This is a genomic window from Pseudomonas sp. RIT-562, assembly GCF_026241895.1.
In the GTDB taxonomy this organism is placed as follows: domain Bacteria; phylum Pseudomonadota; class Gammaproteobacteria; order Pseudomonadales; family Pseudomonadaceae; genus Aquipseudomonas; species Aquipseudomonas mandelii_F.
Map to the genome: position 1 here is coordinate 114,099 of NZ_JAPJIV010000003.1, position 57,671 is coordinate 171,769.

At 58.9% G+C, this 57,671-nt stretch carries 49 protein-coding genes and 2 tRNA genes (1 of these 51 only partly in view); 21 read left to right on the top strand and 30 right to left on the bottom strand.

The window, feature by feature from the left end; all coding sequences use genetic code 11:
* Positions 1-612 precede the first annotated feature (612 nt).
* A complete protein-coding gene (locus ORL50_RS05430; RefSeq protein WP_266010840.1) occupies positions 613-1,356 on the top strand; it encodes an RHS repeat-associated core domain-containing protein in 744 nt (247 codons plus the stop codon).
* Between the two features lie 138 nt (positions 1,357-1,494).
* Here ORL50_RS05430 and ORL50_RS05435 read toward each other — a convergent pair whose 3' ends face one another.
* Positions 1,495-1,800, bottom strand: a complete 306-nt coding sequence (locus ORL50_RS05435; protein WP_266010842.1) for a chaperone modulator CbpM — start codon at positions 1,798-1,800, stop codon at positions 1,495-1,497.
* A gap of 23 nt (positions 1,801-1,823) precedes the next feature.
* Positions 1,824-2,771, bottom strand: coding sequence for a DnaJ C-terminal domain-containing protein (locus tag ORL50_RS05440; protein WP_266010844.1), 948 nt, complete (start codon positions 2,769-2,771; stop codon positions 1,824-1,826).
* Between the two features lie 195 nt (positions 2,772-2,966).
* On the opposite strand from ORL50_RS05440, the gene ORL50_RS05445 reads away from it, so the two are divergent.
* On the top strand, positions 2,967-4,241 hold the full coding sequence (locus ORL50_RS05445) for an Hsp70 family protein (protein WP_266010846.1): 1,275 nt from the start codon (positions 2,967-2,969) through the stop codon (positions 4,239-4,241).
* A gap of 102 nt (positions 4,242-4,343) precedes the next feature.
* Here the strand turns inward: ORL50_RS05445 and ORL50_RS05450 are convergent, their stop codons facing one another.
* Positions 4,344-5,357 carry an AI-2E family transporter gene (locus ORL50_RS05450; protein ID WP_266010848.1) on the bottom strand — a complete coding sequence of 338 codons (1,014 nt, stop codon included), beginning with the start codon at positions 5,355-5,357 and terminating at the stop codon, positions 4,344-4,346.
* Positions 5,358-5,560: 203 nt separating this feature from the next.
* Positions 5,561-5,869 (bottom strand): PsiF family protein, encoded by a 309-nt coding sequence (locus ORL50_RS05455; protein ID WP_266010850.1) that lies wholly within the window; start codon positions 5,867-5,869, stop codon positions 5,561-5,563.
* Positions 5,870-6,049: 180 nt separating this feature from the next.
* Between ORL50_RS05455 and ORL50_RS05460 the strand changes: the two genes are divergently transcribed.
* Positions 6,050-6,937: a DMT family transporter gene (locus ORL50_RS05460; RefSeq protein WP_266011454.1), complete on the top strand. Its 888-nt coding sequence runs from the start codon at positions 6,050-6,052 to the stop codon at positions 6,935-6,937.
* Positions 6,938-7,043: 106 nt separating this feature from the next.
* Here ORL50_RS05460 and ORL50_RS05465 read toward each other — a convergent pair whose 3' ends face one another.
* A complete protein-coding gene (locus ORL50_RS05465) occupies positions 7,044-7,934 on the bottom strand; it encodes an esterase/lipase family protein (protein WP_266010852.1) in 891 nt (296 codons plus the stop codon).
* A 281-nt stretch (positions 7,935-8,215) separates the two neighbouring features.
* On the opposite strand from ORL50_RS05465, the gene ORL50_RS05470 reads away from it, so the two are divergent.
* Positions 8,216-8,746 (top strand): ferritin-like domain-containing protein, encoded by a 531-nt coding sequence (locus ORL50_RS05470; RefSeq protein WP_266010854.1) that lies wholly within the window; start codon positions 8,216-8,218, stop codon positions 8,744-8,746.
* Positions 8,747-8,850: 104 nt separating this feature from the next.
* Here the strand turns inward: ORL50_RS05470 and ORL50_RS05475 are convergent, their stop codons facing one another.
* The 3 genes from ORL50_RS05475 to ORL50_RS05485 form a co-directional block, all read right to left on the bottom strand.
* Positions 8,851-9,552: a hypothetical protein gene (locus ORL50_RS05475; RefSeq protein WP_266010856.1), complete on the bottom strand. Its 702-nt coding sequence runs from the start codon at positions 9,550-9,552 to the stop codon at positions 8,851-8,853.
* A gap of 65 nt (positions 9,553-9,617) precedes the next feature.
* Positions 9,618-10,400 carry a hypothetical protein gene (locus tag ORL50_RS05480; protein ID WP_266010858.1) on the bottom strand — a complete coding sequence of 261 codons (783 nt, stop codon included), beginning with the start codon at positions 10,398-10,400 and terminating at the stop codon, positions 9,618-9,620.
* A gap of 207 nt (positions 10,401-10,607) precedes the next feature.
* Positions 10,608-12,677 (bottom strand): AsmA family protein, encoded by a 2,070-nt coding sequence (locus tag ORL50_RS05485; RefSeq protein ID WP_266010861.1) that lies wholly within the window; start codon positions 12,675-12,677, stop codon positions 10,608-10,610.
* Between the two features lie 387 nt (positions 12,678-13,064).
* Between ORL50_RS05485 and ORL50_RS05490 the strand changes: the two genes are divergently transcribed.
* From ORL50_RS05490 to ORL50_RS05520, 7 genes are all read left to right on the top strand, one after another.
* Positions 13,065-13,577 (top strand): hypothetical protein, encoded by a 513-nt coding sequence (locus ORL50_RS05490; protein ID WP_045058950.1) that lies wholly within the window; start codon positions 13,065-13,067, stop codon positions 13,575-13,577.
* A gap of 157 nt (positions 13,578-13,734) precedes the next feature.
* The gene (locus ORL50_RS05495) at positions 13,735-14,367 is read left to right on the top strand and encodes a TetR family transcriptional regulator (RefSeq protein WP_266010865.1); all 633 of its coding nucleotides are present in this window, start codon (positions 13,735-13,737) and stop codon (positions 14,365-14,367) included.
* A gap of 179 nt (positions 14,368-14,546) precedes the next feature.
* The gene (gene ureE / locus ORL50_RS05500; RefSeq protein ID WP_266010867.1) at positions 14,547-15,047 is read left to right on the top strand and encodes an urease accessory protein UreE; all 501 of its coding nucleotides are present in this window, start codon (positions 14,547-14,549) and stop codon (positions 15,045-15,047) included.
* Entirely contained in the window at positions 15,044-15,718 is a 675-nt protein-coding gene (locus ORL50_RS05505; protein WP_266010869.1) for an urease accessory protein UreF, read from the top strand. Before ureE ends, ORL50_RS05505 begins: the two co-directional genes overlap by 4 nt.
* 12 nt (positions 15,719-15,730) lie before the next feature.
* Positions 15,731-16,345 (top strand): urease accessory protein UreG, encoded by a 615-nt coding sequence (ureG, locus tag ORL50_RS05510; RefSeq protein ID WP_266010871.1) that lies wholly within the window; start codon positions 15,731-15,733, stop codon positions 16,343-16,345.
* A gap of 31 nt (positions 16,346-16,376) precedes the next feature.
* Positions 16,377-16,949, top strand: coding sequence for a HupE/UreJ family protein (locus ORL50_RS05515; protein WP_266010874.1), 573 nt, complete (start codon positions 16,377-16,379; stop codon positions 16,947-16,949).
* A gap of 191 nt (positions 16,950-17,140) precedes the next feature.
* Positions 17,141-18,268: an AGE family epimerase/isomerase gene (locus tag ORL50_RS05520; RefSeq protein WP_266010876.1), complete on the top strand. Its 1,128-nt coding sequence runs from the start codon at positions 17,141-17,143 to the stop codon at positions 18,266-18,268.
* A 60-nt stretch (positions 18,269-18,328) separates the two neighbouring features.
* Here ORL50_RS05520 and ORL50_RS05525 read toward each other — a convergent pair whose 3' ends face one another.
* The 8 genes from ORL50_RS05525 to amaB all read right to left on the bottom strand — a co-directional run bounded on the left by ORL50_RS05525 (position 18,329) and on the right by amaB (position 28,282).
* Positions 18,329-19,099, bottom strand: a complete 771-nt coding sequence (locus ORL50_RS05525; protein ID WP_266010879.1) for an SDR family oxidoreductase — start codon at positions 19,097-19,099, stop codon at positions 18,329-18,331.
* Positions 19,100-19,825: 726 nt separating this feature from the next.
* On the bottom strand, positions 19,826-20,542 hold the full coding sequence (locus ORL50_RS05530) for an ABC transporter ATP-binding protein (protein WP_247293542.1): 717 nt from the start codon (positions 20,540-20,542) through the stop codon (positions 19,826-19,828).
* Entirely contained in the window at positions 20,539-21,411 is an 873-nt protein-coding gene (locus ORL50_RS05535) for an ATP-binding cassette domain-containing protein (protein WP_266010883.1), read from the bottom strand. Before ORL50_RS05535 ends, ORL50_RS05530 begins: the two co-directional genes overlap by 4 nt.
* On the bottom strand, positions 21,408-22,691 hold the full coding sequence (gene livM / locus ORL50_RS05540) for a high-affinity branched-chain amino acid ABC transporter permease LivM (RefSeq protein ID WP_266010885.1): 1,284 nt from the start codon (positions 22,689-22,691) through the stop codon (positions 21,408-21,410). The genes ORL50_RS05535 and livM overlap by 4 nt, the downstream gene beginning before the upstream one ends.
* A 3-nt stretch (positions 22,692-22,694) precedes the next feature.
* Positions 22,695-23,609, bottom strand: coding sequence for an ABC transporter permease subunit (locus ORL50_RS05545; protein WP_045058937.1), 915 nt, complete (start codon positions 23,607-23,609; stop codon positions 22,695-22,697).
* 238 nt (positions 23,610-23,847) lie between these two features.
* On the bottom strand, positions 23,848-24,981 hold the full coding sequence (locus ORL50_RS05550) for a branched-chain amino acid ABC transporter substrate-binding protein (RefSeq protein WP_122841575.1): 1,134 nt from the start codon (positions 24,979-24,981) through the stop codon (positions 23,848-23,850).
* Between the two features lie 364 nt (positions 24,982-25,345).
* Positions 25,346-26,629, bottom strand: a complete 1,284-nt coding sequence (gene amaA / locus ORL50_RS05555; protein WP_266010889.1) for an L-pipecolate oxidase — start codon at positions 26,627-26,629, stop codon at positions 25,346-25,348.
* A 162-nt stretch (positions 26,630-26,791) separates the two neighbouring features.
* Positions 26,792-28,282: an L-piperidine-6-carboxylate dehydrogenase gene (gene amaB / locus ORL50_RS05560; protein ID WP_266010891.1), complete on the bottom strand. Its 1,491-nt coding sequence runs from the start codon at positions 28,280-28,282 to the stop codon at positions 26,792-26,794.
* 175 nt (positions 28,283-28,457) lie between these two features.
* Here amaB and ORL50_RS05565 point away from each other — a divergent pair, with 175 nt between their 5' ends.
* The 3 genes from ORL50_RS05565 (at position 28,458) to nadE (ending at position 31,619) form a co-directional block, all read left to right on the top strand.
* Positions 28,458-29,369 carry a LysR family transcriptional regulator gene (locus ORL50_RS05565; RefSeq protein ID WP_266010893.1) on the top strand — a complete coding sequence of 304 codons (912 nt, stop codon included), beginning with the start codon at positions 28,458-28,460 and terminating at the stop codon, positions 29,367-29,369.
* A gap of 191 nt (positions 29,370-29,560) precedes the next feature.
* Positions 29,561-30,787, top strand: a complete 1,227-nt coding sequence (gene pncB, locus ORL50_RS05570; protein ID WP_266010895.1) for a nicotinate phosphoribosyltransferase — start codon at positions 29,561-29,563, stop codon at positions 30,785-30,787.
* Positions 30,788-30,791: 4 nt separating this feature from the next.
* Positions 30,792-31,619, top strand: coding sequence for an NAD(+) synthase (gene nadE, locus ORL50_RS05575; RefSeq protein WP_266010897.1), 828 nt, complete (start codon positions 30,792-30,794; stop codon positions 31,617-31,619).
* A 154-nt stretch (positions 31,620-31,773) separates the two neighbouring features.
* Here nadE and azu read toward each other — a convergent pair whose 3' ends face one another.
* Positions 31,774-32,220 (bottom strand): azurin, encoded by a 447-nt coding sequence (azu, locus tag ORL50_RS05580; RefSeq protein WP_266010899.1) that lies wholly within the window; start codon positions 32,218-32,220, stop codon positions 31,774-31,776.
* Between the two features lie 342 nt (positions 32,221-32,562).
* Between azu and ORL50_RS05585 the strand changes: the two genes are divergently transcribed.
* Positions 32,563-33,150 (top strand): cytokinin riboside 5'-monophosphate phosphoribohydrolase, encoded by a 588-nt coding sequence (locus ORL50_RS05585; RefSeq protein ID WP_266010901.1) that lies wholly within the window; start codon positions 32,563-32,565, stop codon positions 33,148-33,150.
* 68 nt (positions 33,151-33,218) lie between these two features.
* Positions 33,219-33,407, top strand: a complete 189-nt coding sequence (locus tag ORL50_RS05590; RefSeq protein WP_045061821.1) for a hypothetical protein — start codon at positions 33,219-33,221, stop codon at positions 33,405-33,407.
* A 222-nt stretch (positions 33,408-33,629) separates the two neighbouring features.
* Here the strand turns inward: ORL50_RS05590 and ORL50_RS05595 are convergent, their stop codons facing one another.
* The 4 genes from ORL50_RS05595 to ORL50_RS05610 all read right to left on the bottom strand — a co-directional run bounded on the left by ORL50_RS05595 (position 33,630) and on the right by ORL50_RS05610 (position 42,898).
* On the bottom strand, positions 33,630-34,520 hold the full coding sequence (locus tag ORL50_RS05595; protein WP_266010905.1) for a transglutaminase family protein: 891 nt from the start codon (positions 34,518-34,520) through the stop codon (positions 33,630-33,632).
* Entirely contained in the window at positions 34,520-37,006 is a 2,487-nt protein-coding gene (locus ORL50_RS05600; RefSeq protein ID WP_266010908.1) for a circularly permuted type 2 ATP-grasp protein, read from the bottom strand. The genes ORL50_RS05595 and ORL50_RS05600 overlap by 1 nt, the downstream gene beginning before the upstream one ends.
* Positions 37,007-37,094: 88 nt before the next feature.
* Positions 37,095-40,370 carry a transglutaminase family protein gene (locus tag ORL50_RS05605; protein ID WP_266010910.1) on the bottom strand — a complete coding sequence of 1,092 codons (3,276 nt, stop codon included), beginning with the start codon at positions 40,368-40,370 and terminating at the stop codon, positions 37,095-37,097.
* Between the two features lie 224 nt (positions 40,371-40,594).
* Positions 40,595-42,898, bottom strand: a complete 2,304-nt coding sequence (locus tag ORL50_RS05610; RefSeq protein ID WP_266010912.1) for a YgiQ family radical SAM protein — start codon at positions 42,896-42,898, stop codon at positions 40,595-40,597.
* Between the two features lie 358 nt (positions 42,899-43,256).
* Here ORL50_RS05610 and ORL50_RS05615 point away from each other — a divergent pair, with 358 nt between their 5' ends.
* Positions 43,257-43,739, top strand: a complete 483-nt coding sequence (locus ORL50_RS05615; protein ID WP_266010914.1) for a hypothetical protein — start codon at positions 43,257-43,259, stop codon at positions 43,737-43,739.
* 62 nt (positions 43,740-43,801) lie between these two features.
* On the opposite strand, the gene dnaB is transcribed toward ORL50_RS05615, so the two are convergent.
* The 7 genes from dnaB to rnr form a co-directional block, all read right to left on the bottom strand.
* Positions 43,802-45,196 (bottom strand): replicative DNA helicase, encoded by a 1,395-nt coding sequence (gene dnaB / locus ORL50_RS05620; protein ID WP_266010916.1) that lies wholly within the window; start codon positions 45,194-45,196, stop codon positions 43,802-43,804.
* Between the two features lie 120 nt (positions 45,197-45,316).
* On the bottom strand, positions 45,317-45,763 hold the full coding sequence (rplI, locus tag ORL50_RS05625; RefSeq protein ID WP_008035347.1) for a 50S ribosomal protein L9: 447 nt from the start codon (positions 45,761-45,763) through the stop codon (positions 45,317-45,319).
* Between the two features lie 19 nt (positions 45,764-45,782).
* Positions 45,783-46,676, bottom strand: a complete 894-nt coding sequence (locus ORL50_RS05630; protein ID WP_266010920.1) for a YybS family protein — start codon at positions 46,674-46,676, stop codon at positions 45,783-45,785.
* A 36-nt stretch (positions 46,677-46,712) separates the two neighbouring features.
* A complete protein-coding gene (gene rpsR, locus ORL50_RS05635) occupies positions 46,713-46,943 on the bottom strand; it encodes a 30S ribosomal protein S18 (RefSeq protein WP_002551829.1) in 231 nt (76 codons plus the stop codon).
* A 28-nt stretch (positions 46,944-46,971) separates the two neighbouring features.
* Entirely contained in the window at positions 46,972-47,394 is a 423-nt protein-coding gene (gene rpsF / locus ORL50_RS05640; protein WP_003217491.1) for a 30S ribosomal protein S6, read from the bottom strand.
* A gap of 339 nt (positions 47,395-47,733) precedes the next feature.
* Complete coding sequence (gene rlmB / locus ORL50_RS05645) at positions 47,734-48,495, bottom strand: 23S rRNA (guanosine(2251)-2'-O)-methyltransferase RlmB (protein ID WP_266010930.1); 762 nt, start codon at positions 48,493-48,495, stop codon at positions 47,734-47,736.
* Complete coding sequence (gene rnr, locus ORL50_RS05650; protein ID WP_266010932.1) at positions 48,492-51,122, bottom strand: ribonuclease R; 2,631 nt, start codon at positions 51,120-51,122, stop codon at positions 48,492-48,494. The genes rlmB and rnr overlap by 4 nt, the downstream gene beginning before the upstream one ends.
* A gap of 224 nt (positions 51,123-51,346) precedes the next feature.
* Between rnr and ORL50_RS05655 the strand changes: the two genes are divergently transcribed.
* The 4 genes from ORL50_RS05655 (at position 51,347) to ORL50_RS05670 (ending at position 54,602) form a co-directional block, all read left to right on the top strand.
* A tRNA-Leu gene (locus tag ORL50_RS05655) sits at positions 51,347-51,433 on the top strand.
* Between the two features lie 164 nt (positions 51,434-51,597).
* Positions 51,598-51,684: transfer RNA gene (locus tag ORL50_RS05660), tRNA-Leu, on the top strand.
* A 342-nt stretch (positions 51,685-52,026) separates the two neighbouring features.
* Complete coding sequence (locus tag ORL50_RS05665; protein WP_266010934.1) at positions 52,027-53,037, top strand: iron ABC transporter substrate-binding protein; 1,011 nt, start codon at positions 52,027-52,029, stop codon at positions 53,035-53,037.
* On the top strand, positions 53,037-54,602 hold the full coding sequence (locus ORL50_RS05670) for an ABC transporter permease (RefSeq protein ID WP_266010936.1): 1,566 nt from the start codon (positions 53,037-53,039) through the stop codon (positions 54,600-54,602). Before ORL50_RS05665 ends, ORL50_RS05670 begins: the two co-directional genes overlap by 1 nt.
* 122 nt (positions 54,603-54,724) lie before the next feature.
* Here ORL50_RS05670 and ORL50_RS05675 read toward each other — a convergent pair whose 3' ends face one another.
* Together ORL50_RS05675 and ORL50_RS05680 are read right to left on the bottom strand one after the other, a co-directional pair.
* Positions 54,725-56,659 carry a methyl-accepting chemotaxis protein gene (locus ORL50_RS05675; protein ID WP_266010938.1) on the bottom strand — a complete coding sequence of 645 codons (1,935 nt, stop codon included), beginning with the start codon at positions 56,657-56,659 and terminating at the stop codon, positions 54,725-54,727.
* A 149-nt stretch (positions 56,660-56,808) separates the two neighbouring features.
* A protein-coding gene (locus ORL50_RS05680; RefSeq protein ID WP_266010940.1) for an adenylosuccinate synthase crosses the window boundary here: on the bottom strand, positions 56,809-57,671 show its 3' portion. 427 nt of this gene lie beyond the right edge of the window; only the last 863 of its 1,290 coding nucleotides appear in the window; the start codon falls outside the window, past its right edge — the gene reads right to left on this strand; its stop codon occupies positions 56,809-56,811.

Below are 57,671 nucleotides of genomic sequence, written 5' to 3' on the forward strand. Positions count from 1 at the left end.
CGCGTCCCGACTCCGAAACAGATCCTGCAGGTATTTCGCTGGTCGAAATTGCCGGTGCCTGCGGTGTTGCACCTGACTCGCCACTCCCGGATGTTCGGCGCGGTATAGCAGGGTCTCGCGGATTCGCCCCGGTTGACGGTATTGAGTCGACATGAGGTTCAGGCGGACGCGCTGCAGAATCGCGGGGTGGCTGTGTCGGACGGGAGCTTGCATCGCCCGGGCCCGTGCCTTTCTTGCCTGAAACAGGCGGTTTGGGTGACATGGTTTTCATCCTTGAATTGCGCCCCAATCCGGAATCGTGAACGGCATCCTGGGGGCTCTCGGCGTCATTGCCAGTAGTGGAAGTTGTGATCTATCCGCACTAAGGCGCACAGCCACTCAGCAACATACCTGCCCCCAAGGCACGTCAGCTGAGAATTTTATCGAATGATTGTTTCGCGTTATTCGGCGAGTAAATTTCGCATCTGACTCAGGATACCGCGGCAGTGCAGGAGACACAGTCAAGGCCAGCATATCCCTCGTCACTATCAGTTCTGCTAGTTACCGACACGCGAAAAAACCTTCAAGCTGGGAGCTTAATTAAGTCACCCTTTTCATCAAGGACAGCCACCCATGCCAGGCTCATCCGATAAACCAACACCATCAGCTCAGGCGCACACCTCGCTGCTGGCCACAGACAGCAAAAATTCGATCGTCGCCGAGCTTGCAGCTGGCAGAAACAACGCCATCGTCTATGCCGCTTATGGTCACCAGGCAGCGACGCAGAAACCAGCAAAGCACCTGGGATTCAACGGTGAACTTCGGGAAATGGGCAGTGGATGGTATTTACTGGGCAACGGTTATCGCGCCTACAATCCGATATTGATGCGCTTTCATAGCCCGGACAGTTGGAGTCCGTTTGGGGAGGGGGGGTTGAATGCGTATATGTATTGCGATGGGGAACCTGTGATGGGCGCTGATCCGTCGGGCCATTTCAGGGTGATCAACAAACTGATGAATTTGACTCTTAACGCAATTACCGCGCGACCAGTACCCCGTCGGATTCTTCCGAAGCTCACGGGGAAGGTAGTGCACGTTTCAGATCAAGCATCGGCTTTGTATGGATTGGCATCCACTACACCGAAGCCGCCAACAATACAACGACCCTTCTACAATCCGAAAGATTGGACAGCCACTCCATCCGAGAACCAGATTGACAATATCGTACGTCAATGGCCCGAGTTAGCGCGCAGACACAACGTAAGTGCACCTCAACCAAGTTTACCTCAAGAAACAGATGAGATTGTTCAGCAGATGAATTCGGCTCGCGAAGAATTTATAGCATCGTTGAGGGATTTGATCCGATCGTTGTCATAGTTGCCACCAAGCAATTTCTTTTACGAATCTGCACGATTAGGTGCCCAAGTGAGCTGTAAACACCTGGGCATCGTGGGAATTCACCAAGATGAACTACATCCCTGCAAATGCCATTTAAACTATCGCGCTTGGATGAGCTCACTCCACCACCAACCGCCCCAACCGCTGTTTCAACATCCGGTTCTCCGCCCTCAGCTGCTGGACCTCCTCCAGCAGCTCCAGCGCCAGCGCCACCCCTTCCCATTCAAGCTCCAGGTCGCGCCGCAGCTTGGCGGCGCGTTTGGCCAGGGCGAGTTCGTAGTCATTGAAGCGCCAATCCTTGGGCACTGAACCCTGAGGTTCGAGGATGCCGTGCTCGACGATCTCGATCACGTAGACGTCCGACAAATCGGTCGCTTCGCAGAACTCAGCCAGGTCCAGATGAACGATCAGGGGGTTGCTCATGATGGGCTACTCCGTCTGGTGAATCAGAAGTTCTCTCTTGGGTTGAACGCAGCTTTGTCTGCCAGTTCCTGCCACAGCGCCTTGACCTCGTCGCTATCGGCTTTGGGCATTACGGCCTTGAGCTGGATGAACAGGTAGCCGCGTTCGCCGGCCTTGTTCAACAGGCCATGGCCCTTGGCGCGCATACGCTGGCCGTTCTGACTGCCGGCCGGGACCTTGAGGTTGATCTTGCCGGTGAGGGTCGGCACCGCGACTTCGGTTCCCAGCGCCAGCTCCCACGGTGCCAGAGGCAGCGTGATGATCAGGTTTTCGCCCTCGACGTCGTATTTCGGATGCGGGGCAAAACGAATGATCAGGTACAGGTCGCCATTGGCACCGCCACCTACACCCGGCGCGCCCTGGCCCTTGAGTCGAATGCGCTCGCCGTCGGTCACCCCGGCGGGGATCTTCACGTTCAGGCTTTTGCTGGTGTTGCTGACGTGCTGGCCGGCAGCGTTGTACTGCGGCACCTGGAAGCTGACCTTCTTCGATTCGTTCGAGAGGGTTTCTTCGAGAAAAACCGGTAATTCCATTTCCACGTCTTGCCCTCGACGCCCGGCGCTGCGGCCCGGCTGTGCACCACCAAAACCCGGACCACGGTTGCCGAAGATCGAACTGAAGAAGTCCGAAAAATCGCCCGTATCCTGACCACCACCAAAGCCGCCGCCACCGCGCCCCTGCCAACCTGGCGGGCCCTGGAACGGCTGGCCGTGCTGGCCGTATTTGCGCAAGTCGTCGTACTCGGCGCGCTTGTCGGCGCCTTTCAGCGCCTCATAGGCTTCCGAGGCGTCCTTGAATTTAGCCTCGGCGTCCTTTTCCTTACTGACGTCGGGGTGGTATTTGCGCGCCAGCTTGCGATAGGCCGCCTTGATGGCCTTGTCGTCCGCTGTCGGCTCCACACCGAGAATCTTGTAATAGTCTTTGAAGTCCATCTAAGGATCACCATCCGTTATCAAATTCGTTCTGCCACCTGCAGCATGCGCCGCCAGGCTCGATGCAGACAAGTTTGGGGCGAAGGATAGTCTTTCAAGGCGCTATTCGCTTCGATTTAGCGGATAGTCGGCCTTCGAATCTGTGCCGCAGTGGCATACACTGCGCGGCCGTTTTTTAACCGGAACTCGAAAGACATGAAAAACGCATCTCCAGCTCGTGCCTGTGGTATCGACTTCGGCACGTCCAACTCCACCGTCGGCTGGATACGGCCCGGCATGGAAACGCTGATCGCGCTGGAGGACGACAAGATCACCCTGCCGTCGGTGGTCTTCTTCAATATGGAAGAACGCCGTCCGGTATACGGCCGGCTGGCGCTGCATGAGTACCTGGAAGGCTATGAAGGCCGGTTGATGCGCTCGCTCAAGAGCCTGCTGGGTTCCAAGCTGATCAAGCATGACACCAGCGTCCTCGGTACCGCGATGCCGTTCAAGGACCTGCTCGGGCTGTTCATCGGCCAGTTGAAAAAGCGCGCTGAAACCGCTTCGGGCCGGGAATTCGAGGAAGTGGTGCTGGGCCGTCCGGTGTTTTTCGTCGATGACGATGAAATGGCCGACCAGGAAGCGGAAAACACCCTGGTCGACGTGGCGCGAGCCATCGGCTTCAAGGATGTGTCGTTCCAGTACGAACCGATTGCCGCCGCGTTCGACTATGAGTCGACCATCGAAAAAGAAGAGCTGGTGCTGATCGTCGACATCGGCGGTGGTACTTCGGACTTCTCGTTGGTACGCCTGTCGCCGGACCGTCGGCATAATGACAACCGCCACGATGACATTCTCGCAACGGGCGGCGTGCACATCGGCGGCACCGACTTCGACAAGCAGCTCAGCCTGCAGGGCCTGATGCCACTGTTTGGTTATGGCAGCCGGATGAAGAGCGGTGCATACATGCCCACCAGTCACCACATGAACCTGGCAACCTGGCACACCATCAACTCGGTGTACTCGCAAAAGTCGACACTGGCCCTGGGCAGCATGCGTTACGACATCGAGGACACCGGCGGCATCGATCGCCTGTTCAAGCTGATCGACCAGCGCGCCGGGCATTGGCTGGCCATGGAAGTGGAAGAAACCAAGATCCAGCTGACCCACGCCGATCAACGTCACGTACCACTGGACCGCATCGAACCGGGCCTGAGCGTTGAATTGACCAGGGCACTGTTCGAGTCCGCCATCGACGCGCTGCTGGAACGCGTGCGCAACAGCGTGACCCAGATGCTCAACGACGCCAATGTGCGGGTTGATCAGGTGGACACGGTGTTCTTCACCGGTGGTTCGAGTGGAATTCCAGCGCTGCGCAACAGCGTGTCGGACATGCTGCCGAACGCGCGGCACGTGGAAGGGAACATCTTTGGCAGTATTGGTAGCGGGTTGGCGATTGAGGCCAGCAAGCGTTACGGCAGCATGGACTGATCAGAGAGACCGTAGCAGGCTCACTCCTACAGGTAATCAGCGCGCCCTGTAGGAGTGAGCCTGCTCGCGATGGCGGCAAACCAGGCAATAGACATCTGCTGATCAAACCATCCCCACCTGCTTCAACTCACTCTTCAGGTACGCATAATAAATCGGCCCCGCCACGACCCCCGGCAGGCCGAATGCGGCCTCGAACACCAGCATTGCCAACAGCAACTCCCATGACTTGGCGCTGATCTGCCCGCCGACGATGCGTGCATTGAGGAAGTATTCGAGCTTGTGGATAACAATCAAATACCCCAGTGCCGCCACCGCCACCCAGATTGAAAGCGACAAGCCGACGATGGTGATCAGGGTGTTGGACATCAGGTTGCCAATCACTGGCAACAAGCCCAGCAGGAAGGTGAGGACGATCAAGGTTTTGGTCAACGGCAGCTTGATGCCGAACATCGGCAGCACCACCGCGAGAAAAATCCCGGTAAAGAAGGTGTTGAGCAGGGAAATTTTGATCTGGGCGAAGACGATATTGCGAAATGCCTGCACCAGCAGGTGCAGGCGATCAAACAGTGCCGCTGCCAGCGGCTTGCGTTTGGTCAGGTCCGGCACCCGCTGCAAGGCGATGATCGCCCCCAGCACCATACCGATCAGCAACGTCACGAACATGTGCGCCGCATCCTTGCCCACCAGTTGCAAATCACTCAGGTGCTTGCTCATCCACTCACCGATGGCTACCCGGAATTCTGCGGCACTGGCAGGCAGATAGGCATCAATGAAGGGTGGCAACTGCCCGCGGGCTCGGTCAACCACGCCCATGAACTTGTCGAGAGAGGCGCCGGGGTTTTCCGCCTCGTGCAACAGGAAGCTGATCGCTCCAGCGAAGATCAATGCCAGCACACTGACCACCAGCGCACCCAGCAGCGCCACCGCCAGCCAGCGCGCGCGCCGACCTTCGATCAGCCGCTGCAGTTGCGGGGTGAGCATGTTGACCAGTTCGAACACCAATAATCCGGCCAGCAGGCTAGGTAACAGCCGCAGCGGGATCACCAGCAGCAAACCACCAAAGATGATGACCCAACTGATGACCAGCAAGACTTGGCGTTGAGAAAACGTTGGCATACAGCCTCAAAACGAACGGCGTAAAAGGATTGGCAGTCTGCCAGCGTTCCGAACTCAGCACTAGGGAATGTGTGGGTCGACCTTTGTCGGGGGCTTGAGGGGCAGGTGTTGCTTGAGTGGCCATCATCGCGCGGGCTCACTCCTGCGAACACAGCTCGATGTAGGAGTGAGCCTGCTCGATGAGGCCACTACTAACAACACCACTATTTTTTCTTCAAACATTCGCTCATGAATGCTTTGCGCGCATCACCCTTCAACGCCTGGGTGGCCGCCGTAGCGTTGCAGGTTTTCATTTTCTCCTGCTGCGGGGTCAGCACCTTGCCCTCATCATTGGCCGCAGGCGCCGCCTTCAGGCAGGTGCTCATGAAGGTCTTGCGCTCATCCCCCTTCAAGCTCTTGGCCGTAGCGTCGGCGTTGCAGGTGGTCATTTTGTTTTGTTGAGCCGTAGCGGCGAAGCCCTGGGAACAGAGCAGCAAGCCGATCACCAACAGGGGGGCACGCAACATCTTCATGGAGTTTTCTCCTGGTCGCCGCACGGAGGAACGCGGCCTTGTGCTGGAGTGTAGACAACACCTGTTACACCTTCCTGCTTTCCCGAGATCACGTCGATTCCGCCCATTGCGCTCGCTGACATGGATCTACGCGGCGCAGACGGGGATAATCGGCCCTCATTAATGTTCTGGTTGTTCCTGATGCAATACGCCTACCCCCTGCTCGCGATCTTTATCTGGGCCGGTAACACCGTGATCAACAAACTCGCCGTCGGGGCGATATTTCCGGCCGAGATCGGCTTCTACCGCTGGCTGCTGGCCGGCGTGCTGTTCACTCCATTCATGCTTAAACCGGTAATCGCCCATTGGCCGTCGATTCGCCCGAATTTGGGGCGGATTTTCGTCCTTGGCGTGTTGGGCATGGCGGTCTATCAGAGCCTGGCGTACTTCGCCGCAACCCTGACCTCGGCGACCAACATGGGCATCATCCTGTCTTTGATGCCGTTGATGTCGCTGGCCATGGCGATAATAAGCCTGGGTCAGCGCCTGACGGCGGGGGCACTGGCAGGAGCCCTACTGTCGTTTGCCGGAGTGCTGGTGGTCGTGTCTTCCGGCAGTCTCGGGGTATTGCTGGAGCACGGAGTGAACCTGGGTGATGCGATGATGCTGGTCGCCACCCTGGCTTACGCGATCTACAGCACGCTGCTGAAGAAGTGGCAACTGCGCCTGCCACCGCTGGTGTTGCTGTACTTGCAGGTGCTGGTCGCGATAGTCGTACTGTTCCCGCTGTTCGTCGCCTCGCCGAAAACCGGCCTGACTTTGCACAATATCCCGCTGGTGCTGTACGCCTGCCTGCTGGCATCGATGGTGGCACCGTTGGCGTGGATGCAGGCCGTGGTGCGTCTGGGGCCAAGCCGGACTACGCTGTTCTTCAATCTGTTGCCGTTAATCACCGCGCTGATTGCCGCCGTGGTGTTGCATGAACAACTGGCGCTGTACCACCTGGTAGGTGGGGTATTGACGCTGGGCGGCGTCGTACTTTCCGAGCGATGGACTATGGTGTTGGGCCGCAAGGCCAGTGTGGCCTGAGCTGGCGCCATCGCGGGCGAGCCTTGCTCCCACAGTGGGCTCTGGCAGGGCTGCAACTTTGTGGGAGCAAGGCTGGCCCGCGATGAATGATGACGCGGTTCCAAATCTAAACCCCGGCAGCCTGCAACCGCGCCGCGTGTTCAACGAACAGGCGGATCGGTTCGGCGCCTTTGCCCACCAGCCCCAGCGACTGATTGACGATATCGAAGTGATCCAGCGGATACTCGTCGCCAATCACCGTGCCCAGGTGTGAACTGTAGCGACCAACCATTCCGTCGCAATGCCCGGCTTCCCGGACAAAGGTCCTGGCGAACAACCGGCAACTGCGGTTTGTCCCGTCAATCAGATTGCGTCCGCGATCGGTCTTGCCCGGTTGCAAGGTGCCCGACCACGAGTAGTAGCGCACTCCATTTACCAGTTCCGGCCCCTGTCCACCCCAGGTCAGCGGTAAGCCCTGGGGAAAGCGTTGATTGAACAGCGCCACGCCAGCAGTGGTCAGTGATTGGTGGGAAGCGGGGATATCCACCGGCAACTTCGGTCCGCGATAGCCGGTTTCGAGCAGGCTCATCAATGCGCCGATCAAGCGCAGCAACACGCTAAGCAGGCGCCCTTTGGCACTGTCCGCCGGATAGTGCTTCTCCAGGTAGTCCGCCAGCTCAGAGCCATGATTGGGGCCCGCCACGGAAGTCACGGACGCCACTCGGTCTGGACGCATGGCAGCGGCATAGCGCGCGGTCAGCGAACCTTGGCTGTGGCCTATGAGGTTGACCTTCTCGGCCCCGGTTTCCCGCAAAATCTCATCGATACGCGCCAGCAATTGCTCGCCGCGGACTTCGCTGGAGTTCAGGGGCGAGACCTGCACCGCGAACACCGTCGCACCACCGCGGCGCAACGCCGCAATGATTCCGTACCAGTAGGGATAGAGCAGCAACCGGACAAACCCGAGCATTCCCGGGACCAGCACCAGTGGGTAGCGCGGGGCTGTACCTTGCGACATGGGCGGACTTCCTTGTAGGGACGGAGGTTGGTCAAGCGCGATGCAAGACATCAGCCAAGCATCATCACTACAGATGACAACTCGACGCAGCGTCAAGTCCATCCACCCTGTTCCTCGCCGCAAACGCCTGCCATGACTAGCAACGAGTACGGCCTGAGCGCACCTGACGGACAGCCGAAAATTGCATAAAACTTTTCAGCGCGCTCATTACTCACACTTTAAGTAGCGATCACGTCCCCCAGAGCCGTGACGCCAACCGGATTAGCCTCCAGGAGAACGAGATGAGCGACATGCATTTGTCTGATGTAACCACCCTCCGAGCCCGCGCCCGGCAAAATGTCGAAAACGGCGCAGTCACTGAAAGCTACAGTGCCGACCTCGACGAAGTACTGCGGCTGCTCAACGAGTCGCTGGCCACCGAGTTGGTCTGCGTGTTGCGCTACAAGCGCCACTACTTCATGGCCAACGGCCTGAAAGCCCACGTAGCCGCCGAGGAGTTTCTTGAACACGCGAAACAGGAGGGCCAGCACGCCGACAGGCTGGCTGAACGCATTGTGCAATTGGGCGGTGAGCCGGAATTTAATCCAGACTTGTTGTCGAAAAACTCCCATGCGCAGTATGTCGCCGGTAATTCGCTGAAAGAGATGGTGTATGAAGATCTGGTAGCTGAGCGAATTGCGATAGATAGTTATCGTGAAATCATTCAGTACATTGGCGAAAAGGATCCGACAACCCGTCGAATTTTTGAAGATATTTTGGCTCAAGAGGAAGAGCATGCGGATGATATGGCGGACATTTTGAACGACCTTTGATTGCGACAGCCTTTTCGCCTTCGAGTTGACGGCGAAAAGGCGCTGGAACTTACACCTAAGCAGCCTTCAATAAAACAATTTTTATGATATCTGGAACAAATGCGCTACTCCTCCGCGCCAGGAGATAAAAGTACCAAATGACCCTCTGCCTCAGGAAGACTGCTAATAACTTTCTCTCGTATCCGGAACTGTTCGTAACGTGCTTTGTTCAACACCAGCTGCGCGACTATAATAACAACCTCACCCAAAACCAACTCACCTGAAAACTTCTGACTAAAAAAATCAGTACGCACTTCTTCAGTAGTTTTAAAACTAACAAAGGCCGTATATAAAACAGGCCCTTTCCCTACCAGACTGACTTGCGCAACAACGGTAGAGATAGTCGAGATCCCGGTGTCCCTACGGTGTACCAGCGAATATATATCAGGCAATGACGCGACTATCTGTTCTCCCTCCACCTGCTGAACACTGCGGAAGAGATGTTGTAACTGTTTTGCCAAAGGGCTGTTGGCGAGAGCGCTCAATCCCATTTTGTCTTCAATAAGACTCTTCAACAAAAATGAAGAATTTTCGCTGGGTTGAAAGGTAGAAGACTTATTACTGGATACGCCCCATTTTAGTTGGCTCATTGCATCACTTTGACATTTATACCACTCTTGCGACGCGGAAAACCTATCAGCATTTGAATCAGCATACAGTCTTGCAAACAACATGGAATCAACTACATCCCGTCTCCATTCCTCAGGAATATCTAGTGAAACGCAACACAAATTACCTGCCACTGATAAAACGACATCCTTGTCCATAGCCTATTCCCTTCTTGAAAAGTTAGATCCAGGCGGCTTGCCGCACACCCGGATCAAAAATATACTTACTTCAGTTTTACACCTTTAAAGAACTCATCCGAGTTCACGTCAAGCAATTCAATAATCTGATCTTTCCTGCGCTCATGCTGGGCCATGTTTAGCTCCATGACAGTCGCAACTCGTTTCATTCTCAAATTGGACAAATTCCACTTCCAAAACCACGCTCCGCCTTGGGATGTAGAAAGTTCACAATCAACTGCAACTAGCGTAGCGATCGCTGTTCCGCCAGGCGTTTGCAGGCAGGGCACAAGCCTGAAATCCTTGTCCCCCCCATTCGAGCTATTTTTATCGAACAAAGTCACAAGCTCTCCATCGCTTTGGATTTTGTTAAAGGCCCCTTTCAGCAGATTTGTCAACGCTGGCGCATTTCTTCCGGCAGTTGCTTTTACGATATCCAGAACAATTGCATCCATCGTGATGGTAGTCTGCTTGCTCACCTGATCCTGATATTTGTGGTTGGTTAGTGTCCAGCCACAATGCTTCAAAGCAATGGCATATTTTCCATGCCACTCAATGGGCTTGCTGTTCTTATCTGAATAAGTATCAGCGTAACGCTCAGCGAAATGAATGCTGTCAGCAGCTGCCTGTTTTTTATCTTCATCGAGATTATCGGTAAAACCAATTGCAGTCGGGACACTCTCGCCAACCAGAAGATCAGATTTATCGACTGTCAAATCGCCCCCTGCTGCGAACGACCTGATATTTTTAGAAGTGACAATTAATGGTGTGAGTTCGGCGTTACCAAAAAAAACCCGACTCTCTTCCATGCTCGGTACTAAATCATTCATATAAAATTCCATATCCATATGGGTTTATTTAGAGCAGCCATTTGGCTGAGAATGCAATTTACCAGCTTGGAATCAACTAACCAAACTTCACCCGTGACACTTTATTACATCGCAGCGAAACACTTCCCAACATCTAATTCGGGTTCCTTAAGCCCTTGGTATAAGGCGCACGGCTGCCTGTCCATAGGATAGGCAGCCAGTTGAGATCTAACCCTTCACCGTCTTCGGCGCCTTCCCCGCCTTCATCTGCTCCAGCAACGGCGCACACTGATTCGGTTCGCCTCCGCTAGGCGCAATCAGCGCCAGCAAGCCTGCGGCCGGCGCGGCTATTACTCCCAAGGCAACCATCCCCGCCCCCCGCAGCAACAGCGGCACAGCCTTCACCCCTGCATCCGGCTTGATGAATTTGCCCCGCACGTACAAAGGCGAACGTAGCGAGATCAAACGCCAGCCCTTGGACTCCGGCGTAATTGTCAGGTCCAGTTGCTCGGTTGCCATATTCGCCGTGCCATCGATATAGATGATCGCGTTCTCGGTATCGAATACAAACAGGCGTGTCGTCGCCAGGCCGGTCTTGATGTCGAAGTCGGCAGCGGCGCAGTTGATCTTCACTTCCTTGTCGCCAAAAATTTTGCCCACTACATAGTTACCGACGTTCAGCCCGGCCAGTTCCATCAGCTCACGACTGATTGCGCCATCGTTGATCAGCATCTTTAGATTGCCGTTGGAGGTCGCCAGCAGTTTGGATACCGAATTACCGCGACCGCTGATATCCGCATCACCATTAAGCTCGCCGAAACTGGTTTTCATCGGCTCAAAGGTCGGAAACAACTGCTTGAGCTTGAAGCCGCGCGCAGTCAGCTTGGCCTGGCCTTCCAGCGGCTCGGTACGGCCGTTCAGGCGAATTTGTGCGTCCAGCTTGCCGCCTGCCACACCAAAACGCAGGGGCTCCAGGCTGAGCACGCCATCGGTTAGTACCAAATGGGTGTACAGGTCGTTGAATGGCAGCTTTTCGCTGTGGACGATGCGCTTGCCGGTGAATTCGACATCGGCGTCCATGTCGCGCCAGCGCTCAGTCTTGAATTCCTCCACCGGCAGCACTTTGTCAGTAGGTTGCTTGCTCTCACCTCCGCGGGCTTTCTGCTTGGCGTTGGAGTCTGCACCGATCAACGGCGCCAGGTCGGCGAACAGCAGCTGGTTGGAGACCAAGGCTCCGCTGAGCTTGGGCCGTGGTTTACCGGCGACATAGGACAGGCTGCCGTGGATATCGCTTTCGCCAATCTTGCCGTTGAACTCTTCGTAGCGAAACACCGCCCCGCCTGGCTCATGCAGCTTGGCGATCAGATGACCATCGGTGGCGTAAGGAGGAGTGTCCGGTAGCGTGACCCCGGTCAATGGGTACAGGTTTCCCAGGCTCGCGCCCGCCAGTTTCAGACGCAAATCCAGTGCGCCCAGGTTCAGTGGATCGGTGAGGGTACCCGCCAGCTCTACCCGGGTATCGGCAATCCTGACTTTGGCTTGCAGTGGAAAGGGCCGGTTTGCATCCTGCAACGCCAGCAGGCCGCCGATTTTGCCTTCGCCGTCGAGTTTCTGCTGGTGGTATTGACCTTTGACCTTGATGCCAAACGCGTAATCCTGAGGCGCGGCACCTTTATCTTGGGCAGTCTTAGCCGCCTTGTCGCCGACGATATCGCTGAAAGGAATCGGCTTGCCGAGCGGGTCGATCATTACATCCAACTGAGTCTTCAGGCTCTGATCGTCAAGGGTAACGTGCCCCTTGTCGAATCCAATTGCGCCAATGTCCACGACCCAACTTGACGGCTCGGCGTCCGGGTCCTTGGGATCAAACTTGAACGTCCAGTTTGCGCGACCGTCCGCCAGGCGTTGCAGCTCGGCGTTGGGCTCTGTCAGGTCAATTCGCGGGATTACCACGCGTTGCGCGAGCAAGGCCAGGGGCGAAATGCGCAACTCAACGCGCTTGAGCGTGACCATTTGAGGCTGCTTCGACCACTCCGGGTTGCCCAGGCTCAGGTCCTCGGCGACCACATGCGGCCACGGCACCCAGGCGCGCCAGCCGCCCTCCTCGGGCTCGCGCTGCCAGACCACCGCCAGGTTGCCATTGATCGCAAAGGGTCGGTGCAGTTCCTCGGACACTTTGGCGTTGAGCGGAGGTTTGATCCGGTTCCAATCGAAGAACACGATGATCAGAACCAGCACCGCCAGCAGGACTAACAAGCTGGCGAGGGTCCAGGCAATTACTTTTCGAGTGCGCGTCATTGCACAGGGCTCCTTGATACGACTGAGCGCCCTGACCGCGACGCACGTTTGGAAAGTGCAGGCCAGAACCGACCCGTCATGAGATCTACGACTGAAAAATGGCCCGCAGGTTTAACCGAAAGCCGATTAATCCTCAAATAATCGGCCGGGGACAGACTGCCCCCTCGATAAGGCGTTACCGACCCCGCACTTTTACGCGGCACGGATGGGTGAAAAATACCCACCCCGGTGCAAAAACAGCTGCCGCAAATGCCCGGTCTAGAGCCATTCCGCAGAACAATCAATTCCGTTGATTATTACCATTGCGTTTATGAACTTTTATATCGACTTATCGAGAGTAGCATTGACCTCGTACCCACTTTAACGCCCTCCCGAGGAGCAACCATCATGAAACGCCAATTACTGCTGAGTCTTACCCTTTCCATGCTGGCCAGCACTGCTTTCGCTCTGCCTGCTGCTGACCAGGCAACTCCACAAGTCAAAGACAGCCGCTCGGTATTCAGCCAAACCATCGCCGCCGACGGCTCCGACCGTACCCCACAAGGCCAGACCCTGGCTGAAGGTGGTAATGATCGCCTGAAAGAAAAAGGCCTGATCACCCAGGACGGTTCGGATCGCACTCCACAGGGTCAGACCCTGGCTGCTGACGGTTCCGATCGCACCCCACAAGGTCAAACCCTGGCTGCTGACGGTTCCGATCGCACCCCACAAGGTCAGACCCTGGCTGCTGACGGCTCCGATCGCACTCCACAAGGTCAAACCCTGGCTGCTGACGGTTCCGATCGCACTCCACAAGGTCAAACCCTGGCTGCTGACGGTTCCGATCGCACCCCACAAGGCCAGACTCTTGCCGAAGGTGGTGGTGACCGTGTAATCGAACGCAACAGTGCCCTGAGCTAAGCCCATGGCGGCCCTGAAAAAAAGCCCAGTCTGCGGATTGGGCTTTTGACTTTCTGAAAGCAGTAAATCCCCGCACCATCCCTCGATAGTCGTTCGACGCAGGCAAAGCCGATTTGCTAGAGTGCGTCGCTGTCCTTGTCCAGAAATATCCCCGCCGATGCTGCCCCGCGCCGAACAGAAGCAACAGACCCGTAATGCCCTGATGGACGCCGCCCGCCACCTGATGGAATGCGGCCGCGGATTCGGCAGCCTGAGCCTGCGCGAAGTGGCGAAGACCGCCGGCATTGTGCCGACCGGCTTCTATCGGCATTTCGCCGATATGGATGAACTGGGCCTGGTACTGGTCAGCGAAGTCGGCCAGACCTTCCGCGAAACCATCCGCCTGGTGCGCCACAATGAGTTTGTCATGGGCGGTATCATCGATGCGTCTGTGCGGATTTTCCTCGACGTAGTATCAGCCAATCGCTCGCAATTCCTGTTTCTCGCTCGCGAGCAATACGGCGGTTCTTTGCTAGTGCGCCAGGCCATCGGTCGTCTGCGGGAAGACATCAGCTCTGACCTGGCCTCGGATCTTGCGCTGATGCCAAAACTGCAGCACCTGGACCTCGCCGGGCTCAATGTCATGGCCGACCTGATCGTCAAAAGCGTGTTTGCCACCTTGCCGGATATCATCGATCCGCCGGCTGAGGCCCTGCCTGATCACCTCACGCCCCAGGCGAAGATCACTCAGCAATTACGTTTCATTTTTATCGGGCTCAAGCATTGGCAAGGGCTCGGCAGCACCGAATAACTGTCTGCAGTCAATTCGCCACAAGATGGTGCAGCACCAAAATGCGGCGCACCAAAATCAATCAAAACAGCCGCACGCTAGGAAATTTCCTACGCTTTCGACGGCTATTTCCTACACCCTGCCGATCTGGCAAGCCCCTTGCTCTAGCATGACTATCGTTCATTGCTGGAAGCTTTTCGATGCTGGTGATCCATCGCAGAATCGACCCTCAACCCCTCTGGGCCGCCGAATTGCACCTGAATTTCGAGGCCAGGAGCAAAAGCCGCTTGCGCTGTTTCAGTGCCGCGGGGGAAGACGTCGGGCTGTTCCTGGAACGCGGCCAGCCGCCGCTGCGTGATGGTGAGTGCCTGCACGCCGAGGACGGTCGCATAGTCCGGGTGTGTGCTCGCCCCGAACAACTGCTGCATGTCACTTGCGCCAATTCCTTCGAGCTGACTCGCGCGGCCTATCACCTGGGTAACAGGCACGTGGCCCTGCAAGTCGGTGACGGCTGGTTGCGCCTGCTCGACGACTACGTGCTCAAGGCCATGCTTGAGCAACTGAATGCCACGGTAGAGGCCATCGAAGCCCCCTTTCAACCCGAGCACGGGGCCTACGGTGGAGGTCATCACCACTCCCGTCACGGCGACGAAGATTTCAACTACCCGCCGAAACTGCACCAGTTCGGCATGCGTTCATGAACCCAGCCTGGGCCCTGCTGCGCTTGGCCAGTCCGCAATTGCCGATTGGCGGCTACAGCTACTCCCAAGGCCTGGAGATGGCGGTCGATAACGGCCGGGTCAATGATCCGGACAGCGCCCGACAGTGGATCAGCGACCAATTGCTGCTCAACCTGGCGCGTTTCGAAGCTCCGTTGTTGCTCGCGCACTGCGAGGCCGCCGCCGCAGAAAACTGGGGCGAGCTGTTGCAACGCTGCGAAGAACACCGCGCCAGTCGGGAAACCCGCGAGCTGCATCAGGAAAGTCGGCAGATGGGTTACTCCCTGCAACAGTTGCTCAATGGTTTGCCTGAGCTTGATGCTCCGGCCCGCGCCTTTCTGGCGCAGCGTCCGGAACCCCATCTCGCCCTCGGCTGGGCCCTCGCTGCTCGCGCCTGGCAAATCAGCCCGGATGACGCCTTGGCCGCCTGGCTGTGGAGCTGGCTGGAAAACCAGCTGGCGGTGTTGATGAAGACTTTGCCCCTCGGTCAGCAGGCCGCCCAGCGTCTCACCAGCCAGTTGCTGCCATTGCTGCAGCAGGCGCAGCAAGACGCCACACGCATCAGCCCCGAACACTTTGGCAGCGCCGCTTTCGGCCTGTCGCTGGCCTGCATGGCCCATGAGCGCCAATACAGCCGTCTATTCCGTTCCTAGGAGAAACACATCATGAATGCACAACCCCTGCGCGTCGGCATCGGCGGCCCGGTCGGCTCCGGCAAAACGGCCCTGACCCTGGCGCTGTGCCTGGCCCTGCGTGAGCGCTACAACCTCGCGGTGGTGACCAACGATATCTACACCCGCGAAGACGCCGACTTCCTGGTGAGGAATGAAGCATTGGCACCGGAGCGCATCATCGGCGTCGAAACCGGCGGCTGCCCGCACACCGCAATCCGCGAGGACGCCTCGATCAACCTCGAAGCAGTGGACCAGTTGAACCGGCGTTTCCCGGGGCTGGACCTGATTCTGGTGGAGTCCGGTGGCGACAACCTTTCGGCCACGTTCAGCCCGGAACTGTCCGACCTGACCATCTATGTGATCGACGTTTCGGCCGGCGACAAGCTGCCGCGCAAAGGCGGTCCCGGTATCTGTAAATCCGATTTGCTGGTGATCAACAAGATCGACCTCGCTCCGCTGGTAGGCGCGTCCCTGACGTTGATGGACAGCGACACCACACGCATGCGCAACGGCAAGCCATTCGTTTTCAGCAACCAGAAAACCGGTCAGGGCCTGGCAGAGATCATTGCCTTCATTGAGCGCCAGGGCCTGCTGACTGCGGCCTGACCACCCCAAATTTTCAACAAGGAAGCTCTTCATGACACTTAAACGCATTCTTGGCGCCGTTGCGCTGCTGCTGACGCCGGCTGTCGCCTTTGCCCATCCGGGTCATGGCGACAATGGATGGATCGCTGGCATCAGCCATCCAATCGGTGGCCTCGATCACCTGCTCGCGATGGTTGCGGTGGGTTTATGGGCGGCGCAGCAGCAAGGCGCCGCACGCTGGGCACTGCCGTGTACCTTTGTCGGCACCATGTTGCTCGGCGGAGTGTTGGGGTTTGAGGGACTGAACGTGCCTGCGCTGGAAAGCGGGATCGCCGCGTCGGTGCTGGCTCTGGGCCTGGCAGTGGCACTGGCGGTTCGTCCGCCTTTGGGCATGGCGGTTGGCGCCACGGCATTGTTTGCTCTGTTTCATGGCGTGGCGCATGGTCTGGAATTGCCTGACATGTCGAGCCCATGGACCTATGCGGCCGGCTTTGTGCTGGCGACAGCGGCATTGCATGCAGCGGGTTATGCGGTGGTTCGAGTTTTGCCTCGAGCGGCGGCGCCACTGGTCAGGTTGGCAGGTGCGGCTTCGGCGGCGACCGGAGTGTGGCTGTTGGCGGGCTGAATCATGTGGCGGCTGGCCGGGCTTTATCGCCGGCAAGCCGACTCCTACAGGGTGTGTGTCGCATACAACACCAGGTCCGGTCGTCATCCTGTTGGAGCAAGGCTTGCCCGCGATGACGGCCTGACAGACACCGCATCACCTAGGCCTGCTAACATGTCGCGCATTCGCCCCTGCCGTGACGACGCCAGCCAATGCAGCCTGTTTCCCGCTCCACCTCCCAGCCAGAATTGACCGCCCTGTTCGCCTCGGTGCAACAGCATTTCCAGGAAGTGATCGTGCCGCTGTGGCAAGGCCCCGGCTGGAACGCCGAACTGGCATTGCCCTACGAGGCCCTGGATGGCGAACATGCTCCACTGCCACCCCAGCGTTATCGAGCCATGGCGTGTGCGCGACAGCTGTATTTATTCTCGAGCCTGATGGGCCATGTGCGGGGCGCCGAAGAGCGCAGCGCGCAGCTCTTCAGCTCTTTACAGCGGCATTTTCACGACGCTGAACACGGCGGCTGGTTCTACAGCATCGACGCGCACGGCGCGCCACTCGACCAGCGCAAGGATCTCTACACCCACGCGTTCATCTTGTTCGCCTGCGCGCACTACTGGGAAAAGGTCCACCAAACAGCCGTGGAATCAGTGCTCAACTCGGTACTGGAGGTGATCACCCAGCGCTTCGCCACGGACGACGGTCTGTACGAAGCCAGCCTTGAGCGCGATTGGTCATCGCTGAACAGTGGAGCCCTGCAGAACCCGCTGATGCATCTCGCCGAAGCGTTCCTCGCCACCCTGTCGTTTCGCTCTGCCCCGCGTGTCCAGGAGCAGCTCGTCGAGTTATGCACAGCGATGCAGCAACACTTTATCGATCCGCAGCACGGCGTACTGATGGAGAAGCCGCTGGGCGCTGTGGATAACTGGTATGAACCCGGGCATCAATTCGAGTGGTACTTCCTGCTGGAGTCGTCGCCGCTGTTACGTGGTTCGCAATTGCACACTTCGATTGAGCGCGCTTTTGCCTTCACCGAGCAATCGGGACTCGAGCAATCGTCCTGCGCAGTCAAAGCCATGCTCGACCTTGATGGCCATGCCAGGGACGCTACCCAGCGTATCTGGGCCCAGGCCGAATACTTGCGCGCACTGACCTTGCGCCCGAATGCCGAAGCTGCGGTGCAGCGCCAACTTCTGGCGCTGCAGCAGAACTTCCTGCATGCCGCAGGTTGGCATGAATGTCGTGATGAACAGGGCCAGGTGAGCCGCAGGGATATGCCTTCGACCACCCCATACCATTTGGCGACCTGCTATCGCGGTCTGGCTGAATACTTGCGCTAACCGCAAGCTCCCTGTGCCAGCAAAGCGTCCTGTGGGAGCAAAGCTTGCTCGCGATGGCCGTTACGCCTTACCCGCATCCCGATGAATCGCAAACCCAGCCCAGGTCTGGCTAACCGGCATCAACTCCAGGGTATTGATGTTGATATGCGCCGGCGCATTCAGCACCCAGAAAATGGTCTCGGCAATGTCCTGCGGTTGAATCGCCTCGGCTCCGGCATAGGTCGCGTCATACCGCGCCTGATCACCTGAGAATCGCACCAGCGAAAATTCGCTTTCGCACATCCCTGGCTCGATGTTGCTCACGCGCACCCCGGTACCCTGCAGGTCGCAGCGCAGGTTCAGAGAGAACTGTTTGACGAAGGCCTTGGTCGCGCCATACACGTGGCTGCCCGGATAAGGGTAGTTGCCGGCAACGGATCCGACGTTGATGATCCCCGCGCCACGACCGTGTGCAATCAGGCGCGGCAGCAGCAGCCGAGTGCTGTACATCAGGCCCTTGACGTTGGTGTCGACCATGGTGTCCCAGTCATCCAGATCACACTTGGGCGCAGGATCGACGCCCAGGGCCAGGCCGGCGTTGTTGATCAGGCCGCGCAATTTGGCGAATGCTGGGGGCAGATTGGCGATTGCCTCCTCCATGGCCTTGCGATCGCGCACATCCAGGACCAGGCCATGCACTTCGGTTTGCTTGGACAGTTCGGCGCACAGGGCATTGAGGCGCTCTTCACGACGACCTGTCAGCACCAGCTTCCAGCCAGCCTCGGCAAAACGACGGGCACAGGCTTCGCCAAAACCGGACGTAGCGCCGGTAATAAACAGGGTGTTGGACATCGTGTTCTCCTTGCTTCAGCTGATCGGCAGCCATTGGAATAGAAATTCAGCAGGCAGCATGCCCCGCTTGGCTCACAGCGGCAACTGCCACAAACTGTGCAAAAAACGATCAACACTTGCCAAGCCATACCAGCCGTGGCCCGCAGCCATGTACGCGCAGGTTATCCACAGGTGGGCCCACAGTTTCCGGGGGCAAGTAAAAAAGCTGCAAGCCGCTGTGTACAAGGCTTTGCGGGCAGGTTGAAAAGTTTTTTGCTTGACCCTCACAAGCTGGCGTTGTAGCCCAAGGCATTTTGCACGATTGGCCCCCGCACCAGACGATGGCTCCAAGCCAGTAACTACGGCCCTCAGCGGGGTCTTTCCAGAGTTTAACCACAGACTTATCCACAGGCTGTGGAGCCCAGCTTACGGCCTGTTTGATGACCAACAAACTTGTTGACAAAGCCGCATGGCAGACCACAGAAAACACCTGGTCAAAAAACAACCACCACCGTGGACGCCTTTAAAACAGGGGCTCTCCGCGAGGTACTACCATGTTATTCACAGCCAGCTCCACAGCAAACGGGGACAAGTCAAATCCGTGACAAAACAACTATTTGCAGCGGCTTTATGTCGCGGTTTCAGAGCTCGTGAATATTGTTTTCCACAATTTCGAAAAAGCCCGAGTTGAGACGTAAAAAAGCCCCGGCGATTGCTCGTCGGGGCTGTTGATATCTTGGCAGCGAATCAATGTCCGCCCAGATAAGCGTTACGCACCTCCTCATTCACCAGCAACTCCTTGCCAGTGCCCGTGAGGCGTATTTCTCCGTTGACCATCACATAGGCGCGGTCGGACAGCTTCAACGCATGGTTGGCGTTCTGCTCCACCAGGAAAATGGTCATGCCGGTGCTCGCCAACTCGCGCAAGGTCGAGAAAATCTGCTTCACCACAATCGGCGCCAGCCCCAAGCTCGGCTCATCGAGCAGCAGGAGTTTTGGCCGGCTCATCAGCGCACGGGCAATGGCGAGCATCTGCTGTTCGCCACCGGACATGGTCATGGCTCGCTGGGTGCGGCGCTCCTTGAGCCGGGGAAACAGCTCGAACATGCGCTGCATGTCCTCAGTGGCGTACTTGTCACCGATCGGGATGGTACCCATCAGCAGGTTTTCCTCGACGGTCATGTCGGGGAACACTCGCCGGCCTTCCGGCGACTGCGCGATGCCGTGGGACGCAATGTAATGGGACGACTTGTGAGTGATGTCGACTCCCTGATAGATGATTTGCCCGTCAGCCGCGCGCGGCTGGCCGAAGATCGACATCAGCAGGGTCGACTTGCCAGCGCCGTTGGAACCAATGAGGCTGACGGTTTCACCTTCGTTAATGTGCAGCGAGACTTTCTTCAGGGCCTGGATCGGCCCGTAGAACACGTCCAGCTCCTTTAATTCGAGGATCGGTTGACTCATACCAACTCCTCTTCATCAGCGCCCAGGTAGGCCGCAATCACCTTCGGATCGTTGCGAATTGCATCCGGCCCACCTTCGGCAATGACGATGCCGTGGTCCAGCACCACAATGTGGTCGGAAATGCTCATTACCATGCCCATGTCGTGTTCGATCAGCACCACGGTCAGATCATGCTCGTCACGCAGCAGCCGGATCATTGCGCTCAGCGCTTCGGTTTCTTGAGGGTTGAGGCCAGCGGCCGGTTCGTCGAGGCAGATGATCTGCGGCCGCGTGCACATGGCCCGGGCGATTTCCAGACGGCGCTGCTGGCCGTAGGACAACTCGCCGGCCAGGCGGTTGGCGCAATCCACCAGATCCACGACTTCCAGCCAGTAGAACGCATGATCCAGGGCGTCACTTTCAGCCTTGCGATAGCCCTTGGTGTTCAGGATGCCGGCCAGCATGTTGCGATTGACCCACATGTGCTGGGCCACCAGCAGGTTTTCCAGCACCGACATTTCCTTGAACAGGCGAATGTTCTGGAATGTCCGCGCCAGCCCGGCACGGTTTACCAGGTGGGTGCCACCGAACATCTTGTAGTACATGCGACTGAGGAAAGATTTCGGCGAAACGAAATCGGTGGGTTTGAAAGACTCCCCAAGCAGCTGGATGACGTTGGTGTGCTCGCCGCGCACGTTGAGTTCGATTTTGCCGCCAGACGCCTTGTAGAAGCCGGTGAGGCAGTTGAACACCGTGGTCTTGCCCGCGCCATTGGGGCCGATCAGGGCGAAGATCGAGTTGCGGTGCACTTTCAGGCTGACATCGCTCAACGCCTTGATGCCGCCAAAGTGCATCATCAGTTTTTCGACCGATAGGACGACTTCGCTCATGGCGCTACTCCTTTACGCGGGGTCACACCGGTACGGCTGATGCGAATCAGGCCGCGCGGTCGCCAGATCATCATCAACACCATCAGAATGCCGAACAGCAGCACCCGGTACTCTGCGAAACCACGCAGCAACTCCGGTGCAACCGTGAGCACGAAGGCCGCAATCACCACACCAATGGTCGAGCCCATGCCACCCAACACCACGATGGCCAGAATCAGCGCCGATTCGAAGAAGGTGAACGAGGTCGGGTTGACGAAACCCTGGTAAGTGGCGAAGAACACCCCGGCCAGACCTGCAGTCGACGCACCAATCGTGAAGGCCGAGAGCTTGACCAGCACGTGGTTCAGGCCCATGGAGCGACAGGCGATTTCATCTTCGCGCAAGGCTTCCCAGGCGCGGCCCACTGGCATCTTGACCAGGCGATGCTTGATGTACAGCACAGCCAGGACCACCAGGAACAACACCGCGTAGATGAAGTAGTACTTCACGTCCGGGTTATAGGCGATGCCGAAAAACTCGTGGAAAGGCACCCCGCCATCTTTAGCGCGTTTGCCGAACTCCAGCCCGAAGAACGTTGGCAGCGGTGCCGGCATGCCGTTCGGTCCGCCGGTCAGCGACAGCCAGTTGTTGAGGACCAGCCGGATGATTTCACCGAAACCCAGGGTCACGATCGCCAGGTAGTCGCCGTGCAGGCGCAATACCGGGAAACCCAGGATGCAACCCGCCAGCCCCGCCACGATCGCCGCCAGCGGTAACACCGTCCAGAAGCCCAGGCCGAGGTATTGGTAACCGAGGGCCAGGCCGTAGGCGCCAATGGCGTAGAACGCCACGTAACCCAGGTCGAGCAAGCCGGCCAGGCCGACCACAATGTTCAATCCAAGGCCGAGCAGCACATAGATCAGGCCGAGGATGACCACGCCCAGCAGATAGGAGTTGGAAAAGAACGGGAAGACCACGGCAATCACAATCAACAGCGGGATAATCCAGCGCAACCGGGATTTGTAATCTGGCGGCAGCACATGCACGCCGGAGCCGGTACTTTCGAAACCCTCGAGAATCTTCAGGCCTTTCGGAGTCTGCAGGAACAGGCTCAGGGCAAATCGCCCCGCCATGACGATCGCGACGATCCATGCCACGCGAGTCGTTTCCAGGTTGAAGCCGTAGCCGTCGAGGACCACGCCGACAATCGGACCGAACACAATCAGGGCTACTAGACCTGCAAGGATCGCGTCAACCAGGCTTCTTTTTAGATCAATGGTTTTTTTAGTGGTTGAAGACATCGCTTACACCTTCGACACAAGAGGACGGCCAAGCAGGCCTTGGGGCCGAAAGACCAGAACGAGAACGAGCAGCGAGAAGCTGAAGACGTCTTTGTAGTCCGAGTTGACCAGGCCCGAGAACAGCGACTCGGAGATGCCGAGAATGATCCCGCCGAGCATCGCTCCTGGAAGCGAGCCGATACCGCCGAGCACCGCTGCGGTGAACGCCTTGATCCCGATGATGAAGCCGGCATAGAAGTCGAATGTGCCGTAGTTCATGGTGATCAGCACGCCGGCCAGGGCCGCCATGGCTGCACCGATGATGAACACGTAGGAAATCACCCGGTCGGTGTTGATCCCGAGGATTGAGGCCATCTTGCGGTCTTGCTGGGTCGCGCGGCACATGCGGCCGAGCTTGGTGTACTTGATGATGTAGGTCAGCAGCGCCATCCCGGCAAACGCCGCGACCAGAATGAACACTTTGGTGTAGGTCAGCTGCACAAAACCGGTGCCGACCTCGACACGCCAGGCTCCGGTAAGCAGGGTTGGCACGCCCTGTTGCTTCGCGCCCTGGGCGATCTGTGCATAGTTTTGCAGGATCAGGGAGATGCCGATGGCGCTGATCAGCGGTGCCAGTCGGGTGGAGTTGCGCAGGGGTTTATAGGCGACTCGCTCGATGACCCAGCCATACACCGCCGTAACGATGATGGTGAAGATCAGTGTGCCGAGCATCAGCAGCGGGAAGGATTCAATACCGAAGTATGCCAGCAGAGCCAGACTGATCGCCGCGAGGTAAGCGGAGATCATGTAAACCTCGCCGTGGGCGAAGTTGATCATGCCAATGATGCCATAGACCATTGTGTAGCCGATGGCGATCAGGCCATAGACCGACCCGAGGGTCAGGCCGTTGACCAGTTGCTGCAGGAAAATACCATCCATAACGCAATCTCACGCAGTGAGAACCTGCACACCAGCGGTGCGCGGCTCTTCTAAGGAAAATACAGATATACGTCGGAGCAATGTCAGTCAGGATCAGGCTGCCACCACCGCCCCTGTAGGAGCTGGCTTGCCAGCGATAGCGGTATCTCAGCTAACAGTGATGTTGACTGATACACCGCCTTCGCGGGCAAGCCCGCTCCTACAGGGGAACTGTGGATTCAGCTGATCAAGTCAGCCCTTACTTCTGTTTTTCCAGCTGGTGGTATTTGCCATCCTTGTCCCACTGGTAAACCACGTAGTCGGAGACTTTCAGGTCGCCCTTGCTGTCCCAGGTCTTCTCACCCATGACAGTCTTGACCGGGTTCTTCTTCAGCCACTCAGCCGCTTTTTCGCCGCTGTTGGACTTGGCGCCATTAAAAGCTGCCGCCAGGGTCTGAACCGAAGCGTAGGCGTACAGGGTGTAGCCTTCTGGCTCGGTGCCAGCCTTGCGGAACGCATCCACGACAGCCTTGCTGTCTGGCAGCAGGCGCGGGTCAGCGCCGAAGGTCATCAGCACGCCATCAACGAATTGCGGACCGCCAGCGGTGGTTACCAGCTCGTCGGTAACGATGCCGTCGTCGGACATGAACTTGACGTCTTTCAGGCCTTGCTCACGCAGCTGACGGACCAGAGGACCGGCTTCCGGGTGCAGACCACCGAAGTAGACGACATCGGCGCCAGCGCCACGGATTTTGGTAACGATAGTGCTGAAGTCTTTTTCGCCACGGGTCAGGCCTTCATACAGCACCGGCGTTACGCCGCGCTTGACCAGTTGCGCCTTGGTGGCATCAGCCAGGCCTTGGCCGTAGGTGTCCTTGTCGTGCAGCACGACAACCTTTTTGCCCTTGAGCACGTCGACGATGTAATCGCCAGCGACGATGCCCTGCTGGTCGTCACGCCCGCACATACGGAACATGGCGCTCAGCCCACGTTCGGTGACCTGTGGGTTGGTGGAACCTGGAGTGATTGCGATGATGCCCGCTTCGTCATAGATCTCGGAGGCCGGGATGGTCGACGAGGAGCAGAAGTGACCGACCACGCCTGCCACTTTCTGGTTGGTCAGGTCCTTGGCGACCGTCACAGCCTGTTTCGGTTCGCAGGCGTCATCGCCCTTCACCAGTACGATTTTTTCCCCGTTGACGCCGCCCGCTGCGTTGACTGCGTCGGCCGCTGCCTGCGCACCCTTCATGTACTGCTCGCCAAATGCCGCGTTGGCGCCAGTCATGGGACCTGCCACACCGATTTTCACATCAGCCTGTGCAAACGCAGAAACACCCAACGCAGCTGCCACTGCGAGGGCCAGAAAGCCTTTCTTGTAAAACGTCTGGGACATGAGGTGGTGCTCCAAGGTTTTTTTTAGTTGGCACTGCGACTTCACTGAATGCTCAGAGCAAGGGCCGTGCCATCGGTTTTTTATTCTTGAAAAAGTCGCTGAGTTATTGTTATTCCGACTGTTTTGAGCCCGTCTTCATTGGGCGTGCAACCGTCTAAACCGCCAAAGGTAAAACCACAAAATGCTGAAGGCGCAACCCGCGCGCGCCATCATTGCAACCGCGGCGCCAAACGACGTGCAACCAGCCTGTAACATCGTGCGTCACCGAAGTGCACACCGCTGGTGCGGGACTGCTACAACCCGCACCATTACAGGCTAGTCGCTGCTCGAAAAAGCGCCGCTTTTCAGTAACATCTTTCAACAATCAAATGACGATCCGCAAGCACTGGCCTGCGTGATACAGCGAGAAACCCGCCTCATACAGGCAGCTGCGCAACCCCACGCCGGCCAGGGGCTGCATGGGTGCGAACGGAATCGGCAGGGCTTGAGGATTTCCGTTACACAAATAGTCGGCAAAGGCTTTGCCGACCACTGTTCCCGTAGTAACGCCGCGCCCGTTGTAGCCGGTGACTGCCACTATTCCGGGCGCCGGCTCAAACAGGCGCATCAGGTGATCCGGGGTGAAGGCAATGCAGCCAGTCCAGGTGCATTCCCACTCCACCGGCTTGAGATACGGAAAATAGTGCTGCTGAACACGATCCGCCCAGGCCTTGAGAAACCACACCGGCTTCTGATTGCCGTTGCCGAGGCTGCCGAGCAGCAGGCGCCCGTCCTTGTCGCGACGGATGCTGCTGAGCACCTGCCGGGTGTCCCAGGACCCCTGGCCACCGGGCAGGATTTGCTGCGCGGCCTCTTCAGTCAGCGGCACCGATGCCACCTGGTAGTAATAACCCGGGAAGAAATTACGTCGCAGCTCGGTCCAGTCGCCCTCGGTGTAGGCGTTGGAGGCGATGACCACTTGCTCGGCCAACACCGAACCCTGCGCAGTTTGCACCGACCACTTCTGGCCCTGACGTTCCAATCGAGTAACCGGCGAGTGATCGAACAGCTGACCGCCCAGGTCGCTGGCCGCCTTGGCTAGGCCGCTGGTGTAGGCCATCGGATTGATTGTGCCGGCACGCCGATCCAGCAGCGCGGCGGCAATTTTCCGGGTGCCGGTGGCTTGCTCGCAGGCCTGGCCGGTCAACAACTCGACCGGCGCGCCGCGACGCTTCCATTGTTCTTCACGACTGCGCAGATCCGCTTCGCCACGGGCGTTATGCGCCATGTGCAGCGTACCTTCGCGGCGCAACTGACAGTCGATGTTGTATTTGTCGACCAGGCTGAACACCAATGACGGCGCGGCACCCAGCATGCGATTGAGCTGACTGCCAACCGCCTCGCCGAACCCGGCCTCGATCTCGTCGGGAGGAATCCACATGCCGGCGTTGACCAGGCCAACGTTACGCCCAGAACCGCCATGCCCGGCCCGATGTGCTTCGAGCACACAGACCGATTTGCCCTGTTCCAGCAAATGCACCGCCGCCGACAGGCCGGTGAAACCTGCACCTATCACGCAGACATCGGCCTTCACTTCGCCCTTGAGCGATCTATTGTCGGGCCGTTGCGGCGTCAGTTTTTCCCACAGACATTCTTCGCGTAGCGGCATTGCCAGACTCCAACAGAAACCTAACCAACACACATTTTCATTCCACTGTAGGAGCGAGCCTGCTCGCGATAGCGTCGGCACATCCAGCAACCATGTGTCTGAAAAGGCGCTATCGCGAGCAGGCTCGCTCCTACAGGAGGGAGATCACAGCAAGACCACGTATTAGTCGAAGGTAATCCCCTGAGCCAACGGCAACTCCAGCGAATAGTTCACGGTATTGGTTTGGCGACGCATGTAACCGCGCCACGCATCCGAACCCGACTCGCGTCCACCACCCGTTTCTTTCTCGCCACCAAACGCGCCACCGATTTCCGCGCCGCTCGGGCCGATGTTGACGTTGGCGATCCCACAATCGCTGCCCACAGCCGACATGAACTGCTCCGCTTCGCGCACATCAGTGGTGAAGATGCAGGACGACAGGCCTTGAGGCACTGCGTTGTTCAGGCGCAAGGCCTCATTAAAATCCTGGTAGCCGACCACGTAGAGAATCGGCGCGAAGGTTTCGCTGCACACTACATCGCTCTGCTCTGGCATCTCAACGATCGCCGGCTGCACGTAATAGGCATTCGGGTATTGGTCTTCCAACTGGCGCTTGCCACCGAAGACCCGGCCACCCTCGCTCAAGGCTTGCTCGAGTGCGTCCTGCATGTTTTCGAAGCTGTGCTTGTCAATTAGCGGGCCGATCAGATTGCCTTCGAGCGGATTGCCGATTCGCACTTTTGAGTAAGCCGCTTTCAGGCGGGTGACGATCTCTTCTTTCACCGATTCATGGGCAATCAGGCGACGCAACGTGGTGCAACGCTGACCGGCAGTGCCGACCGCACTGAACAGGATCGCGCGCACGGCCATGTCCAGATCGGCACTCGGGCCGAGGATCATCGCGTTGTTGCCGCCCAGTTCGAGAATGCTGCGGGCAAAGCGCGCGGCGATTTTCGGCGCCACTTCACGGCCCATGCGAGTACTGCCGGTGGCGCTGACCAACGCCACACGCGGGTCATCCACCAAGGCTTCACCCGCATCGCGACCGCCAATGATCACCTGGCTCAGGTGTGGCGGAGCATCGCTGAAGTTCTTCAGCACCCGATCAAACAGCGCCTGGCAGGCCAGGGCGGTCAGCGGAGTTTTCTCCGACGGCTTCCAGATCACCGGGTTCCCGCACACCAGCGCCAGGGTGGTGTTCCAGGCCCAGACGGCAACCGGGAAGTTGAAGGCGCTGATCACCCCGACCACGCCCAGCGGATGCCAGGTTTCACGCATGTGGTGGCCTGGGCGCTCGGAAGCAATGGTCAGGCCATACAGCTGGCGGGACAAACCGACAGCGAAGTCGCAGATATCGATCATTTCCTGAACTTCACCCAGGCCTTCCTGAGTGATCTTGCCAGCTTCCCACGAGACGAGCTCGCCGAGATCGGCCTTGTATTCGCGAAGGATATCGCCCAGTTGGCGCACCAGCTCGCCACGACGTGGCGCCGGAACCTTGCGCCACAACTCGAAAGCATGATCTGCACGACTGATGTGCTGCTCGACTTCAGCAGCGCCTTCCCAGTTCACGGCAGCGATCTGGCTGCCATCGATCGGTGAATGCACCGGCACTTTGCCGTTCTGGTACAGGGCCGGGTTTACACCAAGACGATCAAGCAATGCGGCAACCATGGGTCACTCCTCAAGCAAAAGACAGAACGTGTGCAGCCGGAGAATCACGGCTGATCAGACCTGTAGTTTTAGCTTTCCGGAGGTTACTCAACAAACGACCTTTAAGAGAGATATCATTCCGTTTATTCATGCTGTGCATTGCTGGCAATAAAGAGACAAGAAGAAAGGATCGCCCATGCTGAACAAACGCTACCTGCCGTCGATCACCGCGTTGCAGTGTTTCGAGGCCGTCACCCGGCATTTGAGCTTCACCCGGGCCGCCGAAGAGCTGAACCTGACCCAAAGCGCCGTCAGCAAACAGGTGGCGCAACTTGAAGAATTGCTGCAGCACCTGCTGTTTCGCCGGGTACGTCGACGCCTGCAAATGACTCCGGCCGGCGATTTGTACCTCGTGGAAGTACGAAAAATCCTCACCCAGGTAGAGATGTCGACCCATTACCTGCGCTCCTACGGTGGCGAGACCGAAGTCCTGCGCGTCTCGACTCCACCGACCTTTGGCGCCCGCTGGCTGGTGCCGCGCCTTAAAGGCTGGCGCCTGCGCCATCCGTCGATCCATCTGGACCTGTGCAGCGAGCAGGAAGCCGATGACTTACTGCAAGGTCGCAGCGACCTGGCGTTCTACTTTGGCCAAGGGTCACGCCCAGGCACCGAATGCCTGAAGCTGTTCAGCGAAGAACTGGTTCCGGTCTGCGCTCCGGGGAGCCTTCCGGCCACGCCGTTCACCGACCCGACCCAGCTCGCCGACCTGGTCCTGCTGCAAAACGCCTCCCGGCCGCAGGCCTGGCATGACTGGTTCGACAGCCAGGGCTTCCACACCGAACACAGCTACCACGGGCCGCGCTTCGAAACCTTCTACATGTGCATCCGCGCTGCACAGGTCGGCTGTGGCGTGGCGTTGCTGCCAAGATTTCTGGTGGAAGAGGAATTGGCCGACGGCAAACTGGTCATACCCTGGCAGCATGCAATGCCCAGCACCGACGCCTATTACCTGGCCTACCCGGAACATTCGGCGGATGTGCCGAAGGTGCGGGATTTTGTGAAATGGATGCTGGAGCAGATTGATAATCCTGATGCATCGCAACTTTAATGCCTCACATCTCCCCCTGTGGGAGCGGGCTTGCTCGCGAAGGCGGCCGTCCAGTCACTACCGATGCTGTCTGACACACCGCCTTCGCGTGCAAGCCCGCTCCCACAGGGGGCAGCTGCGGTCCAGAAATCGCTGGCGTTTTCTGCCGCCAATATGCGCCACTACCTGTATTCCAAGTGGAGAACCCCGTTATGAGCGACAGCGTGTTTGCCGATCGCATCGTGCAGAACCTGCTCGACACCGACTTCTACAAACTGACGATGATGCAGGCGGTGCTGCACAACTACCCGAATGTGGAAGTGGAATGGGAGTTTCGTTGCCGTAACAGCGAGGATCTGCGGCCGTATTTGGCAGAGATCCGTTTCCAGATCGAACGCCTCGCCGAGCTCAGCCTCACTGCCGACCAGCTGGGTTTCATGGAGCGCATCAGCTTTATGAAGCCGGATTTCCTGCGCTTCCTCGGGCTGTTTCGTTTCAACCTGCGCTACGTTCACACCGGTATCGAGAACGGCGAGCTGTTTATCCGCCTGCGTGGGCCTTGGCTGCATGTGATTTTGTTCGAAGTGCCGCTGCTGTCGATCGTCAGCGAAGTGCGCAACCGCTATCGGTACCGGGAAGTCGTCCTGGAGCAGGCGCGCGAGCAGCTTTATCGCAAGTTTGATTGGCTGACGGCCAATGCCGGGGCCGATGAATTGTCTGAGTTGCAGGTAGCCGATTTCGGCACCCGCCGCAGGTTTTCTTACCGGGTGCAGGAGGAAGTGGTGAACGTGCTCAAGCACGACTTCCCCGGGCGCTTCGTCGGCACCAGTAATGTGCACCTGTCTCGGGAGCTGGACATGAAGCCCTTGGGCACCATGGCTCACGAATGGATCATGGCGCACCAGCAACTGGGTCCGCGCCTGATCGACAGCCAGATTGCCGCTCTCGATTGCTGGGTCCGCGAGTATCGCGGCCTGCTTGGCATTGCGCTGACCGACTGCATTACCACCGATGCCTTCCTGAATGATTTTGACCTGTATTTCGCCAAGCTTTTCGATGGCCTGCGCCACGATTCCGGAGATCCGATCATCTGGGCGGAAAAAGCCATCGCTCACTATCACAAGCTGGGCATCGACCCGATGAGCAAGACCCTGGTGTTCTCCGACAGCCTGACGCTGCCCAAGTCCCTGGAGATATTTCGGGCGCTGCGCGGCCGGATCAATGTCAGCTTTGGCATCGGCACCAATTTGACCTGCGATATTCCAGGGGTTGAACCGATGAGCATCGTGCTTAAAATGGCCGCCTGTAACGGTCAGCCCGTGGCGAAGATTTCCGACGAGCCCGGCAAGACCCACTGTAAAGATCCAAACTTCGTTGCTTACTTGCGACACGTTTTCAAAGTTCCTGCCGCCCTTTCCAGCACATCAAGCAAGGAGTGAATTCATGCAAGCCGTACAGCGTGAGATTGCTGAGCAGCTCAAGGTTCAACCGCCGTTCGCCGATGATGCCGCCCTTGAGGCGGAAGTCGCCCGGCGCGTCACGTTCATCCAGGATTGCCTGGTCAATTCCGGGCTCAAGAGCCTGGTACTGGGGATCAGCGGCGGCGTCGACTCCCTCACCGCCGGACTGCTGGCCCAGCGTGCCATGCGCGAATTGCGTACTCGCACCGGCGACGACAGCTACAAGTTCATTGCCGTGCGCCTGCCTTATGAAACCCAGTTCGATGAACACGATGCCCAGGCGTCAGTGGACTTCATCGAGCCAGACGAGCGCCATACCGTGAACATCGGCCCGGCCGTCAAGGCACTGGCCAACCAGGTCGCGGCGTTCGAAGGCAAGCATGCAGTGTCGGTGGACTTCGTACTGGGCAACACCAAGGCGCGCATGCGCATGGTCGCCCAGTACACCATCGCGGGTGCAGCCCAGGGCTTGGTGATCGGTACCGACCACGCGGCAGAAGCGGTGATGGGTTTCTTCACCAAGTTCGGCGACGGCGCCTGCGATCTGGCGCCATTGAGCGGCCTGGTGAAAAACCAGGTGCGCAGCATCGCTCGTAGCTTTGGTGCGCCGGAATCGCTGGTTGAGAAGATTCCCACTGCCGACCTTGAAGACTTGTCTCCAGGCAAGCCGGACGAGGCTTCCCATGGGGTGACGTACGCCGAGATTGATGCGTTTTTGCATGGCAAGGCGGTGCGTGAGGAAGCGTTCAAGATTATTTGTGAGACGTACAGGAAGACTCATCACAAGCGTGTGATGCCGTTTGCCCCTTAAATCGGCTGCAGCCTGAACTGCCGCCATCGCGGGCAAGCCTTGCTCCCACAGGGATTGTGGGAGCGGGCTTGCTCGCGAAGAACGCTGACGCGGTCAATCGCCAGGCACAAAAAAAGCGTCCGCAATGGACGCTTTTTTCTCTAAACCGATTCGCTTACTTCAGCGTAACCGTGCCTTTCATCATCGAAATGTGGCCCGGGAACGAGCAGAAGAAGCCGTATTTCTCAGCCGCGTCCAGTTTCGACACATCAAAAGTCACCGAGTCGGTTTCCTTGGCGCCGATGACCTTGGTGTGGGCGATGATGCGCGCGTCGCCGTCTTTCAGGTAGTTCTTGTCGATGCCGGCAGCCAGGCCGTCGGTGGCGATTGGCTGCATGTCAGCTTCTTTGCTCAGCACCCAGTTATGGCCCATGACGTTCTTCGGCAAGCTGCCAGAGTGGGTCAGCTCGACGGTGAAGGTTTTGCAGCTCTTGTCGATTTCGATGGCCTTGGTGTTGAAGGTCATCTGGTCGGTGGAGTCGATGGTGGTCTTGCACTCGGCAGCCATCAGTTGGCTGCTGGCCAGTGTCAGCAGGGATACCGCAACAAGTTTGGCAAACATGGTGAATCTCCAAGGCAGGGTTAACAAATATGCGAATGGACAGAAGACTGCCTGAAAACTGCGCAAGTTCCTATGACCTGAATCAAAAATTGTATACAACTTTCGGGCTATGACACCGATCGAAACAATCTACCAGCCAGATGTCTGGCCCGGCCCTATCATCTGCTCATCGTCATCCACCTGGAGTCCCGTCATGACCCTCAATAGCCTGTTGTGCAGCCTGCTTGCCGCGTATGCCTGTGGTGCCAGCGGCCGTTACGAAACAGCTGCCCGCGACCTTTAACCCTTGGTTCACTGACGCCATGCCTTTACCCTGTGGTCATCATGACCCTGGAGCGAAGCATGTCATTAGCATCCGTTTGTGTTTTCTGTGGCGCCAGCACTGGCAGTAATCCGGCTTATCGTGAAGCGGCTATTGCCCTTGGGCGGGCGCTGGCCGAACGCAAGCTGACCCTGGTCTACGGCGGTGGTGCCGTGGGTTTGATGGGCATAGTCGCGGATGCCGCCCTGGCAGCCGGCGGGGAAGTCATTGGCATCATCCCGCAAAGTCTCAAGGACAAGGAAATCGGCCACAGCGGCCTGACCCGCCTCGAAGTGGTCGATGGCATGCATGCGCGCAAGGCGCGGATGGCCGAGCTGAGCGATGCCTTTATCGCGCTGCCAGGCGGCCTGGGCACTCTTGAAGAACTGTTCGAAGTCTGGACCTGGGGTCAGCTGGGGTATCACGGAAAACCCCTCGGCCTGCTCGAAGTGAACGGTTTCTATAGTAAATTGACTGGTTTTCTTGATCATATCGTCGGCGAAGGCTTCGTTCGCGAAGCGCACCGTGACATGCTGCAAACGAGCGAATCGCCGCAAACCCTGCTCGACGCACTGGATGCCTGGCAACCGGTGGTCACGCCAAAATGGGCCGAGCAAAAACCCAGCTAACGGCTCGGCACCGATACAGGGCAGAATATGCGCCGCTCAACCTCACCTTCGACCCCAGAGGATCGCCCATGGCTAAACCTAATTATTCCTTCGCCAAACGTCAGAGAGACTTGGCCAAGGAGCAGAAGAAAGAGGAAAAGCTTCAGCGCAAGAAAGCTACAGCTGAAGAAGAAGCAGCAGCACTGAACCCCGATGCTGAAGGTGAAGTGGCCACAGACGAAACCGCAGCACCGAAAGATCAGGCGCCCGACGCCTGAGACCCTCAGGGCCGGATGATCTGATCAGGCCCACCGGATCTGTGTCCAGGGTTGGCAGCCGCGCTGCTGACCCTCACCGACCACCTTGAACTCCCCCGCCTAAAGAACGCACACAGAACCCTGTAGGAGTGAGCCTGCTCGCGATAGCGGTGGCACATTCAACATGTACTTTTCTGAAAAACCGCTATCGCGAGCAGGCTCACTCCTACCAGGGGATCTGCGTCAATCCAGTGGCATTACGGTGACCCGCACTTCGGGGTCATGGTTGCCACCGCCCAGAATCACCCCGCGCAACGGCGACACATCCGAGAAATCACGGCCCCAGGCCAGGGTGATGTGCTCCAGTGCCGGCTGCACATTGTTGGTCGGATCGAAATCCACCCAACCCAGTACCGGGCAGAACACCGAGACCCAGGCATGCGAAGCGTCGGCGCCGATCAGTCGGGGCTGGCCGGGTGGTGGCTGAGTCAGCAGGTATCCGCTGATGTAGCGCGCCGCCAACCCTCGGGAGCGCACGCAAGCGAGCATCAGGTGGGCGAAGTCCTGGCAGACGCCGCGCCGCCGCTCCAGCACTTCCACCAGCGGTGTTGCGACCTGGGTCGCTTCGGCATCGAAGGTGAACTCGCTGAAAATCTTCTCCATCAATGCCTGAACCCCAAGCAGTAACGGCCTGCCGCGCGGAAAACAGCTTTGCGAAAACTCGACGAAATTGCGCTTCAAATGCACGTACGGTGATTCGAACCGATAACGGCAGGCTTCCAGTATCTCGGGGGACAGCGCATGGCTGCTGTAAGTCAGCGCGCTACGGGCGTCTTCCCATGGCAGCGAACGATTGAAATCCAGCGCTGGGCGAGCCATTACTTCAATGGTCAGGCTGGCATTGACCAGCAACTCGTCGTGAGGCCGCTCGAATGCCAGCCGGGTCAGTGGATTGCCGAAAACGTCCAGTTCGTCCCGGCGCGAGGTGGGGTCCGGGCTGATCTGCAGACGCTGATCGGTGCACTGCTGCCAGGCGCAAGGCCGCGGCCACAGGTGCGCCAGTTGCTGGGCCAGGGACACCGGACTGTCGTAGTGATAATGGGTGTCGTGAAAAATCTGGTAATGAGCGCTCATCAGACGGACACCGTGCGCTGGCTGACATCGTCGACATGAGCAAAATGCCGCAACGCCAGACGATCGGAGGCCTGTCCGCTGGCTTCGGCGATCTCCTGCAGCAGATCGGCCAGGCCGTCGACGGCAGCGCGTACGCTGGCTTCACCAAACAGCGGGTTCTGCAGGCAGCCCAGGTCGAACCGCCCCAGGCGTTCGACCAGGTGCGGCAGACTGGCTTCACGGGGCGCGCCAAAATCTTCGTTGAGGCGCTTCAGGGTGCGATTGACCAGTTTCAGCTGGAACAACACGGCATGGGGGTTCTGCTCGTCCAGCAATAACAAGTCCAGTACCGGTAGCAGTTGCGCCACCGCCAAGTAACGCGAGCGATAGGTGATACTGCTGTTACCCAGTTCCAGCAGCCATTCCAGGCCCGCTTGATCAAACACGCCGGTGCCGCGCAGGAATGCCGCGAGGCTGGAACTGAGAAACTGCAGCCGCTCGATGCGCCGGCCGATCATCAGGAAACGCCAGCCCTCATCGCGAGTCATATCGTCCAGGGCAAAACCCGACAGCGCGGCCAGGGACATCACCAGTCGGTTGAGGAAGTCCAGCAGCTCGCCGAAGTCCGGCTCTGCGGTTTCCAGCTCCATGGCTTCACGTTGCAGCTCGACCAGGGCCTGCCAGTTTTCCCGGGACAGCTTGCCGCGCACTTGCGAGGCCGCCCACTGCAAGCGTTGCAGGTTGGAGCGCAGGCTGAATGACCAGTCATCCCCCAGCAAAGCAGCCAGCAGGCGCTCCGGCAGCTCGCCTTCATCGGGCAACACCATCAGCCGCTCCCCGAGATCGACGGCGGCTTGCAGAGCTTGCGGGTCATCGCCGTCGACATAGCGTGCGAGCATGATGCGCAGCAACCGCGCGCTGTCATCGCAGCGTTCGCAGTAGCGACCAAACCAGAACAGGTTTTCCACCACCCGCGACGGCAGGTAAGGGTCACGTCGGACGAGGTCATGCACGCCAATCGTGCGCTGGGTTTTCCACTGTTCGCCGCTGGGAGGACGATCGCCCAGCACCCAGGTGTCCTTGCTCGCGCCGCCGCGTTGCATCGACACCACTTCGGCATTCGCCTCGGCAGCAACCCGGGTCAAGCCGCCGGGCAGCACGCGATATCCATCCTGGCTGGCCACTGCATACATGCGCATGCCGATGGCGCGCGGCTGCAAATGACCCTTTTCGGCCTGCCAGACCGGCGCCTGGGACAATTGCGCGAGTTCTTGCGCAACATAGGCATAAGGGCGCGCCTGCATGCGGCATGCTAGCTCTTCACGCTGTTTTTCGTTCAAATCACGGCCAAACACCGGAGTAAAACTCTGGGATGGAAAGGCCGGCTTGATCAGTAATTCCGGCAGTTTCTCCAGTGCCTGGGCCAGGACCGGAGCTTCGCCGCACCACCAAGTAGCGATGGACGGCAGGATCAGCTCTTCGCCAAACAGGAATTGATTGATCCTCGGCAGAAAGCCGAGCAACCCCGGCGACTCCAGCACACCGCTGCCCAGGGCGTTGGCGACCAGCACCCGGCCCTGCCTCACCGCCTCGAGCAAACCTGGCACGCCGAGGGCTGAGTCGGTGCGCAGCTCCAGTGGGTCGCAGAAGTCATCATCGAGCCGGCGCATGATCGCGTGGACCCGGCGCAAACCGCTCAGGGTCTTGAGGTACACCGTGGCATCCCGCACGGTCAGGTCACCGCCTTCCACCAGTGGATAACCGAGTTGCCGCGCCAGGTAGAGGTGTTCGAAATAGCTTTCGTTAAACCGCCCGGGCGTCAGCAACACGATCAACGGCGCCTCGGCATCGCTCGGCGCCTGGCGTGCCAGGGTCTCCTGCAACGTGCGGAAGAAACCGGCCAGGTGCTGCACCTTGAGATCGCGGTACAACTCCGGGAACGCCCGCGACACGATGGTGCGGTTCTCCAGCGCATAGCCCGCCCCCGAAGGCGCCTGGGTGCGATCCGCCGTCACCCACCAGCGACCATCTGGAGTGCGCGCCAGATCGACCGCGTACAGGTGCAGGAAAGTCTCGTCCGGCGGCATGATGCCCTGGCACGGCCAGAGAAAATTATTGTGACCAAACACCAGTTCGGCGGGCAACAGACCTTCAGCGATCAATCGTTGCGGGCCATACAGGTCTGCCAGGACGGCGTTGAGCAGGCGTGCGCGCTGGGCGATCCCGGCCGATAATTGCTGCCACTCATCAACAGCAATCACGTGCGGCAGCAGATCCAGCTCCCACGGCCGATCGGCGCCCTTGGGGTCGGCGTAGACGTTGTAGGTCACACCGTTTTCGTGGATCTGCCGGGTCAACAAGGCCTGACGCTGGACCAATTGCGCAGGGGTGCTGCGCTGCAATTGGTCGAACAGCCGACGCCAATGCGGGCGCACGGCTCCGCTGGCGTCGAGCAGTTCATGATAATTGCCCGCCGTGGGCGGGTAGCGGTCAAGCAGGTCAGGCATGGAAAGCTCGGCAGACAGCAAGGAACGGTCAGACTAACGCACGCTCATGACACCCGGATAGACGAAAAACCCGGGCGTCGCGTACGGTTCAAAAGCGTCGTAAATCGAGGGTCATCGGCAGCTCGTCGTTGATCTCCACAAGGGGCACCGACAGTTTGCCGGGGCTGTGTCCAATACGGAAAAACCGCGCCATCCGCCGGCTTTCTGCCTCGTTGGCGTTGACCGGCAAGCTGTCGTAGTTGCGTCCTCCCGGATGCGCCACGTGGTACTGGCAGCCGCCCAGGGAGCGCTGCATCCAGGTGTCGAGCAAGTCGAACACCAGGGGCGCGTGGACCGGGATGGTTGGCTGCAGGCAGTTGGCCGGTTGCCAGGCGCGGAAACGCACACCGGCGACGAACTCGCCGACTCGGCCAGTAGGCTGCAGCGGCACGGGAATGCCATTGCAGGTCAGCAGATAGCGCTGCGGCGGCAAACCGCTGAGCTTGACCTGCAGGCGCTCCAGGGACGAGTCCACGTAACGCACCGTGCCGCCAGGCGCGCCCTCCTCACCCAGCACATGCCAAGGCTCCAGTGCCTGGCGCAGTTCCAGCTCGATGCCACTGACGGCGTAATCGCCGACTTTGGGAAAACGGAACTCCAGGTGCGCGGCGAACCACTCGGCGCGCACAGGGTAACCGGCTGCATTCAAGTCGACGATAACGTCGGCGAAATCCTGTTCGATGAAGTGCGGCAACAGAAAGCGGTCATGCAGCTCGGTGCCCCAGCGCGCCAGCTTGGGCGGCGCATAAGGCTCACGCCAGAAGCGTGCGACCAGCGCGCGCAGCAGCAGCTGCTGGGTCAGGCTCATGCGCGCATGGGGCGGCATTTCAAAGGCGCGCAGTTCCAGCAAGCCGAGGCGACCGGTTGCCCCATCCGGGGAATACAGTTTGTCGATGCAGAACTCGGCCCGGTGAGTGTTGCCGGTGACATCGATCAGCAGGTTTCGCAGCAGCCGGTCCACCAGCCACGGCGCACACTCCTCGCCAGGTTCAGGCATCTGCGCGAAGGCGATCTCCAGTTCATATAACGCATCGTTGCGCGCCTCATCGACTCGCGGGGCTTGCGAAGTCGGGCCGATAAACAGGCCGGAGAACAGGTAGGACAGGGATGGATGGTTATGCCAATAGCTGATCAGGCTGCGCAACAGGTCCGGGCGCCGCAGGAATGGCGAGTCGGCCGGGGTTGCGCCGCCGAGAACAAAATGGTTGCCGCCGCCGGTGCCGGTGTGGCGACCATCAATCATGAATTTTTCGGTGGTCAGGCGAGTCTGCCGCGCCTGTTCGTAAAGAAACTCGGTGCGCTCGACCAGCTCGTCCCAGGTGGCAGAGGGTTGGACGTTGACCTCGATCACTCCCGGATCAGGCGTCACGCGAAAGTTGCTCAAGCGCGGATCGCTCGGCGGCTCGTAGCCTTCAAGCAGCACCGGGCAATGCAATTCCTCGGCGGTGGCCTCGATGGCCGCAACCAACTCCAGATAGTCCTCGACCCGCTCCAGCGGCGGCATGAACAAGTACAGTCGCCCTTCCCGCGCCTCGGCACAGAACGCGGTGCGGGTCAGCCAGTCGGCAGACTCGTCGATCTTTGGCGTGCGCTCCTCGACCGCCGCCGACTGGGCCTGACCTTGCAGTTGCGCAGAGTCGGGTAAGGGCGGGAACTCCTGATTCGGATCCGCGGGATGAATGAAAGGGTACTCTGCGGCCTTGACCCAGGGCTGCGAGCCGAGTGGCAAGCGGTATCCCAGCGGCGAGTCACCAGGTACCAACCGACAATGCTCGTCACGCAGGTACCAGCGACCACTTTGCCATTGGTCACCCTTGGCCGTACGCGCAAGGGGCAGCACCTGACCAATGACTTTATCCAGTCCCTGGCTGAACACCTTGCGCAAGCGCGCACGCTCCAGTGGTTCTTCCAGGCGCGAGTCTTCGGCGCTGACGTTCTGCGGCAAGCTGCCTTCACGCCAGAGGTAGTAGAAATTGTCTTCGTAGGCGGGGAACACGAAGCGCGTGGGAATTTTCAGGCGTTCGGCCGCACTTGCCAGAAAACGCCCGGCCAGCTCGCCATCAGCGCCGTAGTCCTGCTGCTCGTCGGCAATCAAACCAGGGTTATGCCAGATTGGCACACCATCGCGGCGCCAGTAGCAGTTCAGCGACCAGCGCGGCAGTTGCTCACCCGGATACCACTTACCCTGGCCGAAATGCACCAGGCCATTGGGCGCGTAACGCTTGCGCATGCGCTCGAACAGTTCGGCCGACAGGCGCCGCTTGTCCGGGCCGAGCGCGGCGGTGTTCCATTCGGCGCCGTCCGGATCGTCGATGGAGACGAAGGTCGGCTCGCCGCCCATGGTCAGGCGTACGTCGCTTTCCAGCAGGTCCCCATCGATCTGCCGCCCCAGCGCCTGAATCGCCAGCCATTGCTCTTCGGTATACGGCCGGGTGACGCGAGGGGCTTCCCAGATGCGCTCCACGGACATTTCATGGGTGAATTCGCACTCGCAGGGTTCCACCAGGCCGCTGATCGGTGCCGCAGAGCCCGGATCAGGGCTGCACGCCAATGGAATGTGGCCTTCGCCGGCAAACAGCCCGGAGGTGGCGTCCAGGCCGATCCAGCCGGCACCCGGCAGATAGACTTCGCACCAGGCGTGCAGGTCGGTGAAATCCACCTCGGTGCCCGAAGGCCCGTCGAGACTTTTCACATCGGCGGTCAGCTGGATCAGGTAACCGGAGACGAAACGTGCGGCCAGGCCAAGGTTGCGTAACAGTTGCACCAGCAGCCATGCAGAGTCGCGGCAGGAACCCGAGGCATGTTCGAGGGTATGCTCGGGAGTTTGCACACCCGGCTCCATGCGAATGAGATAGCCGATGTCTTCACTCAGGCGCTGATTCAGCGCAACCAGGAAATCCACGCTGGGCAACGGTGTGCGATCGATGCCGTCGAGGTAGGCCGCGAACTTTGGGGTCAGCGGCAAGGTTTCCAGATACGGCGCCAGTTCCTTGCGCTCGTCGGCGGCGTAGGTGAAGGGGATTTTATCGGCATAGGGTTCGAGGAAGAAGTCGAAAGGATTGAAGACGGCCATTTCCGCCAGCAGATCGACTTCGATTCGCAGCTCTTCGGTTTTTTCCGGAAACACCAACCGCGCCAGGTAATTGCCCTGGGGGTCCTGCTGCCAGTTGATGAAGTGCTGTTCGGGCGAGACTTTCAGCGCATAGGACAAGATCCGCGTGCGACTGTGGGCGGCCGGGCGCAGCCGCACAATCTGCGGCCCGAGCTCGACGGCGCGGTCGTAGCGGTAATGCGTGACGTGATGCAATGCGACATGTATCGACACGGCGTGCCTCCTGCGAGCCCTAAGCGTATGTGTAAAGCGCGCAAGACTTATGCCATCCAGCACGGCTGGCGCTTTGTGCGATTGCTTGAGGCAGTACAGCACCAAAATCGGGCGATGCGGGAAATTGGTTTGGAGCATTTGCACGAAAATGTCGCGAAAATCAAAAGAAGCACAATGCAAAACGCCAACCCGAAGGTTGGCGTTCTGTTATCAGCGATCAGCGCTTAGCGCGGCACTACCGGCTTGCGCGTAGGCTTGGGCCCTTTACCTTTGGCCGCGTCCTTGCGCTCCTTGGCCGCCTGCTGGTTGCGGGCGAACGCCGCTGCCTTGGCCTGTTCACGCTTGTCCCACGGGTTACCACCATCGCTGGCACGCGGTGGCAGGCCGGTGTGCTGGGTCAGGATCTTGGTGGTCTTCTCACCCGCTACTTTATGGCTACCGGCTGGCGTCGAGTTCTTGCGACGGGCGCTCTGATAGCTGTCGGTGGCCGGCTGATGCAGCGGGATCAACTGGTTCTTGCCCGGCCCGATCAGGTCGGCACGGCCCATGCGGGTCAGGGCTTCACGCAGCATCGGCCAGCCTTTCGGATCGTGATAACGCAAGAACGCCTTGTGCAGACGACGCTGCTCTTCGCTCTTGACGATGGTCACGGCGTCGCTCTTGTAAGTCACCTTACGCAGCGGGTTCTTGCCCGAGTGGTACATCGCGGTGGCGGTCGCCATCGGCGACGGATAGAACGCCTGCACCTGGTCGGCACGGAAGCCGTTGCCCTTGAGCCACAGGGCCAGGTTCATCATGTCTTCGTCGGTGGTGCCCGGGTGGGCGGCGATGAAGTACGGAATCAGGTACTGCTCTTTCCCGGCTTCCTTGGAGTACTTCTCGAACATGCGCTTGAACTTGTCATAGCTGCCGATGCCCGGTTTCATCATCTGATTGAGCGGACCTTCCTCGGTGTGTTCCGGGGCGATCTTCAGGTAACCACCGACGTGGTGAGTTACCAGCTCCTTGACGTATTCCGGCGACTCGACCGCGAGGTCGTAGCGCAGACCGGAAGCGATCAGGATCTTCTTCACGCCCGGCAGGGCTCGGGCGCTGCGGTACAGCTGAATCAGCGACGAGTGGTCAGTGTTCAGGTTCGGGCAAATGCCTGGGAACACGCAGGACGGCTTGCGGCATGCGGATTCGATTTCCGGAGTCTTGCAGGCAATGCGATACATGTTCGCAGTCGGGCCGCCGAGGTCGGAAATGACTCCGGTAAAACCTGGCACCTTGTCGCGGATTTCTTCAATTTCGCGAATGATCGACTCTTCGGAACGGTTCTGGATGATCCGGCCTTCGTGCTCGGTGATCGAGCAGAAGGTGCAGCCGCCGAAGCAGCCACGCATGATGTTCACCGAGAAGCGAATCATGTCGTAGGCCGGAATTTTCTCCTTGCCGTACGCCGGGTGCGGGATGCGCGCATAGGGCATGCCGAACACGTAGTCCATTTCTTCAGTAGTCATCGGAATCGGCGGCGGGTTGAACCAGACGTCGACTTCGCCGTGCTTCTGTACCAGCGCACGGGCGTTGCCCGGGTTGGTTTCCAGGTGCAGTACGCGGTTGGCGTGGGCGTACAAAACCGCGTCGGCACGGACTTTTTCTACCGACGGCAGACGAATTACGGTCTTGTCGCGGGTCATGCGCGGGCTGGCGAGGATCTGCACGACCTTGGCTTCAGTCGGATCCTCAACCGGCCCCTTTTCCTGCTCGATGGCGCAGGCTTGGGTGTCCTGGGTGTTGACGTACGGGTTGATGATCTTGTCGATCTTGCCCGGACGGTCGATGCGCGTGGAATCGACTTCGTACCAATCTTTGGGCGTGTCGCGACGGATGAACGCGGTGCCGCGCACGTCGGTGATGTCTTCGATCTTGTGACCGTAGGACAGGCGCTGTGCGACTTCGACGATCGCCCGCTCGGCGTTGCCGTAGAGCAGGATGTCGGCGCAGGCGTCGATCAGGATCGAGTTGCGCACCCGGTCCTGCCAATAATCGTAGTGGGCGATGCGGCGCAGGGACGCTTCAATGCCACCGAGCACGATCGGCACGTTCTTGTAGGCTTCCTTGCAACGCTGGCTGTACACCAGGCTCGCGCGGTCCGGACGTTTGCCCGCCATGCCACCCGGGGTGTAGGCGTCATCGGAACGGATTTTTTTGTCGGCGGTGTAGCGGTTGATCATCGAGTCCATGTTGCCGGCCGCGACGCCGAAGAACAGGTTCGGCTCGCCGAGCTTCATGAAGTCGTCTTTGGACTGCCAGTTCGGCTGGGCAATGATCCCGACGCGGAAGCCTTGCGACTCCAGCAGCCGGCCGATGATCGCCATGCCAAACGACGGATGGTCGACGTAGGCATCACCGGTGACGATGATGATGTCGCATGAATCCCAGCCAAGCTGATCCATCTCCTCCCTGCTCATCGGCAGGAATGGCGCTGGACCGAAACATTCGGCCCAGTACTTGGGATAGTCAAATAACGGCTTGGCTGTTTGCATGACGATGACCGGTGTTGGTGTAGATAAGGACGCGCTTATTCACTGAAAATTTCGCGGGCGCGGAATATAGCACAAAAACTGACCAATTCCGACGGTAGCGGTCGGCTTTTACCATCAGCCCTCCCTCCCCCCGGGTCGAATGCCGCCTAGTCCGAGAAGGCGCTCGCGTTTGGCTAGGTTTCGCTCACTGATCCTCAAGCAGAGTCTCTCCATAAAAATCGCGCAGGTGCAAAGCGCTAGTTATAGAAATAAGTTGTTAATTAATTGGGCCGCGACTGTGTTGCAAGAGAGAAATCAATTTGAAAAAGTAGAACAGGAATAAATCCGATGTTTATAAACATTAATCCAGGAGCGACAAATGTTCAGGAAAAGTCTTTCAACGATTGGTTTAATATCTTTTTTGCTTTGTAACAACGCCATGGCTCAATCACCCGACCCATTGCATATAGTGGGTAACTATAAATGCACAGGGTACGACAGCCATGAAGGGTATTTTGAAGGCGACCTGACATTCACTCTTGACGAGAAAGCCAGCAATTTTGCCCAAAGCTTTGGCGCCTACCAATTCAAGTTCCGCGTCGATCCCAACGGAACACCTGTCACCTATACCGGCTTTGCGGCGGCACAAGGTCAAACGCTGGCAATGTACTTTGCCAATGACAGCCAGCAAGCCCCTACTGATCTCGGCGTGGGCATGGCATCCATAACCAATGCCCAAGACAGCAATGGTAAATACACCACCACCCTGCACAAATCTTATTATGCGCCGTACTACCAACGCGACGCCAAAGATGGCCCCGGTGCCGGTGGGCGCGGAACGGAAACCTGCGTTAAACAGTAAACAGATAATAAACCCTGCGCTGCCGACCGATAGATATATGGGTCGGCAGCGACTGCAATTAATTACTCGTCGTCGAAGTTGTAACTACCCGGCGCCAGGTTTTCGAAGCGGGTGTACTTGCCAATGAACGCCAGTCGCGACGTGCCGATAGGACCGTTCCGCTGTTTACCGATGATGATCTCGGCAATGCCCTTGTGCTCGGTTTCCGGGTGATACACCTCATCCCGGTACACGAACATGATGACGTCAGCATCCTGCTCGATCGCTCCGGATTCCCGGAGGTCAGAGTTGATCGGGCGTTTGTTGGGACGTTGCTCCAGGGAACGGTTGAGCTGGGACAGCGCCACCACCGGGCAGTTGAATTCCTTCGCCAGCGCCTTTAGGGACCGGGAGATCTCGGAAATCTCGTTGGTCCGGTTATCGCCACCGGAACCTGGAATCTGCATCAATTGCAGGTAGTCGATCATGATCAGCGCGACATCACCGTGTTCACGCACCAGACGCCGGGTCCGTGCACGCATCTCCGATGGGCTGATACCAGCCGTATCGTCGATGAACAGCTTGCGATCGTTGAGCAGGTTGACCGCCGAGGTCAGGCGCGGCCAATCGTCGTCATCGAGACGACCGGCACGGACCTTGGTCTGGTCGATCCGACCAAGCGACGACAACATACGCATGATCAGCGACTCACCTGGCATCTCCAGCGAGTAGACCAGCACGCACTTGTCACTGCGCAACACGGCGTTTTCCACCAGGTTCATCGCAAAGGTGGTTTTACCCATGGATGGACGGCCGGCAACGATGATCAGGTCGGACGGCTGCAGGCCGCTGGTCTTCTCGTCGAGGTCGGTGTAGCCGGTGGACAGGCCAGTGATGGCGTTGTCGGTGTTGAACAAGGTGTCGATGCGGTCGATGGCCTTGGTCAGCAGGTCATTCACACTGACCGGGCCGCCGGTTTTTGGCCGGGCCTCGGCAATCTGGAAAATCTGCCGCTCGGCTTCGTCGAGGATCTCTTCAGCAGTGCGACCTCCTGGATTGAAGGCGCTGTCAGCGATCTCGGTGGCGATACCGATCAGTTGGCGCAAGGTCGCTCGGGCGCGGACGATCTGCGCATACGCCTTGATGTTGGCGACGGACGGCGTGTTTTTCGCCAGCTCGCCCAGGTAACCGAGGCCACCGACCTGCGAGGTCTGACCTTCCTTGTCCAATTGCTCGGCAAGGGTCACGACGTCGATCGGCGAGTTCTGGTCGGCGAGCTTGGCGATCGCGCGGAAGATCAGACGGTGGTCATGTCGATAGAAATCGCCGTCCGACACTTGATCGAGCACGCGCTCCCAGGCGTTGTTGTCCAGCATCAAACCACCGAGCACGGCCTGTTCGGCCTCGATGGAATGTGGCGGCACCTTCAGGGCAGCGGTTTGCAGATCGTATTGCTCAGGAGCGGAGATATCGTTCATGGCCACTTGGTAATTTTATGAAAAGCAGGAAATACAGAAAGACAAAGGGCACGACCTGTAAACAGGATCGTGCCCGATGTTACCGACAAGCACCCGAGGGTGCCAGCCGACAAGTGCTGCTTAAGCTGCTACCACGACAACGCGTACGGTGGCTTCAACTTCGGCGTGCAGGTGCACGGCTACGTCGAATTCGCCTACGTTGCGGATAGTGCCGTTCGGCAGACGAACTTCGCTTTTTGCAACTTCAACGCCAGAGGCGGTCAGTGCATCAGCGATGTCGTGGGTGCCGATCGAACCGAACAGCTTGCCTTCGTCACCAGCGGTGGCAGTGATAGTCACTTCCAGCTCAGCCAGTTGGGCGGCACGGCTTTCAGCCGAAGTTTTGCGGTCTGCTGCGGCTTTTTCCAGCTCAGCGCGACGCTCTTCGAACGCAGCCAGGTTGGCCGGGGTCGCAGCGGTAGCTTTGCCGTAAGGCAGCAGGTAGTTACGACCGTAACCAGCCTTAACGTTCACTTTGTCACCCAGGTTGCCCAGGTTGGTGACTTTTTCCAGAAGGATCAGTTGCATGTGAAAATCCTCTTAACTTTTAACCTTCACCGTTCGCGTTATCGGCGTCTTTCGGCGCCAGACGACCGCGAAAATCAATCAGGCTGTCGACGATGGCCAAGACCACCAGCAACGGATAGATCAGCTGCATGAACAGCAACAGCGTGACGTACAACCCCACCAACCAGAACCTGGCCAATCGCTTCTGCGCCACCAGCCCATGAATCAGGGACAGTCCGGCGAACATCAGCGCTACGCTGCACAACGGCGTCAACATGGCCATCTGTGGACCGATGTTCGGCCCCAGAAGCATGCACGCCAGCAGCAACATCGCTGGTAGAAGCGGGAAGCGGATGGCGCGAAACTCGCGACCAAAACCACCCGGGTTGTACAACAACGCCTGCCAGTAGCGCCCGACAATCAGGCTCAGCACACTGACGATTTGCAACAAGGCCGCAATCAGGCCGGTCAGGACCGGTGCAATCAGGGACGCAAAATGCGCTTGCTCGTCTACCGACAACTTCTGGTAGACATCACCGAGTAGCGACGGCATGACCTTTATCAAGGCCTGCGCCAGCATCTCGATCTGGGGACCAAAAGCCATCCCCAGCACCACTGAAAACACCACTCCCATCGCTATGCTGACCAGCAGCACGCGGTTCCAGGACTCGCTTGCGCGCAAAACCAACGCAAGGCTCCAAGACCCCAGCAGCACCAGAAGTGAGCGTGGGTCATCGGCATAAAGCCACCAGACCAAGGCCGGCAGCAGTCCCAGAGCAAGAACGCTCGTCGCGTCCCTCAATCCGCGCCGCAGGAGCACGAAGCACCCAGCGGCAGCACCCAACCAATACAACAACGGCAATGCCGCGCATCCGGCCACTACGAGAGTGGCCTGCATACGGCCGCGCATGATGAACTCAGCTATGGCACGCATGCATTCAATCCTTTGCTACGAGTCGACTGCCCGGTCTCAGCGGCCGTGGCTGTCGGTGTAGGCCAGCAGGGCCAGGAAGCGGGCGCGCTTGATAGCGGTGGCCAGCTGACGCTGATAACGAGCTTTGGTACCGGTGATGCGGCTTGGAACAATTTTGCCGGTCTCGGATACGTAGGCTTTCAGAGTGTTGAGATCTTTGTAATCGATCTCTTTCACGTCTTCAGCGGTGAAGCGGCAGAATTTACGACGACGGAAGAAACGTGCCATGTAATAGGCTCCTCAAAAGGTCCGTGGATTACTCGTCAGCGTTATCGCTGTTGTCGCTGTCATCACTATCAGCGCTTTCAGCGCCTTCGTGCTCAGGACGGTCGCGACGCTCACGGCGCTCACTGCGGTTTTCTTCAGCCTTGAGCATCTCGGATTGGCCGGTAACGGCTTCTTCGCGACGGATGACCAGGTTACGGATCACTGCATCGTTGTAGCGGAAGTTGTCTTCCAGCTCGGCCAGGGCCTTGCCAGTGCACTCAACGTTCAGCATCACGTAGTGAGCCTTGTGAACATTGTTGATTGCGTAGGCCAGTTGACGACGGCCCCAATCTTCCAGACGGTGGATTTTGCCGCCGTCTTCTTCGATCAGCTTGGTGTAACGCTCAACCATGCCGCCGACTTGCTCGCTTTGATCCGGGTGGACCAAAAAGATGATTTCGTAATGACGCATGAATGCTCCTTACGGGTTGTAGCCTGCCGCTCAAAAGCGGTCAGACAAGGAGTGAATGACACTTATGGACTTGCTTGCGATAGACACATGCGTGCCTGCCGTCACAGCAAGGGGCGCAATTGTAGAGAAGGGACGGGTGAGGCGCAAGGCAATTGGTGATTATTTGAACAATCACCTGGACTCAATTCCGAACACCTTAGGAACCTGTAGGAGCTGTCGAGCGAAACGAGGCTGCGATCTTTTGATCTTGCTTTTAAAAAACAACATCAAAAGATCGCAGCCTCGTTTCACTCGACAGCTCCTACGGGGTCCCACGGGGCCTGCGAGTCCTGCGTAGTGTCAGGACTTTTTGGTGGTGGCCTTGACGCTACGCTGGCGCTGGGCTTCGAATAGGCATACGCCCGTCGCCACGGACACGTTGAGACTGCTGACGCTGCCAGCCATCGGCAGGTGCACCAGATAGTCGCAGAGGTCACGAGTCAGGCGACGCATGCCGCTGCCTTCCGCACCCATGATCAGGATGGTCGGACCGGTCATGTCGTGCTGATACAGACTCTGTTCAGCCTCGCCCGCCGTGCCGACCACCCACAAGCCGCGCTGCTTGAGTTTTTCAAGCGTGCGCGCGAGGTTGGTCACTGCTACCAGTGGAATCACTTCCGCTGCACCGCAGGCGACCTTGCGCACAGTCGGGGTCAGGGTAGCCGACTTGTCCTTGGGCACAATCACCGCCAGCGCGCCGGCCGCATCAGCCGAACGCAGGCAGGCGCCGAGGTTGTGCGGGTCGGTCACGCCGTCCAGCACCAGCAGCAGCGGTGCGCCGTCGGTGCGATCCAGCAGCTCGTCGAGCATCGCCTCGCCCCAGACCTGGCTCGGACTGACGTCCGCCACCACGCCCTGGTGCACGCCTTCGACCCAGGCATCCAGCTCACGACGCTCGGCATTGCCGACCGCCACGCGATTTTCCGCAGCGAGCTCGATCAGCGTTTGTACGCGCGGATCATTGCGACCTTCAGCCAACCAGATTTGCTTGACGCGTTTCGGGTGGTGACGAAGCAACGCTTCTACGGCATGCACGCCGTAGATTTTTTCCAACTGACTCATGACTTGGCCTTAGGTTTACGCGCCCCGCCGCTTTTGGCTGGGGCCGAGCCCGCTTTTGGCGGGCCTTTACGGTGCTTGCTCGGTTTGCTGCCGGGAGCCTTGTCAGGCGCCGACCGTCCGGTCTTTCCCCCAGACGCCGCTTTACCGCCGCTTTTCGCTTCAGACAGCAATGCCTGCTTCAATTCACGGCTCTTGCGCAGCTCGGCATTTTTCGCCGCTGCATCGCTCGGGCGATAGGCTTCGACAGCCTTTTCCTTCGCAGGGCGACGACCGGTTTTCGCCGGTGCCGGCTCTGCCGCGGTTTTAGCCGCAGATTTGCTGGCTGGTTCGGTTTTCTCATTCCCGCGCTTCTTGCGACCGATCGGCGCGCTGATGGTTTTTTCAGCCATCTCGAAGTCGATCTTGCGTTCGTCGAGATCAACGCGCATGACGCGCACTTCAACGGTATCGCCCAGACGGAAGCTGCGACCGGTGCGCTCGCCGGCGAGGCGGTGGTGCACAGGATCGAAGTGGTAGTAATCCCCCGGCAGCGCAGTGACGTGCACCAGGCCTTCGACGTAGATATCGGTCAGCTCGACGAACAGACCAAAACCGGTCACCGCAGTGATCACACCCGGGAACGATTCGCCCACGCGATCTTTCATGAACTCGCACTTGAGCCAGTTCACTACGTCGCGGGTCGCTTCGTCGGCACGGCGCTCGCTCATCGAGCACTGCTCGCCGAGTTGCTCCAGGGCCGCTTCGTCGTACGGATAGATCCGCGCTTTCGGAATGGTCATCGCGCCGGCACGGCGAACGTGTGGCGTGTCCTGTTTCGAATGGATCACGCTGCGGATCGCCCGGTGCGTGAGCAGGTCGGGGTAGCGGCGGATCGGCGAGGTGAAGTGGGTATAGGCTTCGTAATTCAGGCCGAAGTGGCCCTGGTTATCGGCGCTATACACCGCCTGACTCAACGAACGCAGCATGACGGTCTGGATCAGGTGGAAATCCGGACGGTCCTTGATGCTCGCCAGCAATGCCTGGTAATCCTTCGGCGACGGGCCGTCCTTGCCTTTGTGCAGGGACAGGCCGAGCTCACCGAGAAACGCGCGCAGTTTTTCCAGACGCTCCGGTGGCGGACCGTTGTGAACGCGATACAGAGCCGGGATTTCGTGTTTCTTGAGGAATTCTGCGGTGGCCACGTTGGCGGCCAGCATGCATTCCTCGATCAGCTTGTGCGCATCATTGCGAACCGTCGGACGGATTTCCGCAATCTTGCGCTCGGTGCCGAAGATGATCCGGGTTTCCTGAGTTTCGAAATCGATCGCACCACGCACATGACGCGCGCCCAGCAACACCTTGTACAGCGCGTAAAGCTGCTTGAGGTGCGGCAGGACGTCGTTGTACTCGCCGCGAAGCTGGCGCGCCTCGGTGAGTTTCGGCGTTTCCAGCATCGCGCTGACCTTGTTGTAGGTCAGGCGGGCATGGGAGTGGATCACCGCTTCGTAGAAGCAGTAGTCAGTCATCTCGCCGGATTTGGAGATGGTCATCTCGCAAACCATGGCCAGGCGATCGACGTGTGGATTCAGCGAGCACAGGCCGTTGGACAGCTGCTCCGGCAGCATCGGGATCACGCGCTCGGGGAAGTACACCGAGTTGCCACGAACCTGGGATTCGTTGTCCAGGGCCGAGCCGATTTTCACGTAGCTGGAGACGTCGGCAATCGCCACGTACAACTTCCAGCCGCCGGAGAACAGGCGCAGCTTGCCCGGCTTGGCTTCACAGTAAACGGCATCATCGAAGTCGCGCGCGTCTTCACCGTCAATGGTGACGAAAGGCAGATGACGCAGGTCGATGCGCTTCTCTTTGTCTTTCTCTTCCACTTCAGGCTTGAGCTTGGCGGCTTCTTTCAACACCGCTTCAGGCCAGACGTGCGGGATATCGTACGCGCGCAGGGCAACATCGATTTCCATGCCCGGCGCCATGTAGTTGCCCACGACCTCGACCACGTCGCCTTGCGGCTGGAAGCGCGGAGTCGGCCAGTGAGTGATCTTCACCTCAACGAATTGACCGATCTTGGCGTTGGCATTACGGCCTGGCGTGACCAGCACTTCCTGCTGGATCTTCGGGTTGTCGGCAACTACGAAGCCGATACCGCCTTCTTCGAAGTAACGGCCAACGATGGTCTCGTGGGCACGGGACACCACTTCGACGATCATGCCCTCGCGGCGACCACGACGGTCCAGGCCGGAGACACGGGCCAGGGCACGGTCACCGTCGAACACCAGGCGCATTTGCGCCGGGCTCATGAACAGGTCGTCGCTACCGTCGTCCGGCACCAGGAAGCCGAAGCCGTCCCGGTGACCGCTGATGCGACCGAGGATCAAGTCGAGCTTGTCCACCGGCGCATAAGTGCCACGACGGGTATAGATGAGTTGAGCGTCGCGCTCCATGGCGCGCAGGCGGCGGCGCAGGGCTTCGATCTGGTCTTCTGTGGTCAGACCAAACTCTTCGACCAGTTGCTCGCGGTTAGCAGGCGAACCCCGATCAGCAAGATGCTGAAGGATCAGTTCGCGGCTAGGAATAGGGTTATCGTATTTTTCCGCTTCACGAGCGGCCTCGGGATCGAGGGACTGCCAATCGGCCATTAGAGAGTTTTCACCTTGTCTATATGCGGGTTAGTTTGGCATAGGCGTAATGAAACGGGAAATTTCAGGCTGCGACAGCCCACCTAAAGCCCTTTATCGACACCTGAACGCTGATTTAAATGCCGCTGGTAAAATTTTCCAGGTTTTTTTGATCCCAGGGGTTTACAGTTAAAAAGACGCTCCGTATAGTGCGCGCCATCGACGACGGAGACGTTGCCGATACTGCCCAGATGGTGAAATTGGTAGACACGCCAGCTTCAGGTGCTGGTGACCGCAAGGTCGTGGAAGTTCGAGTCTTCTTCTGGGCACCAATTTCGAGCTTGAGATTAGATCAATTTCAAGGCTTGCACAAAAACCCGCGAAAGCGGGTTTTTGCATTATAAGCTTTTGATTTATTAAAATTAAATCAGGGGTTTACAGATCAAAAGCTCTCCGTATAGTGCGCCACATCAACAGCGGCAACGCTGAAGATTATGCCCAGATGGTGAAATTGGTAGACACGCCAGCTTCAGGTGCTGGTGACCGCAAGGTCGTGGAAGTTCGAGTCTTCTTCTGGGCACCAATTCAAACTCAAGGTTTCGGCCTTGAGTTTCACAAAAACCCGCGAAAGCGGGTTTTTGCGTTTCTGGCTTTCAAAAATCTATCAAAGACTCCCGGCGCGCTCACTCCCTGTAGCAGCTGGCGAAGCCTGCGTTCGGCTGCGAAGCAGTCGCAATCCCTGAGAGCACACCCTTCCTGGCACACCGCTTCGGCTGATTTCACGACTGCTTCGCAGCCGAACGCAGGCTTCGCCAGCTGCTACAGGCCGCGCAAGCCGTTTGGAGCAGCACCATGCGCACTTGAGAAACAATATCGTTTATCATTGTTTCAAGTTTTTGCAATGCGACAGTGAGGAACCCTGCGAATGATGTTTCGAAATACCCTGCGCCGCGGCCTGACCATCACCCTGCTCGGCCTGGCAATCGCCACTCCCCTCACCCAGGCTGCTGATCCAGTTTCCCTGACACTCTATAACGGTCAACACAAGGAAGTCGGCGACGCCGTCGCCAAGGCCTTCGAAGCCAAGACCGGCATTCACGTCAACGTCCGCAAAGGCAGCAGCAACCAGCTTGCCAGCCAGGTCGTCGAAGAAGGCGAGCGCTCCCCTGCTGACGTGATCTACACCGAAGAATCGCCTCCGCTGAACAAACTTGGACAACAGGGCGTGCTCGCGCCAACTGATGCCGCGACCCTGGCCGTGTTGCCCAAGGACTATGTCGCTGCGGACGGCACCTGGATCGGCATCACCGCCCGGGTTCGCGTAGTTGCCTACAATCCCAAGCTGATCGACGAAAAAGACCTGCCCAAGTCGGTGATGGAATTCTCCGACCCGAAATGGCAAGGCAAGGTCGGCTTCGTGCCCACCAGCGGCGCGTTCCAGGAACAGGCCGTGGCTATCATCAAAGTGCATGGCATGGACGCCGCCGAAGAATGGCTGACCGGCCTGCGCGCATTCGGCAAGACCTACAGCAACAACATGGTCGCCCTCAAAGCCGTTGAAAACGGCGAAGTCGCCACCGTACTGGTGAACAACTACTACTGGTTTGCCCTGCAGCGCGAAAAAGGCCAGCTCGATTCCAAATTGCACTACTTCACCGGCGGCGACGTCGGCGGGCTGATCACCGTATCCAGCGCGGCCGTGTTGAAATCCAGCAAACATCCCAAGGAAGCCCAGCAACTGCTCGCCTACATGGCCAGTGAAGAAGGGCAGCGCGTGATCACCCAGACCACCGCCGAGTACCCGCTGCACAAAGGCATGCAATCGGACCGCGGCCTGAAGCCCTTCAGCGAGCTGGAAGCGCCGAAAGTCACCCCCGCTGACCTCGGCAATGCCGAAGAAGCACTGGACCTGGAACGCGACGTTGGCTTGAACTGATGAGCGCATCGTTATCCGCCCCCGCCTCGCGCGGGGGTTACGTACCACGGCGCAAACGCCCGTCCATCTGGCTATTGCTGCCAGTATTGCTGCTGGTTGTCCTGAGCCTTTTGCCGTTGGTTTACGTCGGCCTGAAGACCTGGCAGGCCGGTTGGGCCGAGGCACTGCATCTGCTGTGGCGGCCTTATGTATTCGGGCTGCTGCGCAATACCCTGGCGCTGATGGTCGGCGTGACAGTCGCCTGTGGCGTGATCGGCTTGTCGTTGGCCTGGCTGCTGGAGCGTAGCAACCTGCCAGGGCGACGCCTATGGGGGGTGATTCTATGCCTGCCATTTGCGGTGCCCGCGTTCGTCAGCAGTTTCACCTGGGTGTCCTTGAGCGCAAGCTTCGAAGGCCTGGGCGGGGCAATCCTGGTGATGACGCTGTCCAAATACCCGCTGATTTTCCTGCCGGTGGCGGCCACCCTGCGCAATCTGGACCCCTCCCTGGAAGAGTCGGCCCGGACCTTGGGGCAGAATCGCTGGGGCGTGTTTTTCCGGGTCACGCTTCCGTTACTGTGGCCGTCATTGCTCGCTGGCTCCTTGCTGATTGCCCTGCACATGCTGGTGGAGTTCGGCGCACTGTCGATCATCGGCCTGCAGACCTTCACTACGGCGATCTATCAGCAGTTCGAGCTCGAGTTCAGCAACGCCAACGCGGCGATGCTCTCGGCAGTGCTGCTGGCATTGTGCCTGATGCTGCTCTGGCTGGAACTGAAAGTGCGCGGCAAGGGGCGACACGTGCGCACTGGCCAGGGCGCGGCACGACAGGCCGGGCAGGTTCGCCTGGGGCCGTGGGCTGTCGTGGGACAAGCGTACTGCCTGGCGTTGGCAATCATTGGCAGCGGCATTCCGCTGGGGATGCTGGCTTACTGGCTGGCGGTGGGCTCGTCGGCGGCGTTCCCGGTGGCGGCGATTAGCGAGGCGTTGTTGTCCTCGCTCGCGCTGTCGCTGGGCGGCGCGGCGTTGTGTCTGGTGCTGGCAGTGCCAGTGGGACTGCTGGTGGTGCGCTATAAAGGCCAACTGGCGATCTGGGCTGAGCGCTTGCCCTACCTGCTGCATGCGCTGCCAGGCCTGGTCATCGCGCTGACCCTGGTGTATTTCGCCCTGCATTATGTGCCGGTGCTGTACCAGACCTCGGCGTTGCTGCTGATCGCCTATGCGCTGCTGTTTCTGCCGCTGGCCCAGGCGCCGATTCGTACAGCCTTGAACAAGGCAGCGCCGCAGCTGGAAGAGGCGGCTCGCACGCTCGGTGCATCGTCCTTCAGTGCGTTTTGTCGAGTGACCCTGCCGATCATTTTCCCGGCACTGGGAGCGGCGTTTGCGCTGGTGTTCCTGGATGCGATGAAGGAACTGACGGCGACGTTGCTGCTGAGCCCGACCGGGCTGAATACGTTGGCAACTGAAGTGTGGGCGCACACCGCGAATGTCGAGTTTGCGGCGGCGGCGCCTTATGCGGCGTTGCTCATTTTGGTGTCGGGGTTGCCGGTGTATTTGTTAACTACCCGGATGTATCTGAGCCGCTGAGATAGCTATCGCGAGCAGGCTCACTCCTACGCTGGATTTGAGGCGTCCACAATTTTGTGTCCGCCCACGACCCTGTAGGAGTGAGCCTGCTCGCGATGAGGCCAGCCCTGCCAACACAAATCCTAAGCCCGGAACTGCCCCAGGCTAGCCTTCAACTGCGCCGCCAACCCATCCAGTACCTTGCCGCTGGCCGTAGTTTCCACCACCGCCTGAGCCGCTTTCTCGGCCTGGGCATGAATGGTCTCGACACGACCCCGCACCGCCTGCGCGCCCTGGGCTTGATGCGCCGCTGCTTGCGTTGCAAGACCAATCGCGGCATGAACCTGCTCGACCGACGCCTGCACCGACTGCTGCAACCGCGCACTGTCGCGCAGCACCAGCAAGCCTTCACTGGCCTGACGCCCCGCCTGGCCAATGGCAGCTACTGCCTCGCGCGCACCTTGCTGCAGGGCGACAATATGCGCCTGGATATCACCGGTTGAGCTCTGGGTCTTGCTGGCCAACGCCCGTACTTCATCGGCCACCACCGCAAAGCCGCGACCGGTTTCCCCGGCACGCGCCGCCTCAATCGCCGCATTGAGCGCCAGCAGGTTGGTTTGCTCGGCAATCCCGTGGATGACCGTCAACACCACTTCAATCTGTTCGCTCTGTAGCGCCAGGCGCTCGATGACCTTGGCCCCAGTGTCCACCTGCCCGGCCAGCGCCTCGATCAGACTGCCGACTTTTGCCGAAGTCCGGGTGTTTTCATCGGTAGCCGAACGAATGTCCACCACCTGCTGCAAGGCGGCCTGCATGGCGTGGCTTTCCGACTGCGCCTCATCCGCCATTTGCGAAAGCGCCCGCAGGCTCTCGGCCACCTCATCGCGCTGCATTCCTGCCGCAGCATCAGCCCCGGCATTGCGCAAGGTCATCGCGCCGATTTCCACGCCGGTGCGCTGAGCCACATCCCCGGCTTCGCGCACAATGGGTTGCAACTTGTCGACAAAGCGGTTCACCGCCGAGGCCATGTCGCCAATCTCGTCCTTGCTGTTGATTTGCACACGCTTGGTCAGGTCGCCCTCACCCGCTGCCAGGTCGTCCATGGCGGCAATCAGCAACTTCAGGCGATTGACGACACGACGACCGAGCACCACCGCCAGTAACAGCAGCACACCAAAGCCGACCACCGCCAGGCTCATGCCTATGCGCCAGCGCAAAGTGCCCGCAGCTTCCTGCACCGTGGCTGCGGTGTTGGCTTTCATGTCTGATGCTGTCGATTGCGCCGACTGCAGGCGTGCACGCATGGCCGTGGCGCTGTCTGCGGCGGCGCCCTTGAGGCTGTCGCCGACCAGTTGATCACTGCTGGCGATTAATGCCGAGAAGCGCTTGTCGAGGGCCGCCAGATCGGTTTCGACCGAAGCGGTCGAGACGCCCATCAGAACCTTGCCGATTTCCACCCCGTTCGGATTGATCGAAGCTTCGAGGTAATAAACCGATGGATCGTTCTTCGCCGCGTCCAGCACCTTGTCCAGCGCCCGCTCGCCCTGGCCTTTTTCCAACAGGGCCTTGTTGATCGGGTTCTCGCGGTTCAGATAACGCGTGAGGTGCTGCCCGGTGGCGTCGTCGTAGACCACGAACAACACATTGGGATTGCGCTGCGCCCGGCGGGCGAATTCGGAAAGCGTCGGGACGTCGCTGTCCCACATCGCACGAGGCGCCACCGAGGCGAGCAGTTGCGCCATATCGTTGGCGGAGTCCTTGAGATCCTTTTCCAGGGTCGCGCGCAATTGCGCCTGTTCCTCTTCCAGTTTCGAGGACAAACCCGCCGTGAGGCGTTGCCGCGTACTGGTGGAAAGGCTGTCGAGACTTGACGTGACTTCGCGTCCGGCTTGCTCAAGCTCGCCGGACAACTTCTGACTGTCAGCGCCCAGGCGCACAGCCAAATCGGCTTCCAGCGCAGTCACCGTGCTCCGTGTCAGGGCGACTGCCACTAACACTTGCACCAAAAGGGCGATACCAAGGGTAACGAACACGGGCCGCAACAAACGGCTTTGTAACAATGAGAGAACGGCCGACACTAGGAATCCCTCTGCTTGACGCCATTAAATTGATGGCACCCCACAAAAGATGCACTTAATGAAGATCACAGCAAAGGTCATGCCGCCGCACAGGCAGAAACGACAAAGGCCCCAATTGAGGGGCCCTTGTCTTTTACATCAACAGCTTATTAAGCGAACGGGTGACGCAGAACGATGGTTTCGTTGCGGTCCGGACCTGTCGAAATAATGTCGATCGGCGCACCGATCAGTTCTTCGACACGCTTGATGTAGGCACGGGCGTTAGCTGGCAGCTCTTCCAGGGTTTTGGCACCCACGGTCGATTCGGTCCAGCCCGGCACTTCTTCGTACACAGGCACCAGGCCTACGTAGCTGTCGGCGTCAGTCGGAGCAACGTCCTTGCCTTCTGCATCCTGGTAGCCGATGCAGATATTGATGGTTTCCAGGCCGTCGAGTACGTCCAGCTTGGTCAGGCAGATGCCCGAGATGCTGTTCACATCGATAGCACGACGCAGGATAACGGCGTCGAACCAGCCACAACGGCGGGCACGGCCGGTGGTCGCGCCGAACTCGTGGCCTTGCTTGGCCAGGTGCGCACCGACTTCGTCGAACAGCTCAGTCGGGAAAGGACCCGAACCAACACGTGTGGTGTAAGCCTTGGTGATGCCCAGGATGTAGTCCAGGAACATCGGGCCAACACCCGAACCGGTCGCAACGCCACCAGCCGTGGTGTTGGAGCTGGTCACGTACGGGTAGGTGCCGTGGTCGATGTCGAGCAGCGAACCTTGGGCGCCTTCGAACATGATGTCTTTACCAGCGCGACGCAGGTCGTGCAGCTCGGCAGTCACGTCCAGCATCAGCGGCTTGAGCAGCTCGGCGTATTCCTTGCACTCGGCCAGGGTCTTGTCGAATTCGATGGCTGGCTCTTTGTAGTAACCCACCAGCATGAAGTTGTGGTAATCCACCAGTTCACGCAGTTTGTCTTCAAAGCGCGGCATGTTGAGCAGGTCGCCCACCCGCAGGCCGCGACGCG

Excerpts from the sequence above, each read along its gene's own strand:
- ORL50_RS05525 (WP_266010879.1), bottom strand. The coding sequence starts at position 19,099 with ATGTCCAACACCCTGTTTATTACCGGCGCTACGTCCGGTTTTGGCGAA.
- ORL50_RS05550 (WP_122841575.1), bottom strand. The coding sequence starts at position 24,981 with ATGTCCCAGACGTTTTACAAGAAAGGCTTTCTGGCCCTCGCAGTGGCA.
- ORL50_RS05615 (WP_266010914.1), top strand. The coding sequence starts at position 43,257 with ATGTTCAGGAAAAGTCTTTCAACGATTGGTTTAATATCTTTTTTGCTT.
- amaB (WP_266010891.1), bottom strand. The coding sequence starts at position 28,282 with ATGGTTGCCGCATTGCTTGATCGTCTTGGTGTAAACCCGGCCCTGTAC.
- dnaB (WP_266010916.1), bottom strand. The coding sequence starts at position 45,196 with ATGAACGATATCTCCGCTCCTGAGCAATACGATCTGCAAACCGCTGCC.
- ORL50_RS05490 (WP_045058950.1), top strand. The coding sequence starts at position 13,065 with ATGAAACGCCAATTACTGCTGAGTCTTACCCTTTCCATGCTGGCCAGC.
- ORL50_RS05505 (WP_266010869.1), top strand. The coding sequence starts at position 15,044 with ATGAACCCAGCCTGGGCCCTGCTGCGCTTGGCCAGTCCGCAATTGCCG.
- ORL50_RS05610 (WP_266010912.1), bottom strand. The coding sequence starts at position 42,898 with ATGCAAACAGCCAAGCCGTTATTTGACTATCCCAAGTACTGGGCCGAA.
- ureE (WP_266010867.1), top strand. The coding sequence starts at position 14,547 with ATGCTGGTGATCCATCGCAGAATCGACCCTCAACCCCTCTGGGCCGCC.
- ORL50_RS05460 (WP_266011454.1), top strand. The coding sequence starts at position 6,050 with ATGCAATACGCCTACCCCCTGCTCGCGATCTTTATCTGGGCCGGTAAC.
- amaA (WP_266010889.1), bottom strand. The coding sequence starts at position 26,629 with ATGCCGCTACGCGAAGAATGTCTGTGGGAAAAACTGACGCCGCAACGG.
- ORL50_RS05435 (WP_266010842.1), bottom strand. The coding sequence starts at position 1,800 with ATGAGCAACCCCCTGATCGTTCATCTGGACCTGGCTGAGTTCTGCGAA.
- ORL50_RS05590 (WP_045061821.1), top strand. The coding sequence starts at position 33,219 with ATGGCTAAACCTAATTATTCCTTCGCCAAACGTCAGAGAGACTTGGCC.
- ORL50_RS05475 (WP_266010856.1), bottom strand. The coding sequence starts at position 9,552 with ATGGACAAGGATGTCGTTTTATCAGTGGCAGGTAATTTGTGTTGCGTT.
- rnr (WP_266010932.1), bottom strand. The coding sequence starts at position 51,122 with ATGGCCGATTGGCAGTCCCTCGATCCCGAGGCCGCTCGTGAAGCGGAA.
- ORL50_RS05600 (WP_266010908.1), bottom strand. The coding sequence starts at position 37,006 with ATGCCTGACCTGCTTGACCGCTACCCGCCCACGGCGGGCAATTATCAT.
- ureG (WP_266010871.1), top strand. The coding sequence starts at position 15,731 with ATGAATGCACAACCCCTGCGCGTCGGCATCGGCGGCCCGGTCGGCTCC.
- ORL50_RS05440 (WP_266010844.1), bottom strand. The coding sequence starts at position 2,771 with ATGGACTTCAAAGACTATTACAAGATTCTCGGTGTGGAGCCGACAGCG.
- ORL50_RS05545 (WP_045058937.1), bottom strand. The coding sequence starts at position 23,609 with ATGGATGGTATTTTCCTGCAGCAACTGGTCAACGGCCTGACCCTCGGG.
- rpsF (WP_003217491.1), bottom strand. The coding sequence starts at position 47,394 with ATGCGTCATTACGAAATCATCTTTTTGGTCCACCCGGATCAAAGCGAG.
- ORL50_RS05515 (WP_266010874.1), top strand. The coding sequence starts at position 16,377 with ATGACACTTAAACGCATTCTTGGCGCCGTTGCGCTGCTGCTGACGCCG.
- ORL50_RS05450 (WP_266010848.1), bottom strand. The coding sequence starts at position 5,357 with ATGCCAACGTTTTCTCAACGCCAAGTCTTGCTGGTCATCAGTTGGGTC.
- ORL50_RS05480 (WP_266010858.1), bottom strand. The coding sequence starts at position 10,400 with ATGAATGATTTAGTACCGAGCATGGAAGAGAGTCGGGTTTTTTTTGGT.
- ORL50_RS05455 (WP_266010850.1), bottom strand. The coding sequence starts at position 5,869 with ATGAAGATGTTGCGTGCCCCCCTGTTGGTGATCGGCTTGCTGCTCTGT.
- azu (WP_266010899.1), bottom strand. The coding sequence starts at position 32,220 with ATGTTTGCCAAACTTGTTGCGGTATCCCTGCTGACACTGGCCAGCAGC.
- ORL50_RS05670 (WP_266010936.1), top strand. The coding sequence starts at position 53,037 with ATGAGCGCATCGTTATCCGCCCCCGCCTCGCGCGGGGGTTACGTACCA.
- ORL50_RS05585 (WP_266010901.1), top strand. The coding sequence starts at position 32,563 with ATGTCATTAGCATCCGTTTGTGTTTTCTGTGGCGCCAGCACTGGCAGT.
- ORL50_RS05430 (WP_266010840.1), top strand. The coding sequence starts at position 613 with ATGCCAGGCTCATCCGATAAACCAACACCATCAGCTCAGGCGCACACC.
- nadE (WP_266010897.1), top strand. The coding sequence starts at position 30,792 with ATGCAAGCCGTACAGCGTGAGATTGCTGAGCAGCTCAAGGTTCAACCG.
- ORL50_RS05595 (WP_266010905.1), bottom strand. The coding sequence starts at position 34,520 with ATGAGCGCTCATTACCAGATTTTTCACGACACCCATTATCACTACGAC.
- ORL50_RS05465 (WP_266010852.1), bottom strand. The coding sequence starts at position 7,934 with ATGTCGCAAGGTACAGCCCCGCGCTACCCACTGGTGCTGGTCCCGGGA.
- ORL50_RS05495 (WP_266010865.1), top strand. The coding sequence starts at position 13,735 with ATGCTGCCCCGCGCCGAACAGAAGCAACAGACCCGTAATGCCCTGATG.
- pncB (WP_266010895.1), top strand. The coding sequence starts at position 29,561 with ATGAGCGACAGCGTGTTTGCCGATCGCATCGTGCAGAACCTGCTCGAC.
- ORL50_RS05535 (WP_266010883.1), bottom strand. The coding sequence starts at position 21,411 with ATGAGCGAAGTCGTCCTATCGGTCGAAAAACTGATGATGCACTTTGGC.
- ORL50_RS05445 (WP_266010846.1), top strand. The coding sequence starts at position 2,967 with ATGAAAAACGCATCTCCAGCTCGTGCCTGTGGTATCGACTTCGGCACG.
- ORL50_RS05530 (WP_247293542.1), bottom strand. The coding sequence starts at position 20,542 with ATGAGTCAACCGATCCTCGAATTAAAGGAGCTGGACGTGTTCTACGGG.
- livM (WP_266010885.1), bottom strand. The coding sequence starts at position 22,691 with ATGTCTTCAACCACTAAAAAAACCATTGATCTAAAAAGAAGCCTGGTT.
- rpsR (WP_002551829.1), bottom strand. The coding sequence starts at position 46,943 with ATGGCACGTTTCTTCCGTCGTCGTAAATTCTGCCGCTTCACCGCTGAA.
- ORL50_RS05520 (WP_266010876.1), top strand. The coding sequence starts at position 17,141 with ATGCAGCCTGTTTCCCGCTCCACCTCCCAGCCAGAATTGACCGCCCTG.
- rplI (WP_008035347.1), bottom strand. The coding sequence starts at position 45,763 with ATGCAACTGATCCTTCTGGAAAAAGTCACCAACCTGGGCAACCTGGGT.
- ORL50_RS05665 (WP_266010934.1), top strand. The coding sequence starts at position 52,027 with ATGATGTTTCGAAATACCCTGCGCCGCGGCCTGACCATCACCCTGCTC.
- ORL50_RS05630 (WP_266010920.1), bottom strand. The coding sequence starts at position 46,676 with ATGCGTGCCATAGCTGAGTTCATCATGCGCGGCCGTATGCAGGCCACT.
- rlmB (WP_266010930.1), bottom strand. The coding sequence starts at position 48,495 with ATGAGTCAGTTGGAAAAAATCTACGGCGTGCATGCCGTAGAAGCGTTG.
- ORL50_RS05565 (WP_266010893.1), top strand. The coding sequence starts at position 28,458 with ATGCTGAACAAACGCTACCTGCCGTCGATCACCGCGTTGCAGTGTTTC.
- ORL50_RS05485 (WP_266010861.1), bottom strand. The coding sequence starts at position 12,677 with ATGACGCGCACTCGAAAAGTAATTGCCTGGACCCTCGCCAGCTTGTTA.
- ORL50_RS05470 (WP_266010854.1), top strand. The coding sequence starts at position 8,216 with ATGAGCGACATGCATTTGTCTGATGTAACCACCCTCCGAGCCCGCGCC.